Origin of the sequence: Streptomyces sp. NPDC014676, from assembly GCF_043084105.1 — a bacterium.
GTDB lineage: Bacteria > Actinomycetota > Actinomycetes > Streptomycetales > Streptomycetaceae > Streptomyces.
The window spans coordinates 1-55,528 of record NZ_JBIBZI010000009.1 but is presented as its reverse complement, the minus strand read 5'-3'; the positions used below and the strand labels follow the sequence as shown (position 1 = coordinate 55,528).

The window sequence follows — 55,528 nt, the reverse complement described above, 5'->3', positions numbered from 1 at the left end:
AAGAATCCGAAGATCACCAGTACTCCGCCGATCGCGGCCGGCCAGAGCTGGGCCCCGGTCTCGGCGAGGCTGCCGCTCCCGCCCTGTGCCTCGGCCTGGTTCTCGGCCTGGTTCTCGGCCTCGAGCTCGGGGAGGCTACCGGGCACCTCGGCGGCCTGGGCCGCCTGACCGCCGTCGTCCTGGCCGCCCTCGTCGCCGCCGTCCTGGTTCCCGGCGCCGGCGCCGTCACCGTTCCCGGCCGGGGTCGAGGCCTTGACGTCCGGCTGCTCGGTGGCCGGGTCCCGCGACGGCTCCTCCTGCGCGCCGTCGTCCTGATTGCCGTCGTCGGCCTGGTCGCCGCCGTCGGCCTGGTTTCCGTCGTCGTTCTGGTTTCCGTCGTCGTTCTTGCCGTCGTCCTGGTTGCCGTCGCCGCCCTGGGCCGGGTCGTCGGGTGTGGCCGTGGGCTCCTCGGGCTGCTGCGGCTCTTCCGGCTGCTGAGGCTCCTCGCCCTGGTCGCCGCCGTTGCCGTTGTCGCCGCCGCCGTTGCCGTTGTCGCCGCCGCCCGCGCCGCAGGTGCGGCCCTCGTTGATGCAGGCGACGACCTCGTTCATCAGGTCCTCGTCGAAGACGTTGATGAAGTCGCCGTGGTCCGTGATCGGCTTGTGCAGCTGCTCCGGGAAGGAGTCCACCGCGAACAGCGGAGTGGTCCTGCCCCCGTCGTCGAGGCTCGGCGCGTCGACGTCGTAGACGATGCGCTGCACCAGCTGCGGCACGGCCTTGAAACCGGCCGGGCAGTTGCCGGCCTCGTCCGCGAACGCCATGTGCGTACGGTGGTTGGCGCTGTCGATGTTGCGGCCGTCCCAGCAGCTCTGGAAGTCGAAGCTGCGCACCACGTCACTGCCCTGCGGGCACAGCGGGTACTTGTCCGTCAGCTGCCGGTCCTCGAACCCGGTGCAGCTCCAGGAGGCGTTGGCGTTGGCGGGGCCGTTGACGAACGACTTGGCGTCGCCGGTGATGATGCGCAGCAGCCGGGGCATGGCGGTGACCTCGCCCTGCGGGTTGCCCTCGAAGGTCAGCGTGACCTCCTTGGGCGTGACGATCTCACCGGCGTTGCCCTCGATGCCGCCGCCCGGGGACGCGGCGTCCTGCTCCTGGGTCCCGTTCTGCAGCCGCAGCACGGGCCAGTAGTACGACGACTTGTCGCCCTGGTCGGCGCAGCTCGTGTCCGCCTGCGCCAGGTCCTCGTCGCTGGAGAAGGCGTTGGTGGCCTGGTTGCCGATGTAGTCGTGGAAGTGGTGGGCGCCGTTGCCGACACCCGGTGCGGCGATCACGTTGTCCGAGTTGAACAGGCCGTTCTCGTTGACGCCGCACTCGCTGGTGAAGGTGCCGCGGGAGGCGTTCTCCGTCTGCTCCGGCTCGGTGACGTTGGGCTGGACGCTCTCGATGTCGACGTAGTCGCCGGCGACCGGCCCGTTGCCGGCCTGACCGCCGTTTCCGCCCTGGTCCTGGCCCTGCTGGCCCTGCTGGTTCTGGTCCTGCTGGTCCTGGCCGTCGCCTTCGCCGCCCGCCTGCTCGCCCTCGCCGCCGGCGCCCTCCTGCCCGGCGTCCGGCTGTGCGGCGTTGCCGGACTCGCGCACGGCGCAGTCGGCGAGTTCCTCGAGGCCCTCGGGCCGGTCGCCGACCCGGTCGATGGCGGTCCCGATGCGGGCGAGGGCCGCGGCACGCTTCTCCTCGAGCGGCTTGGCGATCGCGTTCTCCGCGAAGCCCGGGTCCTGGCGGAGAGCCTCGGCCGACTCCCCGATCCGCTTGTACGCTTCCGCGATCTGCGCGTCCAGGCCGGCGAGTTCCTTGTCCACCTCCGCCCGCGCCTCCTCCGGCACCGACGTCAGTTCGGTGGCCACGTCCGGGCAGTCGATCGTGGCGCCCGAGAAGACCTGCGCCTGGCCGCCCTGCCCGCCCTCCTCCGTCGCGGAGGCGTAGACGTTGGCCGCCATCATCCCGCCGCCACCCAGGATCAGGGCGAACGCGGCGAGAGTCGCGCGCTGTTTGGGGCGTCTGCGTGTGTTGCGTGCCAAGGCAGTACTCCTACGCTTCCGTTGCGGGGGGTGGGCAAGGGATTCCCACGCCCCATACGTAGGCGGGCCACAGCGTGTTCAAAGGACTCACGGTTTCTTCGCGGAATCCCGGAAAGCCCCGGTGCCGCACGCACCGGATCCCCGCCGGACTCACGCGGTGCGGCGGGGACTTGGGGACGGGAGCGGTGAAGTGCCGGTGGCTCAGCCGAAGTTCACGTCACTGCACAGGAAGTACGTCTGGTCCATGTGCGAGGCCTGCCAGATCGTGTAGACGATGTGGCGGCCGCTGAGGCCGGAGGTGCTCACCGGGACCGAGTAGTTCTGGCCGGGCGCGTACGAGCCGGTGCGGGCCACCTGCCGGAGGTCGTCCCAGCCCAGCTGCTCGGTGGTGGGGTCGAAGCCCTGCCGGGTGACGTAGACGAGGAGGTAGTCCGCGCCGTGGCTGGCCTGGTCGTGCAGCTTGACGGTGAAGTCGTCGTCCACGTTCGTCGTCTTCCAGGCGCCCACCGCGTCGAGGGAGTTGTAGCGCCCACCCTCGGTGTGCCCGCCGCTGCAGAGCTGCCCGTCGGGGATCACGGCCTGGAAGTTGCCGCCGGAGCCGTTGCGGTAGAGACCGTTCCAGTTCCACATGGCATTGGGGTCGTCCTGCCACGCCTGCCAGCACATCGGGTCTTCCTGCGCCATCGCCGGGTTCTGGAAGTCGCTCCCCCAGCGCTGCCAGCAGCCGTAGTTGCGGGACGCGGGGTCGATCACCGAGCCGTGGGCGACGGCGGTACCGCTCCAGGGGATCAGACAGAGCAGCGCGGCGACGATCACGGTCAGGGCGAGCGGCAGACGGGACCGGAGCGGCAATTTAGCATGCCCATGCCAAATCATGGATTCCCTCTTTCCACCGTGGGGGTCGTGGGGGGCGGGTGCGCGCCCCTACGGCGACCATGGGAGCGCTCCCAGTGCACAGGCTGCGCCCGTCCGGGCGGAGCGGCAATGCGCATTCGCGCCGCTTCCGTACGGGCGGTGGCGTGTTCGACGCGTTCGACGCGGACGGGCGCCGGTCCCTCAGATCCCGTCGAGGTCGTGCGTCGTACGGCCGAGGCAGACGACCGAGTCGTCCATCGGTGCGTCGATCTCCTCGAAGCCCATGCGGTCGTAGAAGGCCCGGGCGGGCTTGTTGGCCGTCGCCATGACGAGGTGGACGGACGGCACTCCCCCGTCCCGCAGGGCCCCCAGGAAGGTCCGCATCAGCTGCCGGCCGTAGCCGCGCCCCTGCCAGTCGGGCAGCAGGTCGATGTGCAGGTGGGCCGGCCAGGGGGCCAGTTCCGGGACGATCATCCGCTCGGGGTGGTGCAGCAGCCGGGCGATGGCCTCGTCCGGGGTGGCCGGCGGGCCGGACGGCTCGGGGTGGCGGTCGCCGACCAGGGGCAGCCACGCGGCCCGGAAGGTCTTGGCGAAGCGGACGGTGTCGGCGGTGCCGACGATGTAACCGACCGCCCGGCCCCGGCCGTCGTCCAGCACGAACGCCAGCTCCGGCTCCAGATGGACGTACGGCGCGGCGAAGGTGTCGGGGAAGACGGTGGGGTCGGTGTAGTGGGGGCGGCTGTCCTGGCCGTTGTGCGCGGTGCGGATGCAGATGTCGTCGAGGGCCCGCCGGTCCTCGCGGCGGTACGGGCGGATCCTGGGGGACTCGGTCATGCCTGGCATCCTGCACGCCTTGGGAGCGCTCCCACAATCCCTTTCCGGCCAGGCCGGGACATGGGCCGCCGGCTTAGCCCTCCGGTCCCTGGTTACCCGAGGGGCATGAAGCTGCATATCCCGGGGCGGAACGACCGGCAGACCCATGAGAGCACGACGGACGAGCCTCGTCCGGATCACCGGACCGGCGCGGCGGCGGACGAGCCCCGCCCGGGGCACGGGGCCGATGCGGCGGACGAGCCCGGGCCCAGCGACGAGGTGGAGCGGGCGGCACCGGACACGCCGGGCAAGCTGCCGAAGGGGGCGTGGGGCGCGGCGTTCAAAGGCAGTCTGCGCGAGTTCAAGGACGACGAGCTCACCGACCGGGCCGCCGCCCTGACGTACTACGGCGTGCTGGCGCTGTTCCCGGCGCTGCTGGCCCTGGTCTCGATCCTGGGCCTCACCGGCAGGTCCACCACGGACAAGGTGCTGGAGAACCTCCAGCAGCTCACCGCCCCCGGCGCGGCCCGCGACATCATCACCCGGGCGGTACAGCAGCTGCAGGGCACCGCGGGCGTCGGCTCGATCGTGGCGATCGTCGGTCTGGTGCTGGCCGTCTGGTCGGCGTCGGGCTACGTGGCGGCGTTCATGCGCGCGTCGAACGCGGTCTACGACATCCCCGAGGGGCGTCCGGTGTGGAAGGTGCTGCCGGTACGGCTCGGGGTGACGGTCGCGCTGATGGTGATGGCCGTGATCAGCTCGCTGATCGTGGTGTTCACCGGCGGGCTGGCCCGTCAGGCGGGCGACCTGCTCGGCCTGGGCGACACGGCGCTGACCGTGTGGTCGATCGCCAAGTGGCCGGTACTGGTCGTCCTGGTCACCGTCATGATCGCGCTGCTGTACTGGGCGGCCCCGAACGCCAAGGTCAAGGGGTTCCGGTGGATCACCCCGGGCAGTTTCCTGGCGCTGGTGATCTGGCTGATCGCCTCCGCCGGGTTCGCCCTCTACGTCGCCAACTTCGGGTCGTACAACAAGACGTACGGCACGATGGCCGGTGTCATCGTGTTCCTGATCTGGCTGTGGATCACCAACCTCGCCATTCTGCTGGGGCTGGAGTTCGACGCGGAGGTCGCCCGGCAGCGGGCCATCGCCGGGGGGCATCCGCCGGAGGCGGAACCGTACACGCAGCCGCGCGACACGCGCGCCTGGGACGAGCAGGACCGACGCCGGATGGACGAGACCTGACGCCGCCCGCGGCGGGGCTCAGTCCATCAGGCCCGCGGCGACCGCGGCGCCCAGTTCCCAGCACCGCTCGACGTCGGCCTTGCCGGGCTCGCCGGTGACGGTCACGCCGTCGGCGGCGCGGCGCCAGCCGAGGCCCGTCGTGATCGACTCGATGCCCCGCACCGCGCCCGTGACGTCGTTCCCGCCGTGCACGTAGTACCCGAAGGGCCGGCCCCGGGTGGTGTCCAGGCACGGGTAGTAGACCTGGTCGAAGAAGTGCTTGAGCGCCCCCGACATGTAGCCGAGGTTGGCCGGGGTGCCGAGGAGGTAGCCGTCGGCGTCCAGGACGTCGGCGGCGGTGGCGGAGAGCGCCGCGCGCCGCACCACCCGGACGCCCTCGATCTCCTCGGTGGTGGCGCCCGAGAGAACGGCCTCGAACATCGCCTGGCAGTTCGGCGAGGGCGTGTGGTGGACGATCAGCAGAGTCGGCACACCCCCGACCCTGCCGTGCCGGTCCGCGTGCCCGCAAGCCGCCACGGCCGGTGTCCCGTTGTGACGGCGGGGCGGGAGTGGCACGATGCCCCGCATCGGTACGCGACGGACGGGGTGCGTCTTGGTCGACGAGGGTCACGGGTCACCGGCGGCGGCGGTGTTCGACGCGCTGGGCGGCGAGTACGAGAAGGCGTTCGCCTCCTCACCGGCGCACCGGGCGTCGCTGGACCGGCTGCTCGAGGGGCTGGCGCCCGGCAGCAGGGTGCTGGACGTGGGCAGCGGGACGGGCCGTCCCACGGCCGCCGCGCTCGCCGGGGCCGGCCACCGGGTGCTGGGCGTCGACGTGTCCCCGGTGATGGTGGGGATCGCCTCCCGGCAGGTGCCCGGGGCGGAGTTCCGGTGTGCCGACATCCGCCGGATGCCGCTCGAGGACGGTTCGTTCGACGCGGTCTGCGTGTACTTCGCGCTGCTGCAGATGACCCGGGCGGAGCAGTCGGAACTCGTGCGCCGGCTGGCGCGGGCGCTGCGGCCGGGAGGCCTGCTGGCGCTGGCCACCGTGCCGCTGGACGTCGAGGGGTTCGACGGCGTCTTCATGGGACAGGACGTGCGCGTCACCAGTTTCGCGGCCGAGGACGTCGTCGCCCTCGTGCACGGAGCGGGCCTGGCGGTGGAGTCGCAGGAGAGCGTGATGTTCACCCCCACCCATCCCGACGCCCGGCCGGAACCGCAGCTCTTCCTGCACTGCCGCCGCGCGGAGGTGTGACCCCTCGGCCGGCCGGTGTGGCGGATCGTCAGGAATGACCGGCGCGAAACCAGGTACTCGCATTCCGTTCCCCCATCGGAAAGCGAGGTAGCCGACGCATGTCGCAGGTAGAGGAATCGATCGAGGTCGACGTCCCGGTCCGCACCGCCTACAACCAGTGGACCCAGTTCGAGAGCTTCCCGGAGTTCATGAGCGGGGTCGAACGCATCGAGCAGCGCGGTGACACGCTGACCCACTGGGTGACCAAGGTCGGGGGTGTGGAGCGGGAGTTCGACGCCGAGATCACCGAGCAGATCCCGGACGAGCGGGTCGCCTGGACCACGGTCGACGGCGAGGCACGGCAGGCCGGGGTCGTCACCTTCCACCGGGTGCGGGACACCACCACCAAGGTGATGCTGCAGATGGACTTCGACCCGCAGGGGATGGCCGAGAACGTGGGCGACAAGCTCGGCTTCGTCAAGCGGCAGGTCGGTGGTGACCTGAAGCGGTTCAAGGAGTTCATCGAGCGGCGCGGACTGGAGACGGGGGCCTGGCGCGGCGAGGTCTGACCGCGGCGGGGGCGCGCTAGCCCCCGCCTGGTACGACGCCTTCGTGGTCCCGGCCCCGCCTGGTACGAGGCCTTCGTGGTCCCGGCCCGCGGGCCGGGACCACCGTCGTCTACGGCAGTGGTTTCGGCCCGCCCTGTGCGGCCTGGAGGTCGGCGAGCAGTTCGGCCTGCCCCGCGAGCACGCCGGACAGGATGGTGCGCGCCACCCGCAGCAGCTCCGCCACGTGCGGGCTGGTCAGCGAGTAGTACACGGTCGAGCCCTCCTTGCGGCCGACCACCAGGTTCGCCCGTCGCAGCACCGCGAGCTGCTGCGAGAGGTGGGCCGGCTCGATGCCCACCTCGGGAAGCATCTCCCCGACCGCGTACTCACGCTCGCTGAGCAGTTCCAGCACGCGGATGCGGGCGGGATGGCCCAGTGTTTTGAAGAACTCGGCCTTCAGCTGGTACAGCGGCGTGGTCATCGTGCCGTCCCCTTTCCGGCGCGGCAGCGCGGCCCGGGCGGCCGGTCCTCGGTCCATCGCCTCATCTGTTCGTCGGCGTCCGCCCTGACGCTTTCCGACATTAGCAACTCGGTACATCCCCGCCGCCCGGGGGCCGCGGGGGGGCGGACTCACAGGGGAAGCGTGATCCAGACGCTCTTTCCCCGGCCGTCGGCGTCGCCCCGGACCACGGCGGTGCCGCCCAGGCCGTGGGTCAGTTCGACGACCGTGGCCAGGCCGCCCGTCCCGGCGCCACCCGGCCCGGACAGGCGCGGCCGGTGGGGGTGGCGGTCGTGCACGGCGAACACCAGGCAGTCGGCGCTCGCCGCGTAGATCACCGTCGTCTGCGGGGAGACCTCGGCCGCGTGCCGGACGCTGTTGGCCACCAGTTCGCTCAGGATCAGCAGTGCCGGGCCCACCACCGGGTGGTGCTCGCCGACGCCCCACTCCGCCAGGGCCCGCTCGGCCGTTTCGCGGGCGAGGCGCACGGCGCCGGGCCCGGTGGGCAGGGTGAGCACATGGCGGCGCGGCAGGGTGTGCGGCGCGGAGGTCCTCACGGCGTCTCCCGGGCGGGCGCGGGCACCGTGACCGGGGAGTCCGCCGCCCGCAGGACACCGTCGCGTTCCAGGTGGCCGCGGGCGGCGCGGATCGCCTCGGGGGTCGTGGCGTACTCCCGGCCCTCGTGCCGCAGCAGTTCCAGGACGCTCACGGAGTCGAGGGCCCGGCGGTGCGCCGGGCGGACGCCGGACACCATCACGACGATGCCGCGCCGTCTCAGCTTCGTCACCGCGTCCTTGAGGACCAGGGCCCCGGTGGCGTCGACCACGCTCACATGGGACATGCGCAGGACGACCACGCGTACGTCGGCGAGTTCGGTCAGCTCCAGCAGGAAGCGGTGGGCGGCGGCGAAGAACAGGGGGCCGTCGAGGCGGTAGGCGACGATGTGCTCGGCCGGCAGCTCGTGCTCCTCGTCCGTGTGGTCGCCCCGGTCGAGCGGCAGCGGGGCGAGCCGGGCCTGCCGGGCGACGGCGCGCAGGGCGAGGACGCCGGCGACGACCAGGCCGATGATCACCGCCTGGACGAGGTCGAGCACGAGCGTGGCGACGGCGGTCAGCACGAGGATCAGCGCGTCGGAACGGGTGGCGCGGGCCATCGCGCGCAGCGAGCCGGCCTCGACCATGCGGACCGCGGTGGCCAGCAGCACGCCGGCGAGGGCGGCGAGCGGGATCCGCGACACCAGCGGGGCGGCCGCGAAGACGATCACGGCGAGGACGGCGGCGTGCGTGAGCGAGGCCAGCCGGGAGGTCGCGCCGGTGCGGACGTTGACGGCGGTGCGGGCGATGGCGCCGGTCGCGGGGACGCCGCCGAACAGCGGGGCGGCGATGTTGGCGAGGCCCTGGCCGAACAGTTCGCGGTCGGGGTGGCTCCGCCCTCAGCCCGTCATGCGCTTGCGCCATGACGGTTCGACCTGGCGCCATTCGGTCTCCCACTCGGCCAGGCTCCGCAGTCGCAGCCGGGCGCGGACGAGCCATCCGCCGAGCAGGACCGCTCCCCCGGCGGCGACGGCGACCGTGATCCCGGCCATGACGGTCTGGAACCGTGCTTCCGCGCCGTCGGGCGGTGCGGGGACCAGCCGGCCCGCGGGGTCCGTCCACACGGTGACCCCGGTGCCCGCCGGGCTTCCCGGGTCGACCTCGGCCCGGCCCGTGCGGCCGGTGCCGTCGGGGGCGGTCCACCGCACCTTGGTCCATACGCCGCCGTCCCTGTCCCCGTCCTGCGTCACCGACGCGGACAGCCCGGCGGCGTCCTCGGCCAGTACGGCGGGGACGGGGGTGGTCCGCTCCCGGCGCTCGGCGAGCGACCCGTCCACGGCCCCGGCCGCCGTCAGGCCGGAGAGCGCCCCGAGCAGCAGGGCGAGGACGACCGCGGCGAGCCCCAGCCAGGCCTCGGCCAGATCGCTGCGGCGGCGCAGCGGGTTCCTCCGCCACCGCCACAGCCGCACCCTTCGCGGCCCCGCACCCTGCGTCCTCGCCATCGGAGGTCACCTCCTCGCGTGGGTGACGAACGGCGCCTCACTCCAGGGTGGACCCGGCCGCCCCGCTTCCGCACGGGCCGGACGGCCCGGTTCTCCGGTGCGCCCGTCAGACCGTCGGGTGCACGGGCACCACCTCGTGCCGCGGAACGCCGAGGACGACCTTGAGCGCCCCGGTCTCGGCGGCGTTGCCGAAGACGTCGTAGGCCTCCTGCATGTGGTCGAGCGGGAACGTGTGGGTGACCAGCCGGCGGGTGGGCAGCCGGCCGGCGGCCGCCATCCGCAGCAGGGTGGGGGTGGAGCGGGTGTCGACGAGTCCGGTGGTGATGGTGATGTTCTTGATCCACAGGTCCTCGAGGTGGAGTGTGGCGGGCGCGCCGTGCACGCCGACGTTGGCCAGGTGTCCGCCGGGCCGCACCATACGGGCGCACAGTTCGAAGGTCTCGGGGACGCCCACCGCCTCGATGACCACGTCCGCGCCGAGCTCGCCGGTGAGGTCCGCGACGAGTTGCTCGGGGCCCTCGCCCGCGTCGGCGACGGCGTCGGCGCCGAACTCCTTCGCGGCCTGGAGCCGGGAGGGGGCCACGTCCACGGCGACGACGCGCTCGGGACCGAACAGCCGGGCGGTGGCGATCGCGGCGAGTCCGACGGGTCCGGCGCCGACCACGACGACGGTGTCGCCGGGGCGGACCCGTCCATTGAGCACGCCCACCTCGTAGGCGGTGGGGAAGATGTCGGCCAGCAGCACGGCGTCCTCGTTGTCGACGGCACCGGGCAGCGGGTACACCGAGAGATCCGCGTACGGGACCCGTACGTACTCGGCCTGGGTGCCGTCGATCAGGTGCCCGAGGACCCAGCCCCCGCCGCCCCGGCACTGGCCGTACACGCTCTCGCGGCAGTAGGCGCAGCGCCCGCAGACGGAGACGCAGGAGACCAGGACGCGGTCCCCGGGGCGTACGGTGCGGACGTCGCCGCCGGTCTCGACGATCTCGCCGACCGCCTCGTGGCCGAGGACGGTGCCCGGGCGGACCTCGGGCACGTCGCCCTTGAGGATGTGCAGGTCCGTGCCGCAGACGGTGACGGCGTCGACGCGCACGATGGCGTCGCCGGGTTCCTTGACGGCCGGGTCGGGGACCTCCTCCCAGGCGGACTGCCCGGGGCCGTGGAAGACGTAGCCCTTCATGCCGATCCTCACCCCTTCTCGCTCTGCGGCGGGCTTCGGCGCCGGGCGCGCTTGCCCGCGCGTCGGCGGGGTGCCGGGTGGGTGCGCCGGGGCGCCCCGCACTTCCAGTCTGGGCGCGGGGCGCCGGATCCGCTCGGGCGGGCGGTTCTCCGTCACGCGGGCGGTGTCCCCCTGTGATTCCGCCTCGCGCGCTGTCGGGAGTGTCCGGGTCTGCCTCGCCCCCGCCGCCCCTTCCCGTCCCCGGGGGCTCCGCCCCCAGACCCCCGTTCGCGCAGTTCCCCACGCCCCCATGGACCGGCCCCCCTTCGCGCCCACGCGGCGGAGCCGCATGCCGGCACAGCCCCGCTCCCCTGTGTGTCCAGCCCCCTTCGCACTCCTGGCGGTCAGGCCACCGGGCGGGCGATGCCGTCGGTCAGCAGGTGGCGGGTCCGCCTCGCGGAGTCGCCCAGGCGCAGGGCGAGACGGGAGGCGAGGTCGTACAGGTGCCGTACCGCTTCCAGGCGTTCCAGGCGGGGGGCGAGGGCCGACAGGGTGATGGCCAGGGCGACGCCCGCCCAGGCGACGGGGCCGAGCGGGACGCAGCCGAAGAAGTGGCTGACGCCCGGGGTCTGGACGAGGGCGGCGAGCACGGCGGCGGAGCCCAGGGCCGTCACCCACACCAGAGGGCTGTGGCGACGCCCGGAGAGGGTCTGTACCAGTTGGGCGCCGACCACCCCGCACAGGGCCATCGTGGTGGAGCGGCGTTCGGTGCCGGGGGTGAGGCGGCCGATCAGATAGGCGGTGACCGCGCCGAGGCAGGTGGTGACGCCCCGGCGCCGGATGGAGCGCAGCAGGGGCGCGCCGAGGACGTCGAGGCCCATCGGGCCGGTCGCGGCGTGCGCAGCCGTCGACGGGTCGTCGCTCGGGGTCACCGCCACCGCCATGGCGGGGAACATGTCGGTGAGCAGGTTGACCAGGAGGAGCTGACGGGTCGACAGCGGGGAGGAGCCGGCGAGCAGGGTGCCCAGCACGCTGAAGCCGACCTCGCCCGCGTTGCCGCCGATGAGGATGCTGACCGCGTCGGCGACGCTGCGCCACAGCGCGCGGCCCTCGCCGACGGCGTCCACCAGGACGGACAGGTCGCCGGTGGTGAGCACCAGGTCGGCGGCGTTGCGGGCCGCGGCGGAGCCTCGGGCCTCGATGCCGACGCCCACGTCGGCGGCGCGGATGGCGGCGGCGTCGTTGGCGCCGTCGCCCGCCATCGCCACCACCCGGCCGGCCTGCTGCAGGGCCTCCACGACGTGCAGTTTCTGCTCGGGGGCGACGCGGGCGACGACTCCGGCGCCGTGCAGCGCGCGCACCCGCTCCGAGCGGCCCATGGCGACCAGGTCGTCCCCGGTGACCACCTCCGTCTCCTCGGGCCAGCCCAGTTGCAGGGCGATGGCGCGGGCGGTCTCCGGATGGTCGCCGGTGAGCATGACGGGCAGGATGCCGGCCCGGCGCAGTGCGGCGAGCAGTTCCCGCGAGGTGTCGCGCGGTACGTCGGCGAAGGCGATCAGTCCGGCGAACTCCAGGTCCGCGAGGTCGGCGCCGAGTTCGGCGTCCGCGTCGGTCCCCCGGCACGGGCGCCGGGCGACGGCGAGGACGCGCAGTCCCTGGCCTGCCAGGGTGTGGGCGGTGCCGGCCGTCTCCCCGGGGAGGTCCCGGCAGGCGGGGAGGACCGTCTCGGGGGCGCCCTTGACGACGAGGAGCGCGGTGTCGCCGTCCCGGCCGACGGCCGCCGCGTAGCCGCGGCTGGCCTCGAAGGCCAGTTCGCCGTCGGCGGTCCAGCCGGTGTCGGGCGGGGCCACGTCGAGGACGGCCTCGTCGGTGGCGTGGGCGACCCGGCGCCCCTCGCCGGTCTCCTCCTGCGGGCAGGCCCGCGCGGCGAGCCGTACGACCGGTACGGCGTCCTCGGCGTCCGGGGCGAGGACGGTGCCGCCGGCGGTGGCGACCCGGACCAGGCGGAGCCGGTTCTCGGTGAGGGTGCCGGTCTTGTCGAAGCAGACGGTGTCGACCCGGCCGAGCGCCTCCAGGGTGCGCGGGGTGCGGACCAGCACGCCCCGCCGGGAGAGCCGGCGGGCGGCGGCCATCTGGGCGACGGTCGCGACCAGCGGCAGCCCTTCGGGGACGGCGGCGACGGCCACGGCGACGCCGCCGCTGACGGCACGCCGCAGGGGGCTGCCGCGCAGCAGGGACAGGCCGGTGACCAGCGCGCCGCCGGTGAGGGTCACCGGGAGGGCCTTGCGGGTCAGTTCCTGCAGGCGGGCCTGGACTCCGGCGGGCGGCGGGACGCGGGCCGCCAGGGCGACGGCGCGGCCCGCCTCGGTGCGGTCGCCGGTGTCCACGACGAGCGCGTCGGCGCGGCCGGCCACGACGGTGGTGCCCTCGAAGACCATGCAGGTCCGCCGGGCGACCGGCGCGCCCGGGGTCGGGTCCAGGGACTTGGCCACGGGCAGCGACTCGCCGGTGAGGGACGACTCGTCGACCTCCAGTCCGTCCACCTCCAGCAGCCGCGCGTCCGCCGGTACGACGTCGCCGGCGCCGAGGCTGATCCGGTCCCCCGGCCGCAGCCGGGCGGCGTCGACGGTGACCGTGCGCCGGGAGGTGTCCTGCCGGCGGGCCTTGGGCCGCTGGTGGGCGGCGAGCCGGGCGAGCGCCCGTTCGGCGCGCAACCGCTGGAGGCCGCCCGCGACCGCGTTGATGTCCATGGCGCCGACGACGAGCAGCGCGTCGACCAGCGAGCCGAGCAGCGCGGAGGCGACCGCCCCGGTGGCCAGGACGGGGGTGAGCGGGTCGTCGAGCTCGCGGCGGACGGCGCCGGCCGCCTGCCAGGTCCAGCGGGCGGGGGCGGCCGCGGGCGTGCGGGTGAGCCGTGCGGCCCGCTGCCGGGAGCGTTCGGCGAGCAGGGCGAGTCCGGTGGGTCCGGTGGGTTCGGCGTCGGCGTGGGTGCCGCGCAGCAGCTCGTACGCCTCGTGCGGTTCCAGGGCGTGCCAGGGCACGTGCAGCCGGGGCTCGGGCGGCGTGGCGCGGGCCACGCGCAGGCCTTCCGTCCAGCCGGTGAGCAGGGCGCCCGCCGCCGCGATGTTCACCGGGGCGTGCCGGGTGAGCCGCTGCCACAGCCGGCCGCCGGGTGTGCCGCCGCGGGCCACCATCAGCCCGGACAGGGCGGCGCCGGCCCGGGCCAGGGTCTGCGAGCGGCGGCCGACCCGGCGGGCCGCCGGGACGGCCGTCAGCAGGCGCCAGACGTCGGCCAGTCCGTTGGGGGCGAGCGCGTCGGCGCCCCAGGCGAGTGCCGAGCGCGCGTCCGTGAGGGCGATCGCCACATCGCCCGCGGGCAGTCCGTCCGCCACGTCGTCGTCGCCGTGCGCGGCCACGCGGGCGACGCTCACCACGATGTGCCCGTCGTTCTGCAGCGCCCGTACGACGTCACCGAACCGCAGGCCGGCGGGGGCGGCCTCGTCGGCGAGGCGGGTGATGTCCTTCAGGTCGGAGCCGCCGGTGACCACGACGTGCAGTCCGGCCCGGCGGGCCGCGTCGAGGACGGCCTCGGCGTAGGGGTCGACGGGGTCCTCGAACAGCGCGGGCTCTCCGCCGGCGGGCCGCGTCCGGCCGCGCAGGGCGTCGGCGTGCAGGACCAGGGAGTCGGCGATCTCCAGTTGCCGCAGCCGCTCGGCGCTGCGGACCAGGACGCCGGACCGGGCGAGGTGGGTGCCGAGGACCGCGCCGAAGGCGGCGGGGCCGTAGCGCGCCGCCTTGGGGGAACCGGCGAGGACGGCTTCGGCCGCCTCCCGGGTGTCGTGGGTGACGAGGAGGGTGGCGGCGGCGCCCGCGACGCTGCCGGTGCCGGCGTGGGCCGCGTACGCCTGGGCGGGCGTCACCCGCAGGGGTGGGCGGATGCCGGCGGGGCCGGGGATGCTGGTGCGCCGTTCGAGGCAGACGTCGTCGTGCAGGGCCTCGAAGGCGGCGATCCGGGCGGCCGCCTCGGTCAGCTGGCCGGTGCGCACCAGTCCGTCGAGCACCAGGGACGCCGGGGACTGTCCGGCGCCGTGCGCGGCGGCGTTGGCGGCGGCGAGGAGGAGTTCCATGCCGCCGCGGCCGAACCGCTGCCGCAGCAGGGCGCGGAAGCGGGGGTTCTCGCGCAGCAGGGTGACGGCGGCGGTGACCGCCTTGGGGCTGCGGGGCAGGCCCAGCGACCGGCCGGCCAGGGCGCCGGCCGTTCCGGCGGCGTCCAGCAGCAGCGCGGTGGCGGCGACCCGCACCTCGCGGGGGTCGCCGGGGTGGGCCGGGCCGTCCTCGTCCTCCTCCTCGGGGCCGGCGTCCTCGGTCAGTCCGAGGCGGGCGGCGAGCGCGACGGCACGCTCGGTCACGCGGTCGCCGGCCGCGTCCGTCACGGCGGTCACCACGAGCCGGGACAGTCCTTCGTCCCAGTATGCCGTCAGCACGTCGGGGTGGTCGAGCAGTTCGGCGGCGACCTTGCGGGCGAGCGGGGCGGCGGCGCCGTCCGGGTGCCGCAGGGCCAGGTGGACGCGGTGTCCGGCCCGCCAGTGCCGGCCGCCGCCGAGGGCGTTGTGGGCGACGTGGCCGAGGCGGCGCGTCGTGCCGTGGAGGGACGTCATGCCCTGGGCGGTGCCGCGGGCGGCGCCTGCGGCGACTCCCGCCACGGCCCCGGCGAGGGGGGCGACGTCGAAGCGTGTGAGCATCTGCGGGATCCCGTTGGTCGTGGCTCAGCCGGTGTGGCGGGCGTCGCGCGACCGCCCGGGGGCGTTGTCCCGGTCCGGGCCGGGGCCGGGGTGCGCGCCGTGGTGCCCGGCGGCACCGCCCGCCTCGACGGACTGTTCGCGTCCGGGAGACTCCGCCCGGTCCCCCCGGTCGCGGGAGGGGTCGGGGTGCGTGCCGTGGTGGCGGGTGGCGTCGGCGACCTGTTTGAGGGCCGAGGCGGTGGTGGTGTCGCCCACCTTGGCGGGCTGCTCGCGCACGGGGTGCTCCGTGCGGCCGGTGCGGTCGCGGGAGGGGGTGAGCCGGTCGCCGGGGCCCGCGGGCGGGCGGTCGGCCGGTGTTCCGTGCCGTCCGTCCGCGGCGGCCGGCGCCTCCGCGTCCGGCGCGCCGTCGAGCCGTCGTGCGGGGCCTTCCCCGTCGCCGCCGTCGGGCCGCCGGGCGGGGCGCGGCTGGGTGAGCCAGGCGACGGCCGCGCCGGTCAGCGCCACCGGCCATTCGACGACACCGGCCACGCCGAGCACCCCGGCTCCGGCGTAGACGGCCATCCGGCGTCCGCGCGGGGAGACCGCGCCGATCGCGTCCAGGGCGCCACCGGTCACCCTCCCCACCTGCTCCGCGCCCGGCAGATGCCGCAGGCCCGAGGCGACGGCCCGCAGGGGCTGCGGAAGATCGGACGGACGGGACGTGTCCTGCTCCATGTCGGCCTCCACGGGCGAGTCCCTCACGGGCACTCCTCACCTTCCCTGCCTTCTCCCTCATATTCGGCTGTTACCGGACAAAGCGCCTTTTCTGTACGCCCTCGACGGCGAGGGCGCCGCCTTTCCCCGCGCCCGTGTCGGAACGGGCACGCCGGGTACTAGGTGCAGGCACACAGCGGACGTGCGGACCGTCCGGCCGGCGAAGGGAGTGGTCATGACGGAGAACGGCGAGGACGCCACGCTCGCCCGGCCCCCGGGGACCCGGGAGCTCCGTCTGGCCACGGACGCCCCGGGACCGGTGCCGGCGCACACCGTGCGCAGCGGCGCACGGGATCAGGAGGACGACCCCGAGCTGCCCCGCGACCGCAATCAGGCGATCCTGGAGGCGGCCAAGCAGGTCGGCGCGGTGCTCAAGCGGGGCGGGCACCTGTTCGCCCTGGCCGGCAGCGTCGCCGTGCACGCCCACGGCGGCAGCGGGAACCTCCAGCACGACGTCGACTTCTGTGTCCGGCCCGAGGACGCCGAGTCGGTGGCCGCCACGCTCCGCGAGGCCGGGCTGACGGTGTACACCCCGCCCGAGGACTGGCTGATCAAGGCCACCTGCTTCGGCCAGGACGTGGACCTCATCTTCGAGCTGGCGCACCGGCCCGTCTCCACCGAGATGCTCCGGCGGGCGTCGGAACTGCCGGTGGAGTCGGTGCGCATGCCGGTCCTGGCGCCCACCGATCTGCTGACCGGCCTGCTGGCCGCCTTCTCGGAGCACCACTGCGACTTCGGGGCCGTCCTGCCCATCGCCCGCGCCCTGCGCGAGAAGGTCGACTGGGAGCGGGTGCGGCGCGACTGCGGGGACGAGCCCATGCCGGCCGCCTTCTTCTTCCTCCTGGAACGCCTGAACGTCATCTGAACGTCCGCGGAAGGGAACGCTCATGAACACCCACGACGCCGGATCCGCAGGCGGCACACCGGCGGCGAGCCCGGAGTACCGCGTCGCCCACCTCCAGGACCGTCTCGCCGCCGGCGAGCTCGGCGAACTCGGCGTGCGGGTCGAGGTCCGCGGCAAGGACGTACTGGTCACCGGGACCGTTCCCTCCGCCCGGTGCCGCGAGGACGTCCTGAGCGCCGTACGGGAGGAGCTCGCCGGGCTCGAGGTGCACTGCGACGTCGTGATCAGCGAGACCTCGTCACCCGACCACGCGGAGGAACTGTCATGATCCGGATCGCCGCCGTCGGCGACATCCACATGGGGCCCGACACCCGGGGCACGCTCCGTCCCGCGTTCGACACCCTGCCCGAGTGCGCCGACCTCCTGCTGCTGGCCGGGGACCTCACCCGGCACGGCACCGTCGAGGAGGCCCGCGTGGTGGCCGACGAGATCCGGGGCCTGGGCGTCCCCGTGGTCGCCGTGCTCGGCAACCACGACCACCACGACGACCGGCAGGACGAGGTCACGGCCGTCCTGCGGGACGCCGGCGCCCACGTCCTGGAGGGGGAGTCGGCGGTCGTGCGGGCCGGTGACGCGCGCGTCGGGGTGGCCGGCACCAAGGGGTTCGGCGGCGGGTTCGTCGGGGCGAGCGCCGGGGAGTTCGGCGAGCCGGTGATGAAGGAGTTCGTGCGCCTCTCCCGCCGGTGCGCCGACGGCCTGCGGGCCTCGCTGGAGAAGCTGGACCGGGAGGGCTGCGACGTCCGGATCGCCCTCACCCACTACTCCCCCGTGCCGGAGACCCTGGCCGGGGAGCCGCTGGAGATCTATCCGTTCCTGGGCAGCTATCTGCTGGCCGAGGCGATCGACACGGCCGGCGCCGACCTCGCCGTGCACGGGCACGCGCACGCCGGCAGCGAGCACGGCATGACGACGGGGGGCGTGAAGGTGCGCAACGTCGCCCAGCCGGTCATCGGCCGTGCCTTCCACGTCTACCACCTGCCGGTCCGCGACCGTGTGGGCGCCGGCACGGGGGCGGCCACCGCCTGAGCCCGCCCGCCGACCCAGCGCCGCCGGCCGCACCGGCGGCGCTTTTCTCTGCTCGGGTCCGGCCCGTACAGGTCCTCTCGTGTGAACACCCCGCACGGTGTGCACCTTTTGCGCATTTTATCTGCTTACCATGCTGGCTCCGTGTCCCGTGATCCGCGTCGCCCCGCACGCGCCCGGGGCCCGGTCGCGCTCGCCTGCCCGCGTCACCGCCGGCCTGCGCCTCGCGTCCGTCCCCGCCCGCCCCGTACGAGAGGACACCCCATGGCGCTGTCGGGCCGTACCGGACCGTCGTCCGCGCTCACCCTCGCCCCGCACGACGCCGAACTGCGCGCCGCCGCACGGCATCCGGCCCGCCGCCGCTTCCTCACCCTCACCGCCGCGGCCGCCGCCCTCGCCTTCACCACCAACCTCCCCGCGCGCGGCGCCTTCGCCGCGCCCCGGCTCGACGCGGCCCGCATCACCGAGGACCCGTTCACGCTCGGCGTCGCCTCCGGGGACCCGCTGCCCGACTCGGTGCTCATCTGGACCCGGCTGGCACCGGCCCCCTTCGAACCGGACGGAGGGCTCGGGCAGCAGCGGGTGGAGGTCTCCTGGGAAGTGGCGCTCGACGAGTCCTTCGCCCTGGTCGTGTGGCGGGGCACCGCCCTCGCGTATCCCGAGTACGCCCACAGCGTGCGCGTCGACGTGAAGGGCCTGGAAGCGGACAGCCACTACTACTACCGGTTCCGCACGGGCACCTGGATCAGCCCCACCGGCCGCACCCGTACCGCTCCCCCGGCCGGCGCCGACACCGCGGGCCTGAGACTGGCCGCGGTCGCCTGCCAGGCGTACCACGACGGCTACTACACGGTGCACCGGCACCTCGCGCGGGAGGACGTCGACGTGGTGTTCCACCTCGGCGACTACCTGTACGAGTACGCCGTGAACTCCGCGGGCGGCGCCCGCGGTTACACCGACGTCGTGCTGCCGGCCGTGTTCAACCGCGAGACGACGACCCTGGCGGACTACCGGATGCGCTACGCGCTCTACAAGAGCGACCCCGACCTGCGGGCCGTGCACGCCGCCCACCCGTTCGTCGTCACCTGGGACGACCACGAGACAGAGAACAACTACGCGGGCGCGATCGACGAGAACGGCAGCGACCCGGCGCTGTTCCTGACCCGCCGCGCCGCCGCCTACCGCGCCTACTGGGAGAACCAGCCGCTGCGCGCCGACCAGTTCCCCGAGGGACCCGACGCCCGGCTGTTCCGCCGGCTGCACTGGGGCACCCTCGCCCAGTTCGACATCCTCGACACCCGCCAGTACCGCTCCGACCAGGCCTACGGCGACACCCCCCACGTGCCCGGACCCGAGTCGGACGACCCGGCGCGCACCCTCACCGGGGACGCCCAGGAGCGCTGGCTGCTCGACGGGTGGGGCACGTCGACGGCGCTGTGGAACGTGATGCCCCAACAGGTGTGCTTCTCGCAGCGCAGACTGGACCTGAACGCCGAGGCGAAGGTCTCCATGGACGCCTGGGACGGCTACCGCGCCGGTCGCGGCCGACTGGTCGCGGGCGCGAAGGCGGCCGGTGTCGCCAACTGGCTGGTCCTCACCGGTGACGTCCACGTCGCGTACGCCTTCGACATCAAGGACGACTTCGACGACCCCGGCTCCGCCACTCTGGGCACGGAGCTGACCTGCACCTCCGTCGCCAGCGGCCGCGACGGCGCGGAGCACCCGGCCAACTGGGACACCTACCTGCGGGCCAACCCCCACCTGAGGTTCTACGACGGCCGGCGCGGCTATGTGCGCGTCGAGCTGGGCCGGGAGAACGCGCGGGCCGATTTCCGTGTCGTGCCGGTCGTGACGACGCCGGGCGCCCCCGTCTCCACGGCCGCCTCCTTCGTCACCGAGGCGGGCTCGCCGGGTCTGACGCCGGTGTGACCCGTCCGGGTGGCCGCCGGCGCACACCGGTACCGCACTCGGGTCCGTTCGGGTCACCGACGCGGCGAATCCGGCGTGTCCCGACATTTTGCCGGGCTTCACGGGAAAGGTCTGAGGTCGCCTCCACAGCTTCGCCACCCATGAAGGAGACATACCGAATGGTCCTCAGACACGCCCGGGCCGCGCGCCGGTCGGCGTTCACGGCGCTCGGCGCCCTCGTCCTCGCCGGACTCCCTTACGCCGCGGCGGCCGATGCCACGCCCCCGGCGGGGCCGACGCCCGGCGCCGCCCAGACCCTGGGCGCCGACCGGCCGTCGCCCCATCTGCTCGCCGCCCTCCGGCGCGACCTGAGGCTGGACGAGGCCCAGGCCTCCGAGCGGCTGGTCAACGAGGCCGAGGCGGGTTCCCGGGCGGGCCGGCTGCGCAACGCGCTCGGCGACCGGTTCGCCGGTGCCTGGGTGCGCGGCAGGACGGCCGAGGAGCTCACGGTCGCGACCACCGACGCCAAGGACGTGCCGGCCATCGAGGCCCAGGGCGCCACGGCCAAGGTGGTCCGGCGGACGCTGGCCGCCCTGGAGGCGGACAAGGCGAAGCTGGACGCGGCGGCCGAGCGCGTCCAGACCCTCGACACGCCCGTCTGGTACGTCGACGTACCGGAGAACCGGATCATGGTGCAGGCGACGAGTCAGGAGGCCGGCAACGCCTTCGTCAAGGCCGCGGGGCTCGAAGGCGCGGACGTCGGCATCCGGATGACGACGGCACGGCCGCGCCTGCTCCAGGACATCACCGGCGGCGACGCCTTCTACATCGACGACTCCGCGCGCTGCTCCGTCGGCTTCTCCGTCACCCGGGGCGAGCAGCCGGGCTTCGTCACCGCCGGTCACTGCGGCAGGGCCGGCGCGACCACCACCGGGTACGACCGCACCGCGCAGGGCGTCTTCCAGGCCTCCGTCTTCCCCGGCGAGGACATGGCGTGGGTGGCGACCAACGACCAGTGGACGCCCACGCCCGACGTCAAGGCGCAGGACGGCCAGGAGGTGCAGGTCACCGGTTCGGCGCAGGCGCTCGTCGGGGCGTCGGTGTGCCGCTCCGGCTCGACCACCGGATGGCACTGCGGGACCATCGAGCAGCACGACACCAGCGTCAGCTACCCCGAGGGCACGGTCGACGGGCTGACCCGGACGACGGTGTGCGCCGAGCCGGGCGACTCCGGCGGTCCGTACGTCGCGGGCGCTCAGGCGCAGGGGGTCACCTCCGGCGGTTCCGGTGACTGCACCGGCGGCGGTACGACGTTCTACCAGCCGGTCAACCCGATCCTCGGCGACTTCGGGCTCACCCTGACCACCGCCGCCGCGCAGACGACGCCGGGGCAGCAGGAGGGCGGCGCCGAGGCGTGGACCGCGGGCCGGGTCTACGAGGTGGGCGCCACCGTGACCCGTGACGGTGTGACGTACCAGTGCCTCCAGACCCACCAGGCGCAGGGCGCGTGGGCGCCCGCCGGCACCCCGGCGCTGTGGCAGCGGCTGTGACGGCATGACCGTACGGCGTCGGCACCGGCCCTGTGCCGGCGCCGGCGCCGTTTCCGCACGCGGCCGGGACCGTACTTCCTCAACAGGCCGCGGGGTTACGGCATCACGAGGAGACGGCGGGCGGGCGTACGCCGGACAGGAGCACGCCGCTGTGCGGACGGGTCGGGACCCGGTGCAGCGGGATCGCGAGATTCTGCTCCGGCACCGTGTACTCCATCCGGGCGAGCCGCACCGCGAGCGCCTCCAGCACGCCGACGGTGATGCCCTCGCCGGGGCAGCGGTGGCCGGCGGCCGGGTCGCCGCCGCCCTGCGGGATCAGTTCGTCGCGCTCCACGGGCCGTTCGAGGAAACGCCGCGGGCGGAAGGCGTACGGATCGCCCCACAGCGACTCGTCGTGGTTCTGGCCGTACACGTCGAGCACCACCAGTCCCCCGGCCGGGACCCACTCGCCCCGCCAGTACAGGTCCCGGGCGGCCAGACCGCCGAGGAACGGCACGAACGGGTAGAAGCGGCGCACCTCGTGGATGAACGCGGCGGTGAACGGGACGTCCCCGTCCGCGAGGGGTGCCCGGTGCTCGGGCCACTTGTGCAGGGCGTGCGCGGTGAAGGCGACGAACCAGGCGACGGCGGTCGTCGGGCGGACGACGTTGAGCAGTTCCACCGCGGCCGTCTTCTCGTCGAGCGGCCCGCCGTCCGCGTCGCGGTGCCGGCACACCAGGTCGAGGACCGAGTCCTCGGGGGCGGTGACCGTGCCGGACCGCACGTCCCGCACCAGCCGGCCCAGCCGGTCCTCCTGCCGGGCGCGGGCGCGCCGGGCCCGCAGGTGGCGCGGTCCGGCGGTGGCGAAGCCGTCGACCATGGCGATCATGTCGCGGGCCGTCGCCTCCGCGCCGGCGTCGTCCAGCGGTATGCCGGCCCACCGGTGGGCCCCGGTGGTGAGCACCGTGGCCGCCTCGTCGAACAGCACGACGGAGCCGCGCCGGCCCCAGGCGGGTACGGCCTCGTCCCAGGCCCCGGTCACGTGGTCGACGAGGCCGGCGATCCGGCCGGGGGCGAGCAGCGGCAGGAACAGGGACTTGCGGGCACGGTGGGCGACGCCGTCGAGGGTGTGCACCGCCTCGTGGCCGAACAGGGTGGCGAGCACGGGTTCGGGGATGGCACGGTGCCGGTGCACGTTCCGCTCGTCGTAGAAGAACCGCACCGCTTCGGGGCCACGCAGGGCGAGGGCGGGCCGGCCCAGGATCCGGGTGCGGACCACGGGGCCGGGGGTGTCGCGCATCCGGTTGGGCAGCCAGGCGTAGCCCTCGGCCAGCAGTGGAAGGGTGCGGTCGAGCAGGGGGCGGCTGAGTACGTCCACCGCCGTCGGGTGCCCCGGGGGGATGGCGGGACACTCCGGGCGGGGCGGGGCCACCCGTTCGGATGTGGCCGAGGCCACGTGCCGAAGGAGGCCGGGGTCATATCGGGACGGGTGGGGCGGCGGCTAGCGTTCCGCGCGGTCCTTTCACCCCAGCAGCTCGGGCGGCCCGGCAGTGCAAGCAGATCTCTCACCGGTCATCGCGGCGACGGCGCAGTGGCTGACGTGTTCCTTTCCCGCGCCCGGCGGGGCGCTGGCCGCCGCGCTGTGCGAGGCGCAGGCGCGGCAGGCGGTGACCGTCGCGGCACGGCTGCGGTATCCCACGGAGATGGACGCCGCCCTGGTCGGACTGGCGGGGCCCGGGGGGTCGGGGCGGCTCGACTGGGTGACCGGGGCGGATGCGGAGGGCTCGGGCGAGGCGTGGCGTACGTGGGTCGACGAGGTGGTGGCGAGCTGGGCGGTGTGCCTGCTGGCCGATACCGAGCTGGCCGCTCTTGCGGTGAGCGCGCTCACGGAGGGGCCCGTGGCCGCCGAGTTCCGTCGGCTCGTGGCGCCCGATGAGGCGGATCGCCGGGCGGCGGCGTTGCTGCGGCATCCCGATCTGGTGGCTCCGGTGGCGGGGCTTCACCGGTCGGGGCTTCTTGGTCGGCTCGATCCGGATGCCACGCTGGTGACGTGACCCGTGGCTTCCTGCCGGGTCCGGCGTTGGCGGGGTGCCGTGCGTGGGTGCGGGACGGGGGCGGGTTGCGCGGCCCGGCGCTCGCGGGGTGCCTCCCCCACTCTCGGCTGCGCTCGAGCGGGAGGTACCCCCACCGCCCACCCGTGCCGCCCTGGGGGTACCTCCCAGGCCCTTAAGGCACTGGGGGAGGCACGACTGCCCGCGGGAACGAACGGCGGCATGCGGGTCACGTTCTGTCATTCACTCGATCGCACCAGGTCGCCGTGCCGGGGGGTGGGGGCGGGGTCAGGGTGGGCGGTATGAGTACCGTCATATCGCGGAAGTGGGAGCACGCCGTCGTCACCGGTGGGGCGGGGTTCGTCGGGTCCCATCTGTGTGCCGCCCTGCTCGACGCGGGTGCCGCCGTCACCTGCGTGGACGACCTCAGCACCGGCCGTCCGGAGAACATCGCCCCGCTGCTCGAACGGCCCGGGTTCACGCTCGTACGGGCCAACGTGGCGCAGGAGCTGCCGGTCGACCGGCCGACCGACCTGGTGCTGCACTTCGCCTCCCCCGCCTCCCCGGCGGACTATCTGCGGCTGCCGCTGCACACCCTGGAGACGGGCAGTCTCGGCACCCGCAACGCCCTGAGGCTCGCCCAGGACGCCGAGGCCCGCTTCGTCCTCGCCTCCACCTCGGAGGTCTACGGCGACCCCCAGCAGAACCCGCAGGACGAACGGTACTGGGGCCACGTCAACCCGGTCGGCCCGCGCAGTGTCTACGACGAGGCCAAGCGCTTCGGCGAGGCCCTGACCACCGCCCACGCGGAGACCCGCGGCACGGACACCTGCATCGTGCGGCTGTTCAACACCTACGGCCCGCGGATGCGCGGCCACGACGGCCGCGCCGTACCGACCTTCGTGCGGCAGGCCCTGGCCGGCGAACCCCTCACCGTGACCGGTGACGGACTGCAGACCCGCTCGCTGTGCTACGTCGACGACACGGTGGCCGGCGTCCTCGCGGCGGCCGCCCACGGCATGCGCGGCCCCGTCAACATCGGCAACCCCGGCGAGATCACCATGCTGGGCCTGGCCCGTCTCGTCATCGCGCTCGCGGGTTCCCGTTCGGAGGTCCGCTACATCGAACGCCCGGTGGACGACCCGGCCGTGCGCTGCCCGGACATCACACTGGCCCGCGACAAGCTCGGCTGGGAGCCCCAGGTGGCCGCCGAGGAGGGGCTGCGCCGCACGATCGACTGGTTCCGCGCCGAAGCACGCCGCTGAGCGAAAGGCCCGTCCGCCATGCGCATCCTCGGAATCAACGCCCTCTTCCACGACCCCGCGGCCGCCCTGGTGATCGACGGGCGGACCGTCGCCGCCGCGGAGGAGGAGAGATTCTCCCGGCGCAAGCACGGCAAGCGCCCGCTGCCGTTCTCCGCCTGGGAGCTGCCGGAGCAGGCCGCCGCCTGGTGTCTGAAGCGGGCCGGGCTGCGCCCGGAGGACCTCGACGCGGTCGCCTACTCCTTCGACCCGGCGCTGGCCCGCCCCGCCGGCGCGATGGGCCTGCACGACCCGTGGGACCACCTGCGGCTCACCTACGCACGGGAGGCCCCCGGCTTCCTGCGGACCGCGCTGCCCGGACTCGACCCCGGTCTCGTCCGCTTCGTACCGCACCACATGGCGCACGCCGCCTCCGGCGCCTTCGCCGCGCCGGACGCCGGGGACTGCTCCGTGCTGGTGCTGGACGGCCGCGGCGAGCGCGCCTCGCACCTCGCCGCCCGCCGGGTGGGCGACCGGCTCGAACCCCTGCGCGCCCAGGACCTCCCCCACTCGCTCGGCCTGGTCTACGAGGAACTCACCGAGCACCTGGGCTTCCTGCGCTCCTGTGACGAGTTCAAGGTGATGGCCCTCGCCTCCCACGGCACCCCGCGCATGCTGCCCGAACTGCGCCGGTACGTGTATCCGACCGGCGACGGCGGCTTCCACGCCGCCGGCGTGCCCTGGCACGACCTGTGCGCGCCGCGCGGCCCGGACGAGCCGTGGACCCGGGACCACGCCGATGTCGCCGCGAGCGCGCAGGCCGTGCTGGAGGAGACCCTGCTGGACCTGGTGCGCTGGCTGCACGGCCGTACCCACGGCTCGGTCCTCACCCTCGCCGGGGGCGTCGCCCTGAACTGCGTGGCCAACTCCCGTATCGCCCGCGAGGGTCCGTTCTCCCGGGTGTGGGTGCAGCCCGCGGCCGGGGACGCGGGGACCGCGCTCGGCGGAGCCCTGCTGCTGTCCGCCGGCGCCGGTGACGAGCCCGAGCCGATGACCGGCGCCGACCTCGGCCGGGACTGGACCGACGCGGAGCTGGGAGCATGGCTGAAGACGGCCTCCGTCCCCTTCGAGCGGCCGGCGGACATCGCCGCCACCGTGGCCCGGACCCTGGCGGACAACGGCATCGTCGCCTGGTTCCAAGGGCGCAGCGAGTACGGGCCCCGTGCGCTCGGTCACCGCTCGCTGCTGGCCCACCCCGGACACGCGGGCAACCTGGAGCGGCTCAACGACGTCAAGGGGCGCGAGCAGTTCCGGCCGGTCGCGCCGATGGTGCTCGCCGAACGGGCCGCCGGGATCTTCGACGGGCCGCTGCCCAGCCCGTACATGCTGTTCGTGCACGAGGTGGCCCCCGCCTGGCGGGACCGCGTCCCGGCCGTGGTCCATGTGGACGGCACCGCCCGCGTCCAGACGGTCGACGCGGCGCGCGAACCCCTGGTGGCCCGGATGCTGGGCGAGTTCGAGCGGCTGACCGGGCTGCCCGTGGTCGTCAACACCAGCCTCAACACGGCGGGCCGGCCGATGGTGGACGACCCGCGCGACGCCCTGGAGTGCTTCGGCTCCGCCCCCGTCGATCTCCTGGCCATCGGCCCGTACGCGATCCGGCGCGGTGATCTGTTCCGCTCCGGCGACGGCGGCGAGGGTTCCCGGTGACCGGGCCGGCCGCCCCGGACGGGGAGTACGCGGTGGTGGTGCCGACGCTCGGCCGGCCCGAACTCGGCCGGTGTCTGCGGGCGCTGGCCGAGACGGACGGGCCCGGCCCGGCGCGGGTCGTGGTGGTCGACGACCGCCCGGACGCGGCCGGTGCGCCGCTGACCGCCGCCGTCCCGCCGTCGCTGCGCTCGCGCACCCTCGTCGTCCCCGGCGGGGCGCGGGGTCCGGCCGCCGCCCGCAACACCGGGTGGCGGGCCGCCGGGGACGCGCCGTGGGTCGTCTTCCTCGACGACGACGTGGTGCCCGGCCCCACCTGGGCCGACGACCTGGCGCTCGACCTCGCCGGGGCGAGCGTCGCGACCGCCGGGATCGCCGCCCGGATCGAGGTGCCCCTGCCGCCGGACCGGCCGCCCACCGACTGGGAGCGGAACACCGCCGGGCTGGCCCGGGCCCGCTGGATCACCGCCGACATGGCGTACCGGCGCCGGGCACTGGAGGCCGTCGGCGGCTTCGACGAACGGTTCCGCAGGGCCTTCCGGGAGGACGCGGACCTGGCGCTGCGGATGCTCGACGCCGGCTGGATCCTGTCCGAGGGCCGCCGCACCACCACCCACCCGGTCCGGCCGGCCGGGCGCTGGATCTCCGTACGGCTCCAGGCGGGCAACGCCGACGACGTGCTGATGACCAGGCTGCACGGGCGTGGCTGGTGGCGGCGGGCACAGGCACCGCGGGGCCGGCTGCCCGCGCATCTGGCGCTGACCGCGGCGGGCCTGACGGCGGCGGGGTGTCTGCTGTCCGGCCGGCCGCGTGCGGCGGTGGCGTGTGCCACGGGCTGGCTGGCGGGGACCGCCGAGTTCGCCCTCGCCCGGATCCTGCCGGGTCCGCGCACCCGCGACGAGATCGTCACGATGGCCCTCACCAGTGTGCTCGTCCCGCCCGCCGCGACCTGGCACTGGCTGCACGGCCACGTCCTGCACCGCACGGCACGGTCCCGACCGCACCGGGCCGGTCCCCCCGCTGCCGCGTGCTCCCCGTCGGCCGGCGAACGGCTCCTGTCGTGACCCGCCCGTCCCGCCGGCCGCCCCCGGTCGCGGCCCCTCCGCCCGTGGCCTCCCGCGACCGTGTCACCGTCCCCGCCGGGGCCGCGTCCCGGCCGACGGGACGCACGGCCTCCACTCCGGCGGGCCTCCGCACCCGAGCCGTACGGCCGCGGGAAGAGAGGCGCCCGGCCCGCCCGCCGTGCGGCCGGCGGGCCCGTCCGCTCCGGCGGACAACCGGTGTCCGGCCGTGGTGGTGGGCCGGGGTGCCCAGGAACATTCCGTCGCGGCCCGTGCCGCGACCGATCACGGAGGTGCGCCCATGACCCCCGCTTCCGGCCCGCTCGCCCCGGGCGTGCTGTCCATCGCCCTGGTCTCGGAGCACGCGAGCCCGCTCGCCGCCCTCGGCGGTGTGGACGCCGGCGGGCAGAACGTCCACGTCGCCGCCCTGGCCGGGGCGCTCGCCGACCGCGGCCACCGCGTCACCGTGCACACCCGCCGCGACGCGCCCGGTCTGCCCGACCGGGTGACCCTGCGCGAGGGCGTCGAGGTGCACCACGTCCCGGCGGGCCCCGCCGAGCCGGTCCCCAAGGACCGGCTGCTGCCGTACATGGACGAGTTCGGGCGCCGGCTCGCCCGGGAGTGGCGGGCGCGCACCCCGGACGTGGTGCACTCGCACTACTGGATGTCGGGGCTGGCCTCGCTGGGGGCGGCCCGGGAGCTGGGGCTGCCGCTGCTGCACACGTATCACGCGCTGGGCACGGTGAAGCGCCGGCACCAAGGGCTCGCCGACACCAGTCCGCCGGAGCGGATCGGCTGCGAGACCGAGGTGGGGCTGGGCTGCGACCGGATCGTCGCCACCTGCCGGGACGAGGTCGCCGAACTGCTCCGGATGGGTGTGCCGGCGTACCGGATCGGGGTCGTGCCGTGCGGTGTCGACACGGACCGGTTCACGCCGGTGGGCCCGGTCGCGCCGCGCGGCCCGTTCCGGTACCGGCTGGTGCAGCTCGGGCGGCTGGTGCCGCGCAAGGGCGCCGCGGTGTCGGTGGCCGCGCTGGCGCGGCTGCCCGGTACGGAGCTGCTGGTGGTCGGCGGGCCTCCGCCGGAACTCCTCGACGACGACCCGGAGGTGCGGCGGCTGCGCGGTGTCGCGCGGGACGCCGGGGTCGCCGACCGGGTCCGGTTCACCGGCGGGGTGGACGCCGGGCGGGTGCCGGCGCTGTTGCGCTCCGCCGACGTGGTGCTGTGCCCCGCCGACTACGAGCCCTTCGGGATCGTCCCGCTGGAGGCCATGGCCTGCGGCCGTCCGGTGGTGGCCACCGCGGTCGGCGGCCAGCTCGACACGGTCGCCGATCCGGGCACCGGCCGGCTGGTGCCGCCCGGCGATCCCGGGGCACTGGCCGGGGCCGTGGCCGGCCTGCTCGCCGATCCGGCGGCCCGGCAGGCGTGCGGGGCGGCCGGCCGTCGCCGGGTGCTCAGCCGCTACGGCTGGGCGCGGATCGCCGCGGCCACCGAGGCGGCGTACTGCGAGGTCCTCGACGCCGAGCCCGCCGCGACCGGAACCGGCTGAGCCGCCGACGTCCGACGTTGGAAGGAGGTGCGGGTGCCGCCGCCGTCCCCCCAGGCGGCGCGCCCGAGACGCCATGACCGAAGACTCCGCCCTCGAAGCCGCCCGGCTGCACTGCCGGTCGCTCCAGGAGGCCCTCGACGGCTTCCGCAGAACCGGTCTGCCCCGGATCGCCGACTGGGGCGGACGCCTCGCCGGCGTGCTCACCGGCGGCGGACGGCTGCTGGCCGCCGGCAACGGCGGCAGCGCCGCCCAGGCCCAGCACCTGACCGCCGAGCTGGTCGGCCGTTACCGCCGGGAGCGGCGCGCCTATTCGGCGCTCGCCCTGCACGCGGAGACCTCCAGCGTCACCGCCATCGGCAACGACTACGGCTTCGACCACGTCTACGCCCGCCAGGTGGCCGCCCACGGACGTCCCGGCGACGTGCTGATGCTGCTGTCCACCTCGGGACGCAGCGCCAATCTGATCGCGGCGGCGGTGACGGGCCGGCGGGCCGGGCTGCGGGTCTGGGCGCTCACCGGGCCCGGCCCGAACCCGCTGGCGGAGGCCGCGGACGACGCGCTGTGCGTGGCGGCGGGCAGCGCCGCGACCGTCCAGGAGACGCATCTGGTCGCCGTGCACCTGCTCTGCGAGTGTTTCGACGCCGCCGTGGCCGCGCCCCTCGCGCGCGGTGCGGCGGCCGTCCCCGGGAGGATGTCATGACCGTTCCGAAGCCGCTGGTGGTGGTGGGGGACGTCCTGCTCGACGAGGACATCGAGGGGGTCGCGACCCGGCTGGCCCCGGACGCGCCCGCCCCGGTCGTCGACGTCACCGGTGACCGCCGGCATCCGGGCGGGGCCGGACTGGCCGCCGCGCTCGCGGCCCGCGGCGGCCGGGACGTGGTGCTGGTGACCGCGCTCGGCGACGACCCGGCCAGCGAGGCCGTGCGCCGGGAGCTCGGCGGCCGGGTCCGGCTCCTCGAGCTGCCGCTGCACGGCACGCTGCCGGTGAAGACGCGGGTGCTGGCGGGCGGGCGGCCCGTGGTGCGCATCGACCGGGGCGGCGGGACGCCGGGCGAGCCGGACGAGGCGGTGCGCGAGGCGCTCGCGGGCGCGCACGCCGTCCTCGTCGCGGACTACGGACGGCACACCGCGGGGGCCGTGCGTCCGCAACTGGAGGACGCGTCCCGGCACACGCCGCTGGTGTGGGACCCGCATCCCAAGGGCGACCCGCCGGTGCCGGGGGCGCGCCTGGTCACGCCCAACGCGGCGGAGGCGGTCGCGCTGTGCGCCGGTTCGCCGGGGGTGCCGGGGGCTCCGGGGTCGTCGTTGGGTGCCTTCGCCGCGCGCGGGACGGAACTGGCGGAGCGCTGGCGGGCGGCGGGCGTCGCGGTGACGCTCGGCGAGCGCGGGGTGCTGCTGACCCGGCCGCGCGGGGGTACGCCGATGCTGATCCCGGCGCCGTTCCGGGCGGACGGGGATCCGTGCGGCGCGGGTGACTGCTTCGCCGCGACGACGGTCGCCGCGCTGGCCGACGGGCTGCTGCCGGAGGAGGCGCTGCAGCGGGCGGTCGCCGAGGCGGCGGCGTTCGTCGCGGCGGGCGGGGCGGGGAATCCGGACCTGTGGCACGCGCCGGCCGTGCCCGGTCCCGCGCACGGGTCCGCCGCAGCGGACGCGTTCGAGCTGGCGGAGGAGGTGCGGGCGCGCGGGGGGACGGTGGTCGCCACGGGGGGCTGCTTCGATCTGCTGCACGCGGGACACGTCGGGCTGCTGGACAGTGCGCGGCGGGTCGGGGACTGTCTGATCGTGTGCCTGAACTCCGACGCGTCGGTCGCCCGGCGGAAGGGGGCGGGGCGGCCGCTGACGCCGGTGGCGGACCGGGCGAGGGTGCTGGCGGCGCTGGGGAGTGTGGACGCGGTGGTGGTGTTCGAGGAGGACACGCCCGAGGTGGTGCTGGGGCGGCTGCGGCCCGACGTGTGGGTGAAGGGCGGGGACTACTCCGTGCAGGAGCTGCCGGAGGCGGAGGTGGTGCGGGCCTGGGGCGGGCAGGCGGTGGTGCTGCCGTATCTGGACGGGCGGTCCACGACGTTGCTGGCCCGGCGGGCGGCGCGGGCGGCGGTCGCCCTTCGGGCGTCGGACGGGTGAGCCGGGGGGCGGACGGGGAGGGGTGGGGCGGGGAGGTTCTTCGCCCCCGCCGCCCCTTCCCTTCCCGTCCCTGGGGCCGCGCCCCAGACCCCCTTTCGGCCCTTCGGGCCTTGTCCTCGAACTCCCCCAGAGGGGGTGCCCCCGGACGGGCTGTTTTTACGCCGCTGTTTCCAAGGCCTCGGGGCGGAGAACCACCGGGGTCTGAGTGCGGCGGGTGTGGAGGAGGTGGCCCGCCGTGATCGACGCGGCGATGATCAGCCCACCGGTGATCAGGGCGCCGCGCGGGCCGGCCAGTTCCATGAGGAGGCCCAGGGCGGGCGGGCCGCCCAGGCTCCACACGGTGCCGACGCTGCCCCAGACGCCGAGCACGCGTCCGCGCAGGTGGGCGGGCGGGTCGGTCTGCAGGACGGACGTTCCCGCGGTGTCGGAGACGGACTCGACGACGGCCATGGGCAGCACCAGGACCAGCAGCACGGCCAGTGACGGTGACATCCCGGCCACCACCTGCAGCAGCGCGCCCGTCGCCGCGAGGGCGCCGACCAGCCGCACGGACGGCCGGCGCAGCCGTGCGCCGAGCACCGCGCCGAGGATGCCGCCGGCCGCGAGGACGGTGGACACCGTGCCGAACGCCCCGGCACCGCCCGCGAGCGGTCCGGTGACCAGGACGGCGAGCGTGAGCCCGTAGTTGCGGCCGAAGACGGCGCTGACGCCGGTCACCCCGGCGAGCGCGAGCAGCCGCGGCCGGCGGGCGAAGAAGGCGATCCCCTCGCGGACGGTCATGGCGGGCTGCGGGCGCTCGCCCTTCCCGCCCTTCCCGACGACGTGCCGGACCGCCCCCGCCGCCGGGCGCAGGAACGGGATGACCGCGGTCACGAACAGGAAGGAGAACCCGTTGGCGAAGTAGGCGGCGGCCGTGCCGAGGAACCCGACCGTCACCCCGGCGAGCGCGGCGCCCGCGAGCCGGCCCGCGTTGAAGACCAGCGCGCCCACGCCGATGGCGGAGGGCACGTCCTCTGCGGGGACCAGATCGTTGCCCAGCAGGGCGCACGCCGGGTTGTCGACGGTGGCGACGACGCCGGTGACGGCGGCCAGCACCATCAGGGACGTCATGTCGAGCCGGTCCAGCGCCACCAGGGTGGCCGTGGTGAACGCGATCACGGCCAGCAGCGCCTGGCTGACGGCGGCCGTCAGCTTCCGCGGCCAGCGGTCGACCGCCGCGCCGCCGAGGACGCTCATGAGCAGGGCCGGCGCGGCCTGTACGGACATGGACAGACCCGTGGCGGCGGCGGACCCGGTGATCTGGAGGACCAGCAGGTTCTGCACCGTGAGCTGCATCCACGTACCGGCGTTGGACACGAAGTTCGCGACGGACCACCAGCGCATGCTGCGGTGCCGCAGGGAGCGCCAGGGCGAGCGGGACCCGGACTGGGCAGGGGGGAGCGAGGAAGACACAGGCGCGCTACTCGGGGGGACGAGTCCAAGGACTCAGCGGAGGGGCGCGGGAAGCGGAACGCCGGCTGCGCTGCGCGGCGGCTCCCGTCACCCGGAAGGGCGCGGCCCATCGTGACAGAAGGGACCGCCGAGTCGGTTCCGAGCAGCCGGTGATCAGGGGGACGTGGGCGTCAAATGTGCCCTCGTGCGGGGGACTTGGGCCGTGAGTGCGGTTGCTCACAGGGGGCGGGGACACGGAGGGAGGGGCCCGTCACCTGTGTGACGGGCCCCTCCCTCCGGTTCCTCGCGTGCGCCTGGCGTCAGCCGAGCTTGCCGCGTCCGCTCAGCGCGTCCCGGATCCGGTCCACCATGCCGGCGCCCGGTGCCAGCAGCTTGTTCGCCGGGGGCTTGTCCGGGGCGGACGGGTGCGGCCGGGTCGGGGCCGTCTTCTTCGCCTGCCGGACCTTGTCACCGAGCCGGTCGAGTGCCTCCGGGGAGCAGGAGGCGCGCAGCATCGGGAACAGGTTCTGCTCCTCGTCGGCGATGTGCTCGCGGATCTCGCTCATCAGCGCCCCGACGAGCCGGTCGAACTCGGGGTCGCCGGCGTCGCAGCCCTCCAGGTCCTTCATCGTCCGCTCGGCCGTGGCGTGGTCCTCGAGCTCGCGGTCGGCCAGCGCGTCCCCGTTCCGCACGTGCTCGCGCACGGCCGGGTAGAGGTACGCCTCCTCGGCCACCGAGTGCCGGACCAGCTCGATGGTGACCTGGTCGGCGTACGTCTTGCGGTCCTTGTGGCCGGGCGGCAGTGCCTCGATCTTGCCGAAGAGCTCCTCGACCTCCCGGTGATCGGTCACCAGTTCGTCGATGACGTTGCCTCCGTGTCCCATGTCCTTCTCACCTCCGGTTCGTGGTGGCACCCGGCCGGGTCCACCCGCCGACGAGTCCCCCCGGCTCCGGGAAGCTAACGCGGTCCGCGCGTCAGCGGGACAGCTTGGCCCGGACCCGGCCGGCCGCCGCGGCGGGTCCGGCCCCGGCCCGGACGGACCGGCGTACGAGGTGGGCGTCGCGGCGCAGATCGTGGGCGGCGTGCCGGCTCCGCCAGAGCAGCGAGGGGGCGGCGCCGGTGTCGTCGGCGGCGATCAGCAGGCCGCCGAGCATGGACAGGTTCTTCAGGAAGTGGATGCGCTGCTGCATGCGCTGACCCGGGTCCTCCTCCTCCCAGAAGCGGTGGGCGGCCAGTGTCGTGGGCACGAGCGTGGCGGCGACCGCGAGCGCGGCCGGGCGGGACAGGCGTCCGGTGGCCAGCAGCAGCCCGCCCACCACCTGGACGGCGCCGCTGAGGCGCACGGCGTCCTCGGTGCGGTCCGGCAGCACCGCGACGCGGTCGGTGACGGGCTTGACGACGGACTCGGCGATCGGGGCGACGTTCTGGGGGTTGCGGACGGAGTCCAGTCCGCCCGCGACGAACATCGACGCCAGCATCGGCCGGCCGAGGACGCGCAACAGACTCATGCCTTCTCCTGGAGGTGTGGACGGTGGGGGTGCGCCGGGTTCCCCGCCGTGCGGGGACCATGCGGCGTGCCCTCACCAGAAGCGGGTGGTGAGCGCGGGCCGGTGGACGGCCTGGACGGCGTCGCGCAGGCGCAGGGCGACGCCGATGGTGGTGCGCAGGGCCGAGGGCCGTACGGTCTGGGCGGTCTCCGTGGCCAGGACCAGCAGGCAGCCCGCCGCCTGTTCCACCACGGACACCGGGAAGGTGTAGTCGCTGTCGGCGGCCGCGCGGAACGCCTTCAGCGGGATTCCGGCGCCGTCCACGGTCCGCCGGGCGGCCTGCTCCAGATGGTGGGCGGCCTGTTCGCACAGCGTGGCGGGCAGGGTGAGAGTGCGCTGGAACGATGAACTCGTCATGCTCCGAGTGGTCCCCCGGCGCGGTTTCCTTCGATCGGCGGCGGCCGGGATTTCACCGTCCCGCGTGACCGGCCGGCGGCGGACGCGGGTGTGCGGGGAGCCCATACCCTGGGCACGACCGCTCGTCCGCGCACCCCGTATGTGAGGAGTCCGTCCATGAGTTTCCCTCCCGGTCCGGCCGTCCGGGACGGCGACGGGCCCGGTGCCGTGGCGGCCCGGTTCACCGGACGGGCGGTGACCGGTGTGCGTACGCTGTCCGGCTCACTGGCCGAGGCCGTCCTCGACGACGGCCGGGTGGTGGTCGTCAAGAGCGCCGACGCGGCGGAGGCCGCGCGCGCCGAGGCGGCGGGGCTGCGCTGGCTGGCCGAGGCCGGGACGGTGCGGGTGCCGGTGGTGCACGGTCATGACGCGCGCCGGCTGGTCGTCGACCGGGTGGCGCAGGGCCCGCCCGGACGGGAGGCGGCGCTGCGGTTCGGCCGGGGGCTGGCCGCGCTGCACGCCGCCGGCGCACCGGCCTTCGGGGCGCCGCCGCCCGGCGGCCCGGTGGAGGCGTACATCGGGCTCGCCCCGATGCGCAACGTCACCGGCGACGACTGGCCCGGCTGGTACGCGGCGCACCGGGTGCTGTCGTATCTGCGCCGGGCGGTCGACGACGGCACCGTCACCGCCGGTGAGGCGGGCGTCGTCGAGCGGGTCTGTGCGCGGCTGCCGGAGCTCGCCGGGCCCGCCGAGCCGCCCGCGCGGCTCCACGGCGACCTGTGGAACGGCAATGTGCTCTGGGGCGCCGACGGGCACGTCCACCTGATCGACCCGGCCGCCCACGGCGGGCACCGGGAGACCGATCTCGCGATGCTCGCCCTGTTCGGCTGCCCCCATCTGGACGCGGTGCTGGACGGCTACCGGGAGGCGGCGCCGCTCGCCGACGGGTGGCGGACGCGCGTCGGCGTGCACCAGCTCTTCCCGCTGCTGGTGCACGCCGTGCTGTTCGGGCGCGGTTACGCCGAGCAGGCGCTCGCGGTGGCGCGGTCGGCGGACCGTCTCTAGCGGGTCACCACGTGCCGTTCGTCGGGGACGCAGTGGGTCATGGTGAGTCCCTGCACGTCGCGGGGCGGGTTGTCGCCGAGGCTGGCCAGCCGCTTGCGGTCCTCGTCGGTGAGGTCCTGGCTCGCCAGGGGCTCCAGGTGGGCGACGTCCTCCGGCATGATGCCGAGGCCCTCGCCGACCCTGCGGCCGAGGTCGGTCTCGACCAGCAGGAAGTGCCACACCATGCGCTCCTGCACCGGCCGGTCGCACTGGGAGATCAGGGTGACGAAGTTCTTCACCAGGTCGTCGCGCTCCCAGTCCTCCATCAGGCAGTACCGCTGGCCCGCCTGGAGGTAGTCGTTGGTGCGCTCGATGCGCTTGCGGGTGAGCCTGCCCCGGATCTCCGGGCCCTGGTCGTCGTGCGTCGGGTACTGGCCCTCGCGCAGACCGCCGGTGATCGACGGCTCGTAGTTGACGTGCGGGTTCTCCCCGCCCTTGTCCTGGAAGTACGCCATCTGGCCGTCGCGCTGGTTGGTGCGCACGTCCGCGTGCCTGGCCTGGTTGACCGGGAGCTGGAGGTAGTTCGGGCCGACCCGGTGGCGCTGGGTGTCGCTGTAGGAGAAGGTCCGGCCGACGAGCATCTTGTCGTCGGAGAAGTCCAGACCGTCGACGAGGACGCCGGTGCCGAAGGAGATCTGCTCGTTCTCGGCGAAGAAGTTGTCCGGCATCCGGTTCAGCACCATGCGGCCCACCGGCTTCGGCGGGAAGTCCTGCTCCGGCCAGGTCTTGGTGTCGTCCAGCGGGTCGAAGTCCAGCTCCGGGTGGTCGTGGTCGTCCATCATCTGGACGAGCAGTTCCCACTCCGGGTACTCGCCGCGCTCCACCGCCTCGTACAGGTCCTTGGTGGCGTGGCCGAGCGACTCGGCCTGGACGTTCGCCGCGTCCTCGGCGGTCATGCTGCGCACGCCCTGCTTGGGCATCCAGTGGTACTTGACCAGCTTGGTGTTGCCCTCGGCGTCGACCCACTTGTAGGTGTTCACGCCGAAGCCCTGCATGTGGCGGTAGTCCGCCGGGATGCCGCGCGGGCTGAACAGGTTGACCAGCATGTGCATCGACTCGGGCGTCTGCGACATGAAGTCGAAGATGCGGCGCGGCTGCTGCTCGAAGGTGACCGGGTCGGGCTTGAGGGCGTGGATGACGTCCGGGAACTTGATGGCGTCCCGGATGAAGAAGACGCCCAGGTTGTTGCCGACGAGGTCCCAGTTGCCGTCCTCGGTGTAGAACTTCACCGCGAAGCCGCGGGGGTCGCGGGCGGCCTCGGAGGAGTCGCGGCCGCCGATGACGGTGGAGAAGCGGATGGCCAGGTCGGTGCGCTTGCCCTCCTCCTGGAAGAGCTTGGCGCGGGTGTAGCGGGAGACGGGCTCGTCGCCCCACTTCCCGTACGCCTCGAAGTATCCGTACGCGGTGACGCCGCGGGCGTGCACCACGCGCTCGGGGATGCGTTCCCGGTCGAAGTGGCTGATCTTCTCCAGGAACTGGTAGTTCTCCAGCGTGGCCGGGCCGCGGGAGCCGACGGTGCGCTGGTTCTGGTTGTCGTAGACCGGGTGGCCCTGCCGGTTGGTGAGTACCTTGCGGTCGTCGCCCGGAGCGGGGCCCCGGCTCGAAACGTCCGTCATGATCGTGGGCTCCTTGCGCTGCTCGACGTCCCTGGGATGCCGTCCGTACGAGGGTCATGCTGCCCCGCATCACCACGGTCGGCGACTCGGGAGGCGGCCGGTTGCGCCAGGCCGGGTGAGGAAGCGGTGCCCTGGGACGGCGGGGGCCCGGCCGCCGTGGTCGTGCGCGGTGGCCGGGCCTTGCGAGGCGGTGTGCTCAGCCGCCGTTCAGGCGTGCGCGCAGCAGCCCCTTGCCGAGTTCCGCGCCCTTGCGGCTGTCCGCCTGGGCCTTGCGGAACAGGTCGGCGACCTCGGTGTCCTTGGCGCGTTCGGCGTCCTGGATGTAGCTCTCCAGGCGCAGTGCGTTGCTCAGGCACGCCTCGACGTACCAGATCAGGTTGTAGTCCTTGTCCTGCGTGCCGGTGACGCCGCCGGTCTCCGTCTCACTGGTCATCCGGGCCTCCTCGTCGCGGTGCTCGTTACGGGCCCGTCCGTCCCGGCGCGCGATGCCGGGGGCGGGCCTCCACAGCGGCGGTCGGGTACCCGTCCGCGCCGGAGGCACACAGCGGTGAAGGGCCGGGGGCGCGACCGGTCCCCCGTTCCGGTCGTGCCCCCGCCGTGCCGCCGAAACTATGCGCAGCGGGCGGGCGTGTGTACCGCACCGGTGCCCGCTGCGGGCGCCGGAGGACTCACCCGTGCACAACTGAGTCCGAAAAGCCCGGTTCACCCGTCCGTGAGGACCGGCTGTTCCAGGTCACCCACAGCCAGATGGGCCAGGACGACCTCGTACAGGTCGGTCCCGGCGGCCAGCAGCTGGCGTTCCAGGACCGGTTCGGCGCTGCGCACGTGCTCGCGCACGGTCTGGGCGTGCACGCCCAGGCTCTGCGCGGCCCGCTCGGCGTTGCCCCCGGCGGCGATCCAGGCGCACAGGGTGCGGCGCACGTTCCGGGTGTCCCCCTCCAGCCGTCCCAGCAGTTCCCGTGCCCAGCCGCCGACGGCGGGGCCGGCCAGCAGGTCGGCGAGGCCCGGTGAGGGCGCCGCGGGGTCGCCGGCCGCCTGCCCGTCCAGGAGGTTGATCTGGGTGTGGAGCGCCAGGTGCACCACGGCGCGGGCGGTGACGTCGTCGAAGTCCGTGCCGAGCATGGTCTCGACGCGTTCCATGCGGGCCCGTACGGTGTTGCGGCTGACGCCGAGGATCTTGGCGGTGTTCACTGCGGTGAACTCCAGGCCGAGGCGGGTGGTGGCGAGGAGTTCGGCGCGGGTGTGGTGCGGCAGCGCGTCGAGCGGGCGCAGCACCCGGGCCGCCCAGCCGCGCAGCGCGGCGGGGTCCATCAGCCGCTCCGGGTGGGTGCGTTCGGCGTACACGGCCGTCTTGTCGGCGCGGAAGCGCGCCACCGCCAGGGCGCTGACGGCCTGCCCGTACGCGGTGGCGGTACGGGCGAGGCTCTGCCACACGCTGCCGCCGAGGAAGGTGTCCGGGTGCCGTTCGACCAGCGACCGCAGCTCGCCGGCGGTGGCCTCGCGGGGGCTGACGACGATCACGTGCCCGTCCATCGCCGGGCAGCGCACGACCAGCGCCTCCTCCCGCGTGGTGTCCAGGCACTCCGCGGCGAGCCGGTCGCGCAGGGCGGGCGCGGACTCGACGACGTAGACGCAGGCGGTGTCGGCGTCGAGCAGGCCGGGCCAGAGTCCGGCGGCGACCCGGCGGGCGGCGACGGTGTCCTCGACCATCAGCAGCTGCAGGATCGCCAGGCGCAGATCGGCGGTGGCCCGCCGCAGCCGGTGTCCGGCGGCGGCGGTCTCGTGGGCGGTCAGCAGGAGTTCGATCACCTGGGCGGTGTGCGTGACGACGTCGGAGGTGTGCCGGTCGAAGGGGGTCTCGCGGGAGACGGCCAGCACGCGGGCCCCCGAGGGGTGCCCGATCCGCACCAGGCGCACATGGCGCCCCTCCCCCTCCCAGGCGGCGGAGGCGATCCGGCCGGAGCCGAGGTCGGCGACGAGGGACTCGTCCAGCGGCAGCCGGGTCCCGGCGAACAGCGTCCCCGCGGCGTCCTGGAGGGACGCCTCCGCGTCCGTGGTGGCGGCCAGCCAGTCGACGACCCGGCGGACGTCCCGCCCACCCGGACGTAGATGTCCGAGCAGCTCCCGCGCCCACGCCGGATGCTCCCCGGCCGCCCGCGGCGCCTGCCGGATTCCGTCCCTACGGCCTGCCACCCCGGCCTTCCCCTCGTCCGTTCGTCGTCCCCGGCCCAGGCCGGGGACGTTACCCCACCCGTGCGCGCGGCTCATCCCGGCGCGTCGGCGCACCGGACCTCGGGAACGACGTGCGCGGTCCTGGCACGCGGGCGGCATAAGCTCGGTGAATGGCGAAGTACTTCGACGTGCACCCCGACAACCCTCAGCCGCGCACCATCGCGCAGGTCGCCGAGAGCATCCGCTCCGACGCCCTGATCGCGTACCCCACGGACTCCTGCTACGCACTCGGCTGCCGTCTGGGCAGCCGCTCGGGCATCGACCGGATCCGTACGATCCGCAAGCTGGACGACCGGCACCACTTCACCCTGATGTGCCGGGACTTCGCGCAGCTCGGCCAGTTCGTACGGATCGACAACGACGTGTTCCGCGCGGTGAAGGCGTCGACCCCGGGCAGCTACACGTTCATCCTGCCCGCGACGAAGGAGGTGCCGCGGATGCTGATGCACCCCAGGAAGAAGACGGTCGGTGTGCGCATCCCGGACCACGTCGTCACCCAGGCCCTGCTGGCGGAGCTCGGTGAGCCCCTGCTGTCCAGCACCCTGCTGCTGCCCGGCGAGGACGAGCCGATGACCCAGGGCTGGGAGATCAAGGACCTGCTCGACCACCAGGTGGACGCGGTGCTCGACTCCGGCGACTGCGGCACCGAGCCGACCACGGTGATCGACTTCTCGGGCGGCGAGGCCGAGATCGTGCGCCGGGGCGCGGGCGACGTCACCCGGTTCGAGTGAGGGGGCCGGGCCGTCCGGCGCGTACGGCGGCCGTGTGACGATGGGTGTGATCCGCACCCCGTCGAAAGGCAGCACAGCGATGACCGCCGTACAGGGAACGACCGTCGACATCCCCACCGGGGACGGCACCGCCGACGCGTATCTGACGCATCCCGTCGACGGGGGTCCCCGGCCGGGGGTGCTGCTCTACATGGACGCCTTCGGTGTGCGGCCGCGGCTGCGGGAGATGGCGGACCGGCTGGCGGCGGCCGGTTACACGGTCCTGGTGCCGAACCTGTTCCACCGGCACGGACGCGCCCCGGTGGTCGAGCTGCCCGAGTTCATCGACCCGGGGGCGCGGCCGGAGCTCTTCGAGCGGCTCGGGCCGGTCATGCGGGAGCTGACGCCCGAGCGGGCGATGCGGGACGCCGACGCGTATCTGCGGTGGCTCGCCGCCTGCCCGGCGGTGGCGGACGGCCCGGTGGCGGTGACCGGTTACTGCATGGGCGCGGCCCTGTCGCTGCGCACGGCCGGGACCTACCCGGACCGGGTGGCGGCCGCGGCCGGGTTCCACGGCGGCCGGCTGGCGACGGACGCGCCGGACAGTCCGCACCTGGTGGCCGGCCGGATCACCGCCGAGGTGTACTTCGGCCACGCCGACCAGGACCACTCGCTGCCCGAGGAGCAGATCGAGCGGCTGGAGCGGGCGCTGACGGAAGCCGGTGTCCGGCACCGCTGCGAGGTGTACACCGGGGCGCCGCACGGCTACACCCAGTCCGACACGGCGGCGTACGACAAGGAGGCGGACGAGCGTCACTGGGCGGCGCTGCTCGACCTGCTGGCGCGCACCTTCTGACCACCACCCCCCAACTCGGTGCCGTACGAAGGGGATTCGGCGGCACCCCGCTCTCCGGCCGTCCATCGCACCGTTGTTACGGTGCACCGGTGTCCGAATCCTCACGTGATACCGCCGAGGGCGCCGGCTGGGGCGCCGCCGAACACGGTACGTACCGGCGGCTGATGCCGCACCGGGTCGAGAAGATCTCCTGGCTCGACCCGCGCATGCTGCGGGCCGCCCGCAACGGGGTCCTGGCCTCCTGGTTCGGCGACCCCACGGGAGACACCCGCGCCCGCTGGGTGGCCCAGCGGGAGGCGGCCGGCGCCCCCGCCGACAAGGTGATCCGGCGTGACGACCCGGACCGGTTCTCGTTCCTGGTGATCGGCGACACGGGTGAGGGCGGCGAGCCCCAGTACGCGGTGGTGCCCGGACTGCTCCAGGAGGGCCGGGACACCGCCTTCGCCGTGCTCGCCAGTGATGTGATCTACCCGGTGGGCAGCGCCGACGACTACGGCACCAAGTTCTTCCGCCCGTACCGGGACTACCGGGCCCCGATATACGCGATACCGGGCAACCACGACTGGTACGAGGACCTCGGCGGGTTCATGCGCATCTTCTGCGACGACGCCCCGCCGCTGCCGCCCGCGCCCCGGCCGCGCCCGCTCACCCGCGCCTGGCTGCGCTCCCTGCTGTGGCACCGGCCGCGCGCCGGGGACGGCGGGCGCCTGGAGGAGGCACGGAAGCTGCGGTCCGCGCCCGGGCAGCAGGCCGTGCAGCCGGGGCCGTACTGGGCGATCGACGCCGGGCCGGTGCGGATCGTCGGCATCGACACGGGGCTGCTGGGCACGGTCGACGCCGAACAGGGCGCCTGGCTGCGCGAGGTCTCCCGCGGGCCGCGCCCGAAGATCCTCGTCACGGGCTCGCCCCTGTACGTGGACGGCGAGTATCACCCGTGCCCGATCGAGGGCGGCGGCACCGTCGACGACATCGTCCGCGACCCCGGTCACCACTACGTGGCCGCGATCGGCGGCGACATCCACAACTACCAGCGCTACCCGGTACGGCTGGACGACGGCCGCACCCTGCAGTACGTGGTGGCGGGCGGCGGCGGGGCGTTCACGCACGCCACCCACACCATCCCCCGGGTGGACGTCGCCGGTGTCACCGAGCGGGACTTCCGCTGCTATCCGCTGCGCGGCGACTCCCTCGCCTTCTACAGCGGGCTCTACGGGCGCCGGCTGCGGCTGCGCCGCTTCCTCACCCTCACCGACGCCGAGGCGATGGCCGTGATCGCCGAACGCCTCGGCATCGGGCCCACTCGTGCGCCCGGCGCGCCGGCCCGGGTCACCCGCCGGACGCGGCTGGTCGCCGGGCTGCTCGGCACCGGCCGCCGGCCCGACCGGCGCAAGCGGCTGCGGCTGCCCGTGCGCAAGGCCTACACGTCGCTGTTCTCACCGGGGTCGGCCACCTACAGCCCGCCGTTCTTCAAGTGCTTCCTGCGGCTGGACGTGAGCCCGGAGGCGATCCGGCTGCGCTGTCACGCGGCCACCGGTCACCGCGCGCAGGAGATCGCCCCGCCGGTCGAGGACGAGGTGACCATCCCGCTGAAGTGAGCTACCAGCGGCCGGGGGCGGTGCCGGTGAGGGCTTTCGAGGGCCGGCCGTCCACGCCGACGGGCACGTCACCGGCGAGCATCACCCGGTGCATGATCCGCGGGTGGTCGAGGTGGGCGGTGTCACCCGGGGCCAGGTGGATGGTGGCCCGGTTGTCCCAGAAGGCCACGCTGCCCGGCTCCCAGCGGAACCGCACGGTGTACTCGGGCCGGGTGGCCTGCTCCAGGAGCATCTGGAGGACGGCCGTGCTCTCGGGGCGGGACAGGCCGGTGATCTGCTCGACGTAGTAGCCGTTGACGAACAGGACCCGCTCCCCGGTCTCCGGGTGGACGCGCACCAGCGGGTGCTCGGAGGCGGTCTGGCTCTCCAGCAGATGGCGCAGATAGGCGTCGTCGCCGGGACGGGGCTGGTAGCCGACCCCCAGCCGGTGCTCGGCGCGCAGCCGGTCGGCGAACTCCCGCACCGGGGCCGAGAGTCCGGCGTACGCCGCGGCCAGGTTCGACCAGGTGGTGTCGCCGCCGTAGGGCGGGACGGTCTCGGCGCGCAGGATCGTCGCGGCCGGCGGGTCGACGCGGGCGCCGTGGTCGCAGTGCCAGCCGCGCAGCAGGGTGTGGCGGCGGCGCCGCAGCCACTCGTCGTGCTCCATGCCGAACCGTCCGCCGAGCTCCAGCCGGTCGGCGGTGGTCTCGATCTCGGGGAAGTCCGCCGGTGAGGCCCTGCCGCGCCGGGGCAGCACGACCGGTTCGCCGAAGCGGCGGGCCAGCGCCACGTGTCCGGCGTGGTCGAGACGCTGGCCGCGGAAGAACACCACCTTCCAGCGCAGCACCGCCGCCCTGATGGCGGCGGTCACGGCGTCGTCGAGGTCACCGGTGAGGTCGACACCGGTGATCTCGGCCCCGATGTGCCCGGCCACCGGGCGCACCTCCACCCCCGTGCCGTCCCTGTGCGTCGTCATGCGTTCCCCACTCCGTCGGCTGTCCGCACAGGTCTCCCTACCCCTCCGGTTGATCATTGACCCCCTCGTCCCCGACGCTGGGAGGACGACATCCCCGACGGGAAGGCACCCTGGTGAGCGGCATCCCGAGCCACACCCTCAACGACGGCACCACGATCCCCGCCCTGGGCCTGGGCACCTGGCCGATGGACGACGCCGAGGCGGAGCGGGCGGTGGCCGAGGCCCTGCGGATGGGCTACCGCCTCGTCGACACGGCGGCCAACTACCGCAACGAGACCGGTGTCGGCCGTGCCGTGGCCCGGTCCGGAGTCCCGCGCGAGGAGGTCGTCGTGACGACGAAGCTCCCGGGCCGGCACCACGGCTACGAGGAGACCCTCGCCTCCTTCGAGGAGTCCCGCGCCCGGCTGGGCCTGGAGTACGTCGACCTCTACCTGATCCACTGGCCGCTCCCCCGCGTCGACAAGTACGTCGACTCCTGGAAGGCCATGGTCAAGTTGCGCCAGGACGGGCTCGTCCGGTCCATCGGCGTCTCCAACTTCACGCCCGCCCACATCGAGCGGCTGGAGAAGGAGACCGGGGTGCTCCCCTCGGTCAACCAGGTCGAGCTGCACCCCTTCTTCCCGCAGGAGGAACTGCGCGCGTACCACGCCGGCAAGGGCGTGCTGACCGAGAGCTGGAGCCCGCTCGGCCGTGGCTCGACGCTCCTGGACGACCTGGCCGTGGCCGCCGTCGCCGAGGCGCACGGGGTCACCCCGGCCCAGGCGGTGCTGCGCTGGCACGTCCAGCTGGGCGCGCTCCCCGTGCCCAAGTCGTCCGACCCCGGGCGGCAGCGCGCGAACCTCGACGTCTTCGGCTTCGAACTGGACGCCGCCCAGATGCGGACCATCGCCGACCGCGCCCACCGGCGGATCGGCGGGGACCCGGAGACGCACGAGGAGTTCTGACCCGGTGCCGGGGCCGACGGGGACCGGGCGGCGGATCACGGCTGTGGCAGCGGCCGCTCCGCCCAGATCGTCCTGCCGCCGTCCGTCCGGCGGCTGCCCCAGCGCTGGGTGAGCTGGGCCACCAGCGGCAGTCCGCGTCCGCCCTCGTCGTAGGCGTGGGCGCGGCGCGGATGCGGTGAGGTGGAGCAGGCGTCGGCGGGCAGCGCCCGCACGGCCCGTCCCACGGCCTTCCCGGCCGGGTGTCCGGTCAGCCGCCGGGCGTCCTCGCTCCACCCCGTCACGATGCCGCGGGCATCGACGACCACCGCGGCGGAGGCCTCGTCCATTCGTCCGGGATCATCCCATTGCGCCCCCGCATCAACCGCGACGGTCCACCCGGGGCCGCGCTATGCGCGGAGCGCGGCGAGCGCCCGGTCCGCGTGGGTGTTCATCCGCAGTTCGCTGCGCACCACCTCCAGGACGGTGCGGTCCCGGCCGATGACGAAGGTGGCCCGTTTCGTCGGCGCCAGGGCGATCCCCCGCTTCACCCCGAACCGCTCACGGACCGTGCCGTCGGCGTCGGACAGCAGGGGCATGCCGAGGGAGTGCCGCTCGGCGAACTCCGCCTGCCGTTCGACGGCGTCCGCGCTGATGCCCACCGGCCGCGCGCCCACCGCGGCGAACTCGGCGGCGAGGTCGCGGAAGCGGCAGGCCTGCGCGGTACAGCCGGGGCTGAGCGCGGCCGGGTAGAAGAACAGCACCACCGGCCCCTCGGCGAGCAGCTCCGAGAGCCGGCGGACGGTGCCGGTCTCGTCCGGGAGCGCGAAGTCCGGGGCCGTGCCGCCCTTCTCCACCCGCCCGCTCACGACCGGCCCTCCGCGCCCTTGGCGACGCCGCGCGCCCACAGCACCAGCGGCACCTGCAGGGGCAGCCGGCCGAGGGCCGCGGCCCTCTGCGGGGCGGGGCGGTGCCGCCAGTCGACGGCCATCTTCACGTTGGCGGGGAACACGCCGACGAAGAAGGCCGCCGCGGCCAGCGCGGCGACCTTGCGGGTGCGGGGCAGCGCCAGCCCGGCGGCCAGCGCGAGTTCGACGGCGCCGCTGGCGTGGGTCCAGGTCCGGGGCGAGCCGGGCAGGGAGCGCGGCACGATGTGGTCGAACTGACGGGGGGCGGCGAAGTGGGCGGTGCCCGCGGCGGCCAGCAGGCCGGCGAGCAGCAGGGGCGAGCGTTCGGACCGGGACACGGTTCCTCCTCTGATGGCCTGCCGCGCGATATTACCCGACGGTAAGTACCGTGCGGCACCGGCCCCGGGGCCCGCCGTCAGGCGTTGCGGGCGGCTTCCGGCTCCTCGGCGGCGTGGGCGAGGAAGTCGTCGACCATGCGGTGGAAGAGGGTGGCGAGCTGCCGCAGATCGTCGGGCGACCAGTCGGCCAGGGCCACCCGCATGCCGCGGACCCCCGCCTCCCGGATCCGGGCGATGGCCTCCCGGCCGGCCCCGGTGAGCTCGATGCGCTGGGCGCGGCGGTCGTCGGGGTCCGGGACGCGGGTGACGTGGCCGGACTTCTGCAACTGCTGCACCGTGCGGGTGACGTGCGAGGCCTCCACGCCCAGCCGGGCGGCCAGCTCCCCCGGCCGCATCGGCTCGGTGTCCGCCATCTGCCGCAGCAGTGCGACGGCGGCCCGGTCCAGCGGCACACCCGCCAGGGCCATCAGCCGCTCGTGCTGACGTGCGCGCGTGCTCAGGTAGGTGAGGCGGTGGAGCGCGCGCTCGATCTCGGCCACTTCCACAGGGGCGGGGACGTCGGGGGTGGACATGTACCGCACTTTACCATCTCATTGCGTAACTCAATCAATCGCCCGCGCCCGCACAGTCGGCGGGCGGCGGCTCCCCCAGCCGGGACGGCACGGCCGCCCCGCACGCCCGGTCCGGGCAGGAGATCACGGCCGGCACCCCTGACCCGCCCCGCCGGCCGCCGCTTCCGGCACCGGGCCCAGACCCTCCCGGCCGGCGGGTCCGTCACGGCCTCCGCGCCCGGGAGGGTGCGCCGCTCCGGCCGCACCCGAGGAGGCGGCGACCGGCGCCCCGGTGCGATCCGGGGCCCGGCGCGGTGATTGTTGGGCCGCGCTTCACCAGCGGTACGCCCGCACCCTCTTGGCATGTATACGTCCAGCCGGAATGCTGAACTCCCCATCCCGCCACAGCCGTTGGCTGCGCCCGGACCACGAGGAGAACGCAGTGCCGTCGAGCACGCCCCGAACGCACCGCAGAAGATGGCTGACCGGCCTGGCCGGCGCGGCCGCGCTCGTCATCGCCTTCCCCGCCACCGCCTTCGCCGCACCCCCTCCCGCCCTGCCGGCCAACGCGGACGCCCTGGACCGGACGTACCAGCCTGCCTTCGACTACGACACCGACGGCTGCTACTCGACGGCCGCGATCGGCCCGGACGGCACCGTCAACCCCGGCCTCAACCCGACCGGTGCGCTCAACGGCAACTGCCGTGACGCCTCGGACCTGGACACCACCAACAGCTACTCCCGCTCGAAGTGCAACAACGGCTGGTGCGCCGTCCTCTACGGCCTGTACTTCGAGAAGGACCAGGCCCTGCCGGGCGTCAGCCTCGGGGGACACCGCCACGACTGGGAGCACGTCGTGGTGTGGGTACAGAACGACACCGTCCAGTACGTCTCCACGTCCAACCACGGGTCGTTCACGGTCCATGCCCGCTCGGCGGTCCGTTTCGACGGCACGCACGCGAAGGTCGTCTACCACAAGGACGGCATCAGCACCCACTGCTTCCGCCTCGCGGGCTCGGGCGACGAGCCGCCGGAGAACCACCGGGGCAGTTGGCAGTACCCTCCGCTGGTCGGCTGGAACGGCTACCCGGCGGGGCTGCGCGAGAAGCTCAGCTCGTACGACTTCGGCAGCGCCCACTTCGGCCTGAAGGACGGCAGCTTCGCCTCCCACCTCGCCGCGGCCAAGCCCTCCGGCATCCCCTTCGACCCGAACGCCTGACCGCACACGGCTCGTTGACGCCGGGACGCCGTTCGGCGTCCCGGCACGGGCAGGCCCCTTCGAGGGTCTATGGTGTCGGCATGTCCGCCCCCGAACTGATCCGTATCGTCTCCCGCGACTCGCCCATGGCGCTCGCCCAGGTGGAGCGCGTCCGGGCCGAGCTGGCCGCCGCCCGTCCCGGTGTGCGCACCGAGGTCGTACCGGTGAAGACCACCGGAGACAAGTGGCTCGGCGACCTGTCGGCAGTGGAGGGCAAGGGCGCGTTCACCAAGGAGGTGGACGCCGCGCTGCTCGCCGGTGCGGCGGACCTCGCCGTGCACTGCGTCAAGGACGTGCCCGCCGACCGGCCGCTCCCGGCGGGCACGGTGTTCGCCGCGTTCCTGGAGCGGGACGACATCCGCGACGCCCTCGTGCACCCGGACGGCCTCACCCTGGACGAACTCGCGCCCGGCACCCGGATCGGCACCTCCTCGGTGCGCCGGGTCGCCCAACTGGCCGCCACCCACCCGCATCTGCGGTGCGTGCCGCTGCGCGGCAACGCCAACCGGCGGCTGGCGAAGCTCGCCGCCGGGGAGGTGGACGCCCTGCTGCTCGCGGTCTCCGGCCTGGAGCGCATCGGCCGCGCCGACGTGATCAGCGAGGTGCTCTCCCCCGAGGCCATGATGCCGCCCATCGGCGCCGGCATCCTCGCGCTGCAGTGCCGTGAGGGCGACACCGCCCTGATCGACACGGTCGGCACCCTCGGCCATCCGGACACCCATCGCGAGGCCGCCGCCGAACGCATGTTCCTGCACGTGCTGCAGGGGCACTGCAACAGCCCGATCGCCGGCTACGCGCGGGTGGACCGCGGCGGCGAACTGTCCCTGCGGGCGTGTGTCTTCACCCCTGACGGCAAGACCCGGCTGAACGCGCACGAATGGGCGGGGCGGCTCGACCCGGCCACGCTCGGCACCTCGGTCGCCGTGGCGCTGCTGCGTCAGGGAGCCCGCGAGATCATCGACGGCATCCCGCACTGACGCGGCGCTCAGGCGGTGCCTTCCTCCGCCTGTTCCCGCAGGAAGACGCTCACCTGCTGGGCGAGGCTCTCCCGGCAGGCGCCCGCGGGCGCCCCCGCGGACCCCTCGTGCACGCCGATGCCGCCCGCCCACAGCCGGCGCCCGGCCCACTCCTCGTCGACGCGCAGCTGGACCTGGACGTCGACCTGGCTCAGGGCCGCCTCGGGACCGGCCGCGTAGAGGACGGCGGTGGCGCGGCGCAGCGGATAGACGTCGAATCCCTCGATGAACTGCGAATTGCGCCAGTCGATGAACGCGCTTTCACCGTCGGGGCCGGTCCGTACGTCGATCTGACCGTCCTCGACGTGAAGGGAGAAAGGCCGGTCCCCACGGTTCTCGACGGTCACGCGGACACTGAAATACGTCAGCCCCTCGGCGGCGTCGTCCCGTCCCCTCGGCGGTTCGCCGGATTCCAGACGGTGGACGCGGACCCGCAGACCGGCATGCTCGTCGTACTCCTGCCAGTCCCCGACCACGTTCGGCTCGTACACAGTGCACCTCTCGACTTCTGTCCGCTGTTTCCTATCTGTGGCCTCGGCACGCTGTCAAATGAGCGGAATGCGCCGTGGCCAGGCGGTTCGCCCGGTCTGATCGTCGATCAAGCGCTGCGCTGGAGGAATCCCCCCGCCGGCCGCCCGGCGGCCGGCGGGGGCGTGCCGCACATCACGTCCGGCGCCGTGATCACCGGCGCGCCGCCCGGGCGGTCCGCGCCGGCGGGGGCGGGCCGGGCCGGAGCCGTCCGCTCCGCGGCGGGGAATTTCACGCGGTGAATTCACTCGATTCCACAACGTGCGCTTTCCGGTGATTTTCTCCGCCGAATTCCGGGAGACGTTTTGGAACGACTGATCACGGGGAAGGGAATTCTCAGTGCTTCGGACAGGAGGCACGTCCGTGGGAACCGCTTCGCCGGCCGCGGGCCTGTCGTGGTCCGAGCCGCCGTTTCCCACGGGGTCTGTCCATCCGGCACCCCGCTCAGGGAGGTGCGCGTGATGCGTACCGTCAGTCCCAGGAAGCAGCACCCCCACGACGACGCCCCCGACACGGCGGGGGACTTCGCGCGCCTGGCCCGGCTGCCCGAAGGGCCCGAGCGCAGGATGCTGCGCGACGCGCTGGTCATGGCCTGGCTGCCCATGGCCGAGCGCATCGCCGTCCGTTTCCGGGGCCGCGGTGAGGCCCTGGAGGATCTGTACCAGGTGGCGGCCCTCGGCCTGGTCAAGGCGGTGGACCACTACGACCCGGCGCGCGGCAACGCCTTCGAGGCGTACGCCGTGCCGACGATCACCGGCGAGATCAAGCGCCACTTCCGCGACCACATGTGGACGCTGCACGTGCCGCGCCGGGTCCAGGACCTGCGCAACCGGGTGCGGCACGCGGCGAAGGAGCTGGCGCAGACCACTCCGGGCCGCTCCCCCACGGTCGCCGAGATCGCCGCGCACACCCTGCTGACCGAGAGCGAGGTGCGCACCGGGATGGAGGCCCTGGAGTGCTTCTCCGCGCTGTCGCTGGAGGCGGAGATGCCGGGCACCGACGGCTACGCCCTGGGCGACGCGATCGGCGGTCCCGATCCGGCCTACGACACCGTCGTCGACCGGGTGGCGGTGCGGCCCTGCCTGGAGGCGCTGCCGGAGCGCGAGCGGCTCATCCTCTATCTGAGGTTCTTCCGGGGGATGACGCAGAGCGACATCGCCGGGCAGCTCGGCATCTCGCAGATGCACGTCTCCCGGCTGCTCAGCGGCTGCTTCGCCCATCTGCGCGAGGAACTGTTCGCCGAGGCCGAGGCCGGCTGAGCGGGGCGCGTCAGTCCTCCGGCGGCACGCCCGGGATCTGGGTGGGGCCGAGCCGGTCCAGGACCTCCTCCAGCACCGTCCGCACCTCCGCCGGCAGGAGCCCGGTGCGCCCCCAGACGAGGATCAGGTCGGCCACGTTGCGGAGTTTGATGTTCGTGCGCTGGGAGACCTCCTTCAGCACGGTCCAGCCCTGGTCGGGCGAGACCCGTCCGAGCGCGACGATCATGCCGATCGCCTGGTCCACCACCGCGTGCGAGACGACCGCGTCCTTCAGCTGCTGGACTTCCTCCTCCAGCTGGAGGATGCGGTCGGCGCCCCCGTCCGTGGGCATGGTCACCTCCGGGTCCGGTGTGCCGCTCTCGTGGTGCCTTCGCATAGTGCTTGAGTGCCTTCACCCAGTGTCCGGTCCATCCATCGTCGCCACTGCGGCCGCCCCGCGCCACCGGGGCGACCCGGGGCGGCGGGGCCACCGTTTCGGTGCCGCCGCCGGGGTACTCGGCAGGCGCCCAAAGGGGCACCCGACGGACACTGGTGCCATCCGGGTGGCTGCCAGGCCGACGAGATCAGGACGCGACTGCCATGAACCACGACATGCCCTCCCCCGCCGGCGCGACGGAGGTCTTCTCGACGCACTCCGTGTTCGGGACGCCCTGCTGGGTGAGCCTGACCAGCCGTGACATGAAGACGACCGAGGAGTTCTACGGGGCCGTGCTGGGCTGGGAGTGGCGTCCGGTGCGCCTCGGCGACCGGTTCCGCATCGCCCTGTCCGAGGGCCGGCCGGTGGCCGGGATCGCCGACGTCGCCGGCATGTGGCAGATGGCGGTGGCGTGGACGCCGTACTTCGCGGTGCGCAGCGCCGACGAGGCCGCGGGGCGGGTGCAGGAGCGCGGCGGCACCGCGGCGGTCGGCCCGATCTCCCTGCCGCCCGGACGCGCGGCGCTGCTGGCCGACCGGGACGGGGCGACGTTCGGGGTCTGGGAGGGCGAGCTGTTCAGCGACTGGCCCACCTGGCGCCGCGCGCAGCTCGCGTTCGTCCGGCTGCACACCCGTGACGCCTTCGACGCCGCGATCTTCTACGGCGGGGTCTTCGACTGGGCGTCCGACAAGCCGGGCTGTGTCGAGGTGGAGTACGAGGGCGAGGAAGTGGTGCTGCGCAGCGAGGGGGACGTGGTGGCGCGGATCGAGTCGGGGGCGGCGGAGTCGGCTCCCGACCCTACGGTCCGGCCGCACTGGCAGGTGCACTTCTCCGTGAAGGACGTGGCCGCCTGTGCCCGTGCCGCGGAACGGCACGGCGGCAGTGTGCTCTCCCTGGGCGCCGACGAGGCCGTGCTCCGCGACAACGAGGGCGCCCAGTTCACGGTGACGTCACGCCGCGGGCGCTGACGCCTCGCGGGCCCGCCGTCACTTCGGCGTGCGGGACGGGCGGGACAGCAGGACCAGGCTGCGGGGGCCCGCGGTGAGGACGGCGCCGGCCTTGTGCTCCGCCTCGTCGGGGGTGCCCTCCGGGTCGGCGGTGTCGATCAGGGCCGTCCAGCGCTCACCGTAGGAGACGGGCGGCAGGCGGAATCCGACGGGCTCCCAGTGACTGTTGAGCAGCAGCAGGAAGGAGTCGTCGACCAGACGCCGGCCGCGCGGGCCGGGCTCGGCGATGGCGTCGCCGTTGAGGAACACCCCGACCGAGTGGGCGTCGGAGCGCTGCCAGTCGTCGTCGGTCATCTCCCGCCCGTCGGGCAGCAGCCACACCAGGTCGGGCAGCGGCTGGCCGGCGTGGCGCACGGTCTCGCCCCGGAAGAAGCGGCGGCGGCGCAGCACGGGGTGGGCGAGGCGCAGCGAGATGAGCCCGCGGGTGAAGTCCAGCAGGTCGCGCTGTTCGCCGGTGAGCCGCCAGTCGATCCAGCTGGTCTCGTTGTCCTGGCAGTAGGCGTTGTTGTTGCCGCGCTGGGTGCGGCCCAGTTCGTCGCCGTGGGAGAGCATCGGGATGCCCTGGGAGAGCAGCAGGGTGGCGAGGAAGTTGCGCTGCTGGCGGGCGCGGAGTTCGAGGACGGCCGGGTCGCGGGTGGGGCCCTCCGCGCCGCAGTTCCAGGACCGGTTGTTGCTCTCGCCGTCCCGGTCGCCCTCGCCGTTGGCCTCGTTGTGCTTGTCGTTGTACGAGACGAGGTCGCGCAGGGTGAAGCCGTCGTGCGCGGTGACGAAGTTGACGCTGGCGCGCGGGCGGCGTCCGTGGTGCGCGTACAGGTCGGAGGAGCCGGTCAGCCGGGAGGCGAAGTCGCCGAGGCTGTGTTCCTCGCCGCGCCAGAAGTCCCGTACGGCGTCCCGGTACAGGCCGTTCCACTCCGACCACAGCGGGGGGAAGTTGCCCACCTGGTAGCCGCCCTCACCCACGTCCCAGGGTTCGGCGATCAGTTTGACGCGGCTGATCACGGGGTCCTGCTGGATGAGGTCGAAGAACGCCGAGAGCCGGTCGACCTCGTGGAACTGCCGGGCCAGGGTGGCGGCGAGGTCGAAGCGGAAGCCGTCGACGTGCATCTCGGTGACCCAGTACCGGAGCGAGTCCATGATCAGCTGGAGGACGTAGGGGTGGCGCATCAGCAGGCTGTTGCCGGTGCCGGTGGTGTCGTAGTAGTGCGACCAGTCGCCGTCCACCAGGCGGTAGTACGAGGAGTTGTCGATGCCCCGGAAGGAGAGGGTGGGGCCCTTCTCGTTGCCCTCGGCGGTGTGGTTGTAGACGACGTCGAGGATGACTTCGAGTCCGGCCGCGTGGAGGGTCTTCACCATCTCCTTGAACTCGGTGACCTGTTGGCCCCGGGTGCCGCGGGCGGCGTAGGCGTTGTGCGGGGCGAAGAAGCCGATGGTGTTGTAGCCCCAGTAGTTGGCCAGGCCTCGGCCCTGCAGCACACCGTCCTGGACGAACTGGTGGACCGGCATCAGCTCGACGGCGGTGACGCCGAGCGAGGTGAGGTGCCCGACCACCGCGGGGTGCGCCAGTCCGGCGTAGGTGCCCCGGAGTTCCTCGGGGACGTCGGGGTGGGTGCGGGTGAGGCCCTTGACGTGGGCCTCGTAAATCACGGTGTCGGAGTAGGGGCGGCCGGGCCGGGTGTCGTCGCCCCAGTCGAAGGCCGGGTCGGTCACCACGCCGAGCATGGTGTGCCCGGCGCTGTCGGCGGGGTCGGGGCCGTGAGGGGTGCGCTCGTACAGCGAGGGGTGGTTGTCGATCTGGCCGTCCACCGCGGTGGCGTAGGGGTCGAGGAGCAGTTTCGCCGGGTTGCAGCGGTCGCCGGCCGCCGGGGCCCAGGGGCCGTGCACCCGGTAGCCGTAGCGCTGCCCGGGGCCGACGCCGGGGAGGTAGCCGTGCCGGACGAAGCCGTCGACCTCGGTGAGCCGTGTGGTGGTGTGCCGTCCTTCGTCGTCGACCAGCACCAGGTCGACGCGTTCGGCGACCTCGCTGAAGAGCGCGAAGTTGGTGCCCTCGCCGTCGTAGGACGCACCCAGCGGGTAGGGGCGCCCGCTCCAGGCGGGCGCCCCTTTCCGGTTCTGTCGCCGGGTCACCGGACTTCCTCCAGGATGCCGTCCGGCAGGCGTACCCGGCCGGTGAGCGTGGCGACGCTCACCTCGCGGGGGAGGTCCAGTCCCTCGCTCTCGCGCGGGTCGGGCGCGGTCGGCACGAGGGGGACGCGTTCGCCGGCGCGGGCGCGCTGCGAGAACCAGATGACCTTGCTGCCGTTCTCGGTGGCGCAGCAGCCCCAGCCGTCGCTGCTCGCCGCGATGTGCTCGAGGCAGCCGCGCAGCTCCTGGTCGGGGCGCAGGGCGCGGTTGTTGTCACCGATGGCCGTGATGAGGTGCTGGCCGTTCCACCACATCTCGATCGACGTGTTCTTGTCGGTGGCGTGCTCGTCGATGGCCCGCAGCAGCATCTCGGCGCCGCCGCAGACGGGCTCCACCAGGTTTTCCAGGTCCCAGAACCGGAGGTGAGCGGCCAGTATGCGGCTGACCTGTCCCACCCTTTCGGGGCTGACTTCCACGTCGAGGTGGTAGTAGCAGGGCACTGCGGTCTTCATGGTCGTTGGCTCCTCACGCGAAGCTCTCGTCCTCCTCGCCCCCGCGGGGCGAGCCCCCGAACACGGAACGTGAGCGGGTATCGCTTCTGAGTCACTTTTCAGGGTGAGGGGGTTGGTCCGTTCGTGCAACACGAGCGCACATCCGTGACTCCTGGGGCGACGTCCGGACGGGAAACGGCCGGGGCGCGCCACCCCAAGTGATTGAAAAGCCAACAAGACGTTGCGTCATCACCCGTGCACCATGTGTGAAGACCTCGATCGCCGTTACGGGTCCGTGCATCCGCGCGCACGGCCGCCGCCCGACCGCCGGGACAACGCGCCTCGAATCGAGCCCCGGAAAGGTGCACGGCGCCATGCTGCTCCCCGCCAAAGCCGAAGTCGCCCGGCAGTTGCGTCGCTACCGGGCCTGGGAACGCGTGATGCTGGCGGCCCCGGCCGACCACACGGTGCGGGCCACCTTCGAGGACGCCGGCTACACCCTCTGTGTGCTGATGGGCAAGCGCTGCGCGCGGGAGGCGGCGGACGCCGCCGAACGGTATCTGCGCACCACCCTCGTCACCTATCTGCAGGAACAGAACGACACGCCCCGCACGGCGGCCGCGGTCCGACGGGGACCGCCGGCCGTCGAGCGGCGCTCCCCGGCGGGAAGGCAGTGACCTTCCCGCCGCTGTTTGGTCCCACGCCCGGGCGTCCGCCCGGGCGTCGAGCACGGCGGAGGTGCACAGACCCATGAAGACGAGCCGGACCATCGGCCGTGTCCCGGTACGGGACGTCCGGCCGTCCGTGGACTGCGGCAGGCGGCCGGCCAAGGCCGTCGTGGGTGAGACGTTCGAGGTCACGGCGACCGTGTTCCGGGAGGGGCACGACGCGGTGGCCGCCAACGTGGTGCTGAGGGATCCCGAGGGGCGCCCGGGACCGTTCACGCCGATGCGGGAGCTGGCGCCGGGCAGTGACCGGTGGGGCGCGGAGGTCGTCGCGGACGGCCCGGGCCGGTGGACCTACCGCGTCGAGGCGTGGGGCGATCCCGTGGCCACCTGGCGCAGGACCGCCGGCGTCAAGGTCCCTGCGGGCATCGACACCGGGCTGGTGCTGGAGGAGGGCGCCGACCTCCACGAGCGGGCGGCCGCCGGGGTTCCGCGGGACGACGGACAGTCCGTGGTCCTCGCCGCGGCCGAGACCCTGCGGGACGACTCCCTGCCCTGTGCCACCCGGCTGGCGGCGGCGTTGACGCCGGAGGTGGAGGCGGTGCTGGCCCGGCACCCGCTGCGGGAGCTGGTCACCGGCAGTGAGCCGCTGCCGCTG

General features: G+C 74.2%; 52 protein-coding genes and 2 pseudogenes (1 of these 54 cut by a window edge). 26 read left to right on the top strand and 28 right to left on the bottom strand.

The features are described 5' to 3' along the window. From ACF1DX_RS24710 to ACF1DX_RS24700, 3 genes are all read right to left on the bottom strand, one after another. On the bottom strand, nt 1-1,976 hold the 5' portion of the coding sequence (locus tag ACF1DX_RS24710) for a DUF1996 domain-containing protein (RefSeq protein WP_391793521.1). Its footprint begins 34 nt before the window's first position; only the first 1,976 of its 2,010 coding nucleotides appear in the window; the start codon lies at nt 1,974-1,976; its stop codon lies off the left edge, out of view. Between the two features lie 279 nt (nt 1,977-2,255). Continuing rightward, nucleotides 2,256-2,930 (bottom strand): lytic polysaccharide monooxygenase, encoded by a 675-nt coding sequence (locus ACF1DX_RS24705; protein WP_391793303.1) that lies wholly within the window; start codon nt 2,928-2,930, stop codon nt 2,256-2,258. A 180-nt stretch (nt 2,931-3,110) separates the two neighbouring features. Continuing rightward, nucleotides 3,111-3,743, bottom strand: coding sequence for a GNAT family N-acetyltransferase (locus tag ACF1DX_RS24700; protein WP_391793302.1), 633 nt, complete (start codon nt 3,741-3,743; stop codon nt 3,111-3,113). 105 nt (nt 3,744-3,848) lie between these two features. Between ACF1DX_RS24700 and ACF1DX_RS24695 the strand changes: the two genes are divergently transcribed. Next, complete coding sequence (locus ACF1DX_RS24695) at nt 3,849-4,967, top strand: YihY/virulence factor BrkB family protein (RefSeq protein ID WP_391793301.1); 1,119 nt, start codon at nt 3,849-3,851, stop codon at nt 4,965-4,967. An 18-nt stretch (nt 4,968-4,985) separates the two neighbouring features. Here ACF1DX_RS24695 and ACF1DX_RS24690 read toward each other — a convergent pair whose 3' ends face one another. Further along, nucleotides 4,986-5,438, bottom strand: coding sequence for a flavodoxin family protein (locus tag ACF1DX_RS24690; RefSeq protein ID WP_391793300.1), 453 nt, complete (start codon nt 5,436-5,438; stop codon nt 4,986-4,988). Nucleotides 5,439-5,523: 85 nt separating this feature from the next. Between ACF1DX_RS24690 and ACF1DX_RS24685 the strand changes: the two genes are divergently transcribed. After that, on the top strand, nt 5,524-6,201 hold the full coding sequence (locus tag ACF1DX_RS24685) for a class I SAM-dependent methyltransferase (protein WP_391793299.1): 678 nt from the start codon (nt 5,524-5,526) through the stop codon (nt 6,199-6,201). A gap of 98 nt (nt 6,202-6,299) precedes the next feature. Beyond that, nucleotides 6,300-6,749, top strand: coding sequence for an SRPBCC family protein (locus ACF1DX_RS24680; RefSeq protein WP_030869494.1), 450 nt, complete (start codon nt 6,300-6,302; stop codon nt 6,747-6,749). A gap of 109 nt (nt 6,750-6,858) precedes the next feature. On the opposite strand, the gene ACF1DX_RS24675 is transcribed toward ACF1DX_RS24680, so the two are convergent. The 7 genes and pseudogenes from ACF1DX_RS24675 to ACF1DX_RS24645 all read right to left on the bottom strand — a co-directional run bounded on the left by ACF1DX_RS24675 (nt 6,859) and on the right by ACF1DX_RS24645 (nt 15,904). Continuing rightward, nucleotides 6,859-7,209 (bottom strand): ArsR/SmtB family transcription factor, encoded by a 351-nt coding sequence (locus ACF1DX_RS24675; protein WP_391793298.1) that lies wholly within the window; start codon nt 7,207-7,209, stop codon nt 6,859-6,861. 149 nt (nt 7,210-7,358) lie between these two features. After that, nucleotides 7,359-7,784, bottom strand: coding sequence for an ATP-binding protein (locus tag ACF1DX_RS24670; RefSeq protein WP_391793297.1), 426 nt, complete (start codon nt 7,782-7,784; stop codon nt 7,359-7,361). Beyond that, a pseudogene (locus ACF1DX_RS24665) lies at nt 7,781-8,659 on the bottom strand (SulP family inorganic anion transporter); the annotation flags it as partial. The gene ACF1DX_RS24670 and the pseudogene ACF1DX_RS24665, both read right to left, overlap by 4 nt. Beyond that, complete coding sequence (locus ACF1DX_RS24660) at nt 8,660-9,262, bottom strand: hypothetical protein (protein WP_391793296.1); 603 nt, start codon at nt 9,260-9,262, stop codon at nt 8,660-8,662. A 106-nt stretch (nt 9,263-9,368) separates the two neighbouring features. Then, nucleotides 9,369-10,442 carry a zinc-binding dehydrogenase gene (locus tag ACF1DX_RS24655; RefSeq protein WP_391793295.1) on the bottom strand — a complete coding sequence of 358 codons (1,074 nt, stop codon included), beginning with the start codon at nt 10,440-10,442 and terminating at the stop codon, nt 9,369-9,371. A 383-nt stretch (nt 10,443-10,825) separates the two neighbouring features. Further along, nucleotides 10,826-15,163 (bottom strand): HAD-IC family P-type ATPase, encoded by a 4,338-nt coding sequence (locus tag ACF1DX_RS24650; protein ID WP_391793294.1) that lies wholly within the window; start codon nt 15,161-15,163, stop codon nt 10,826-10,828. 24 nt (nt 15,164-15,187) lie between these two features. After that, entirely contained in the window at nt 15,188-15,904 is a 717-nt protein-coding gene (locus tag ACF1DX_RS24645; protein WP_391793293.1) for a hypothetical protein, read from the bottom strand. 187 nt (nt 15,905-16,091) lie between these two features. Here ACF1DX_RS24645 and ACF1DX_RS24640 point away from each other — a divergent pair, with 187 nt between their 5' ends. The 5 genes from ACF1DX_RS24640 to ACF1DX_RS24620 all read left to right on the top strand — a co-directional run bounded on the left by ACF1DX_RS24640 (nt 16,092) and on the right by ACF1DX_RS24620 (nt 21,301). Further along, on the top strand, nt 16,092-16,781 hold the full coding sequence (locus ACF1DX_RS24640; RefSeq protein WP_391793292.1) for a nucleotidyltransferase family protein: 690 nt from the start codon (nt 16,092-16,094) through the stop codon (nt 16,779-16,781). Nucleotides 16,782-16,803: 22 nt separating this feature from the next. Continuing rightward, on the top strand, nt 16,804-17,088 hold the full coding sequence (locus tag ACF1DX_RS24635) for a BON domain-containing protein (protein ID WP_391793291.1): 285 nt from the start codon (nt 16,804-16,806) through the stop codon (nt 17,086-17,088). Continuing rightward, nucleotides 17,085-17,846: a metallophosphoesterase gene (locus ACF1DX_RS24630; RefSeq protein WP_352383174.1), complete on the top strand. Its 762-nt coding sequence runs from the start codon at nt 17,085-17,087 to the stop codon at nt 17,844-17,846. The genes ACF1DX_RS24635 and ACF1DX_RS24630 overlap by 4 nt, the downstream gene beginning before the upstream one ends. 261 nt (nt 17,847-18,107) lie before the next feature. Beyond that, nucleotides 18,108-19,772: an alkaline phosphatase D family protein gene (locus tag ACF1DX_RS24625; protein WP_391793290.1), complete on the top strand. Its 1,665-nt coding sequence runs from the start codon at nt 18,108-18,110 to the stop codon at nt 19,770-19,772. A 158-nt stretch (nt 19,773-19,930) separates the two neighbouring features. Next, on the top strand, nt 19,931-21,301 hold the full coding sequence (locus ACF1DX_RS24620) for a trypsin-like serine protease (protein ID WP_391793289.1): 1,371 nt from the start codon (nt 19,931-19,933) through the stop codon (nt 21,299-21,301). A gap of 103 nt (nt 21,302-21,404) precedes the next feature. On the opposite strand, the gene ACF1DX_RS24615 is transcribed toward ACF1DX_RS24620, so the two are convergent. After that, entirely contained in the window at nt 21,405-22,658 is a 1,254-nt protein-coding gene (locus tag ACF1DX_RS24615) for a cytochrome P450 (protein ID WP_391793288.1), read from the bottom strand. Nucleotides 22,659-22,830: 172 nt separating this feature from the next. On the opposite strand from ACF1DX_RS24615, the gene ACF1DX_RS24610 reads away from it, so the two are divergent. The 7 genes from ACF1DX_RS24610 (at nt 22,831) to rfaE2 (ending at nt 31,010) form a co-directional block, all read left to right on the top strand. After that, nucleotides 22,831-23,334 (top strand): hypothetical protein, encoded by a 504-nt coding sequence (locus ACF1DX_RS24610; protein WP_391793287.1) that lies wholly within the window; start codon nt 22,831-22,833, stop codon nt 23,332-23,334. 299 nt (nt 23,335-23,633) lie between these two features. Further along, the gene (locus tag ACF1DX_RS24605; RefSeq protein WP_391793286.1) at nt 23,634-24,596 is read left to right on the top strand and encodes an NAD-dependent epimerase/dehydratase family protein; all 963 of its coding nucleotides are present in this window, start codon (nt 23,634-23,636) and stop codon (nt 24,594-24,596) included. An 18-nt stretch (nt 24,597-24,614) separates the two neighbouring features. Next, complete coding sequence (locus tag ACF1DX_RS24600; protein ID WP_391793285.1) at nt 24,615-26,282, top strand: carbamoyltransferase; 1,668 nt, start codon at nt 24,615-24,617, stop codon at nt 26,280-26,282. Then, nucleotides 26,279-27,343 carry a glycosyltransferase family 2 protein gene (locus ACF1DX_RS24595; protein WP_391793284.1) on the top strand — a complete coding sequence of 355 codons (1,065 nt, stop codon included), beginning with the start codon at nt 26,279-26,281 and terminating at the stop codon, nt 27,341-27,343. The genes ACF1DX_RS24600 and ACF1DX_RS24595 overlap by 4 nt, the downstream gene beginning before the upstream one ends. 298 nt (nt 27,344-27,641) lie before the next feature. Next, nucleotides 27,642-28,889: a glycosyltransferase gene (locus ACF1DX_RS24590; protein WP_391793283.1), complete on the top strand. Its 1,248-nt coding sequence runs from the start codon at nt 27,642-27,644 to the stop codon at nt 28,887-28,889. A gap of 73 nt (nt 28,890-28,962) precedes the next feature. Then, entirely contained in the window at nt 28,963-29,589 is a 627-nt protein-coding gene (locus tag ACF1DX_RS24585; protein WP_030869541.1) for an SIS domain-containing protein, read from the top strand. Further along, the gene (gene rfaE2 / locus ACF1DX_RS24580) at nt 29,586-31,010 is read left to right on the top strand and encodes a D-glycero-beta-D-manno-heptose 1-phosphate adenylyltransferase (RefSeq protein ID WP_391793282.1); all 1,425 of its coding nucleotides are present in this window, start codon (nt 29,586-29,588) and stop codon (nt 31,008-31,010) included. Before ACF1DX_RS24585 ends, rfaE2 begins: the two co-directional genes overlap by 4 nt. Nucleotides 31,011-31,166: 156 nt before the next feature. On the opposite strand, the gene ACF1DX_RS24575 is transcribed toward rfaE2, so the two are convergent. The 4 genes from ACF1DX_RS24575 to ACF1DX_RS24560 all read right to left on the bottom strand — a co-directional run bounded on the left by ACF1DX_RS24575 (nt 31,167) and on the right by ACF1DX_RS24560 (nt 34,346). Next, entirely contained in the window at nt 31,167-32,393 is a 1,227-nt protein-coding gene (locus tag ACF1DX_RS24575; protein ID WP_391793520.1) for an MFS transporter, read from the bottom strand. 368 nt (nt 32,394-32,761) lie between these two features. Further along, nucleotides 32,762-33,325 (bottom strand): hemerythrin domain-containing protein, encoded by a 564-nt coding sequence (locus ACF1DX_RS24570; RefSeq protein WP_391793281.1) that lies wholly within the window; start codon nt 33,323-33,325, stop codon nt 32,762-32,764. Nucleotides 33,326-33,416: 91 nt separating this feature from the next. Next, entirely contained in the window at nt 33,417-33,950 is a 534-nt protein-coding gene (locus tag ACF1DX_RS24565) for a DoxX family protein (protein WP_391793280.1), read from the bottom strand. A 72-nt stretch (nt 33,951-34,022) separates the two neighbouring features. Beyond that, on the bottom strand, nt 34,023-34,346 hold the full coding sequence (locus tag ACF1DX_RS24560; protein ID WP_030869550.1) for a hypothetical protein: 324 nt from the start codon (nt 34,344-34,346) through the stop codon (nt 34,023-34,025). Between the two features lie 156 nt (nt 34,347-34,502). Here ACF1DX_RS24560 and ACF1DX_RS24555 point away from each other — a divergent pair, with 156 nt between their 5' ends. After that, a complete protein-coding gene (locus ACF1DX_RS24555) occupies nt 34,503-35,390 on the top strand; it encodes a fructosamine kinase family protein (protein ID WP_391793279.1) in 888 nt (295 codons plus the stop codon). On the opposite strand, the gene ACF1DX_RS24550 is transcribed toward ACF1DX_RS24555, so the two are convergent. The 3 genes from ACF1DX_RS24550 to ACF1DX_RS24540 form a co-directional block, all read right to left on the bottom strand. Next, on the bottom strand, nt 35,387-37,045 hold the full coding sequence (locus ACF1DX_RS24550) for a catalase (RefSeq protein ID WP_391793278.1): 1,659 nt from the start codon (nt 37,043-37,045) through the stop codon (nt 35,387-35,389). The two genes, ACF1DX_RS24555 and ACF1DX_RS24550, sit on opposite strands and share 4 nt — an antisense overlap. 196 nt (nt 37,046-37,241) lie before the next feature. Further along, nucleotides 37,242-37,478 (bottom strand): hypothetical protein, encoded by a 237-nt coding sequence (locus ACF1DX_RS24545; protein ID WP_030869562.1) that lies wholly within the window; start codon nt 37,476-37,478, stop codon nt 37,242-37,244. Nucleotides 37,479-37,747: 269 nt separating this feature from the next. After that, complete coding sequence (locus ACF1DX_RS24540) at nt 37,748-39,238, bottom strand: helix-turn-helix domain-containing protein (protein WP_391793277.1); 1,491 nt, start codon at nt 39,236-39,238, stop codon at nt 37,748-37,750. A gap of 149 nt (nt 39,239-39,387) precedes the next feature. Here ACF1DX_RS24540 and ACF1DX_RS24535 point away from each other — a divergent pair, with 149 nt between their 5' ends. The 3 genes from ACF1DX_RS24535 (at nt 39,388) to ACF1DX_RS24525 (ending at nt 42,438) form a co-directional block, all read left to right on the top strand. Continuing rightward, on the top strand, nt 39,388-40,008 hold the full coding sequence (locus ACF1DX_RS24535; RefSeq protein WP_391793276.1) for an L-threonylcarbamoyladenylate synthase: 621 nt from the start codon (nt 39,388-39,390) through the stop codon (nt 40,006-40,008). Between the two features lie 79 nt (nt 40,009-40,087). Further along, a complete protein-coding gene (locus ACF1DX_RS24530; RefSeq protein WP_391793275.1) occupies nt 40,088-40,843 on the top strand; it encodes a dienelactone hydrolase family protein in 756 nt (251 codons plus the stop codon). An 89-nt stretch (nt 40,844-40,932) separates the two neighbouring features. Beyond that, complete coding sequence (locus tag ACF1DX_RS24525) at nt 40,933-42,438, top strand: metallophosphoesterase family protein (protein WP_391793274.1); 1,506 nt, start codon at nt 40,933-40,935, stop codon at nt 42,436-42,438. Nucleotide 42,439: 1 nt separating this feature from the next. Here ACF1DX_RS24525 and ACF1DX_RS24520 read toward each other — a convergent pair whose 3' ends face one another. Then, nucleotides 42,440-43,393, bottom strand: coding sequence for a TauD/TfdA dioxygenase family protein (locus tag ACF1DX_RS24520; RefSeq protein WP_391793273.1), 954 nt, complete (start codon nt 43,391-43,393; stop codon nt 42,440-42,442). A 113-nt stretch (nt 43,394-43,506) separates the two neighbouring features. Here ACF1DX_RS24520 and ACF1DX_RS24515 point away from each other — a divergent pair, with 113 nt between their 5' ends. Further along, a complete protein-coding gene (locus ACF1DX_RS24515) occupies nt 43,507-44,337 on the top strand; it encodes an aldo/keto reductase (protein ID WP_391793272.1) in 831 nt (276 codons plus the stop codon). 35 nt (nt 44,338-44,372) lie between these two features. Here the strand turns inward: ACF1DX_RS24515 and ACF1DX_RS24510 are convergent. The 4 genes and pseudogenes from ACF1DX_RS24510 to ACF1DX_RS24495 all read right to left on the bottom strand — a co-directional run. Continuing rightward, nucleotides 44,373-44,531: pseudogene (locus tag ACF1DX_RS24510) on the bottom strand (ATP-binding protein); the annotation flags it as partial. A gap of 192 nt (nt 44,532-44,723) precedes the next feature. Continuing rightward, nucleotides 44,724-45,182: a peroxiredoxin gene (locus tag ACF1DX_RS24505; protein ID WP_391793271.1), complete on the bottom strand. Its 459-nt coding sequence runs from the start codon at nt 45,180-45,182 to the stop codon at nt 44,724-44,726. Continuing rightward, the gene (locus ACF1DX_RS24500) at nt 45,179-45,559 is read right to left on the bottom strand and encodes a DoxX family protein (RefSeq protein ID WP_391793270.1); all 381 of its coding nucleotides are present in this window, start codon (nt 45,557-45,559) and stop codon (nt 45,179-45,181) included. The genes ACF1DX_RS24505 and ACF1DX_RS24500 overlap by 4 nt, the downstream gene beginning before the upstream one ends. Before the next feature lie 77 nt (nt 45,560-45,636). Beyond that, nucleotides 45,637-46,131, bottom strand: a complete 495-nt coding sequence (locus ACF1DX_RS24495) for a MarR family winged helix-turn-helix transcriptional regulator (protein ID WP_391793269.1) — start codon at nt 46,129-46,131, stop codon at nt 45,637-45,639. Between the two features lie 421 nt (nt 46,132-46,552). Here ACF1DX_RS24495 and ACF1DX_RS24490 point away from each other — a divergent pair, with 421 nt between their 5' ends. After that, nucleotides 46,553-47,329 (top strand): NPP1 family protein, encoded by a 777-nt coding sequence (locus ACF1DX_RS24490; protein ID WP_391793268.1) that lies wholly within the window; start codon nt 46,553-46,555, stop codon nt 47,327-47,329. 80 nt (nt 47,330-47,409) lie between these two features. After that, nucleotides 47,410-48,345: a hydroxymethylbilane synthase gene (gene hemC / locus ACF1DX_RS24485; protein WP_391793267.1), complete on the top strand. Its 936-nt coding sequence runs from the start codon at nt 47,410-47,412 to the stop codon at nt 48,343-48,345. A gap of 8 nt (nt 48,346-48,353) precedes the next feature. Here the strand turns inward: hemC and ACF1DX_RS24480 are convergent, their stop codons facing one another. Then, complete coding sequence (locus ACF1DX_RS24480; RefSeq protein ID WP_030869599.1) at nt 48,354-48,875, bottom strand: hypothetical protein; 522 nt, start codon at nt 48,873-48,875, stop codon at nt 48,354-48,356. A gap of 498 nt (nt 48,876-49,373) precedes the next feature. Between ACF1DX_RS24480 and ACF1DX_RS24475 the strand changes: the two genes are divergently transcribed. Beyond that, nucleotides 49,374-50,171 (top strand): RNA polymerase sigma factor SigF, encoded by a 798-nt coding sequence (locus ACF1DX_RS24475; RefSeq protein WP_030869602.1) that lies wholly within the window; start codon nt 49,374-49,376, stop codon nt 50,169-50,171. A 10-nt stretch (nt 50,172-50,181) separates the two neighbouring features. On the opposite strand, the gene ACF1DX_RS24470 is transcribed toward ACF1DX_RS24475, so the two are convergent. Next, complete coding sequence (locus ACF1DX_RS24470) at nt 50,182-50,508, bottom strand: ANTAR domain-containing protein (protein WP_030869604.1); 327 nt, start codon at nt 50,506-50,508, stop codon at nt 50,182-50,184. A gap of 242 nt (nt 50,509-50,750) precedes the next feature. On the opposite strand from ACF1DX_RS24470, the gene ACF1DX_RS24465 reads away from it, so the two are divergent. Continuing rightward, entirely contained in the window at nt 50,751-51,554 is an 804-nt protein-coding gene (locus ACF1DX_RS24465; RefSeq protein ID WP_391793266.1) for a VOC family protein, read from the top strand. Nucleotides 51,555-51,572: 18 nt separating this feature from the next. On the opposite strand, the gene glgX is transcribed toward ACF1DX_RS24465, so the two are convergent. Together glgX and ACF1DX_RS24455 are read right to left on the bottom strand one after the other, a co-directional pair. After that, nucleotides 51,573-53,717 carry a glycogen debranching protein GlgX gene (gene glgX, locus ACF1DX_RS24460; protein WP_391793265.1) on the bottom strand — a complete coding sequence of 715 codons (2,145 nt, stop codon included), beginning with the start codon at nt 53,715-53,717 and terminating at the stop codon, nt 51,573-51,575. Further along, complete coding sequence (locus tag ACF1DX_RS24455; protein ID WP_391793264.1) at nt 53,714-54,226, bottom strand: pep a2; 513 nt, start codon at nt 54,224-54,226, stop codon at nt 53,714-53,716. Before ACF1DX_RS24455 ends, glgX begins: the two co-directional genes overlap by 4 nt. Nucleotides 54,227-54,579: 353 nt before the next feature. Between ACF1DX_RS24455 and ACF1DX_RS24450 the strand changes: the two genes are divergently transcribed. Then, nucleotides 54,580-54,882: a DUF5133 domain-containing protein gene (locus ACF1DX_RS24450; protein WP_391793263.1), complete on the top strand. Its 303-nt coding sequence runs from the start codon at nt 54,580-54,582 to the stop codon at nt 54,880-54,882. Nucleotides 54,883-54,955: 73 nt separating this feature from the next. Continuing rightward, a partial coding sequence (locus ACF1DX_RS24445) for a maltotransferase domain-containing protein (protein ID WP_391793262.1) occupies nt 54,956-55,528 on the top strand: 573 nt, incomplete at its 3' end.

What these genes read in the sequence shown, in the direction of transcription:
- ACF1DX_RS24705 (WP_391793303.1), bottom strand. Translation starts at nt 2,930, where the DNA reads ATGATTTGGCATGGGCATGCTAAATTGCCGCTCCGGTCCCGTCTGCCG.
- ACF1DX_RS24700 (WP_391793302.1), bottom strand. Translation starts at nt 3,743, where the DNA reads ATGACCGAGTCCCCCAGGATCCGCCCGTACCGCCGCGAGGACCGGCGG.
- ACF1DX_RS24695 (WP_391793301.1), top strand. Translation starts at nt 3,849, where the DNA reads ATGAAGCTGCATATCCCGGGGCGGAACGACCGGCAGACCCATGAGAGC.
- ACF1DX_RS24685 (WP_391793299.1), top strand. Translation starts at nt 5,524, where the DNA reads ATGCCCCGCATCGGTACGCGACGGACGGGGTGCGTCTTGGTCGACGAG.
- ACF1DX_RS24680 (WP_030869494.1), top strand. Translation starts at nt 6,300, where the DNA reads ATGTCGCAGGTAGAGGAATCGATCGAGGTCGACGTCCCGGTCCGCACC.
- ACF1DX_RS24675 (WP_391793298.1), bottom strand. Translation starts at nt 7,209, where the DNA reads ATGACCACGCCGCTGTACCAGCTGAAGGCCGAGTTCTTCAAAACACTG.
- ACF1DX_RS24660 (WP_391793296.1), bottom strand. Translation starts at nt 9,262, where the DNA reads ATGGCGAGGACGCAGGGTGCGGGGCCGCGAAGGGTGCGGCTGTGGCGG.
- ACF1DX_RS24655 (WP_391793295.1), bottom strand. Translation starts at nt 10,442, where the DNA reads ATGAAGGGCTACGTCTTCCACGGCCCCGGGCAGTCCGCCTGGGAGGAG.
- ACF1DX_RS24650 (WP_391793294.1), bottom strand. Translation starts at nt 15,163, where the DNA reads ATGCTCACACGCTTCGACGTCGCCCCCCTCGCCGGGGCCGTGGCGGGA.
- ACF1DX_RS24640 (WP_391793292.1), top strand. Translation starts at nt 16,092, where the DNA reads ATGACGGAGAACGGCGAGGACGCCACGCTCGCCCGGCCCCCGGGGACC.
- ACF1DX_RS24635 (WP_391793291.1), top strand. Translation starts at nt 16,804, where the DNA reads ATGAACACCCACGACGCCGGATCCGCAGGCGGCACACCGGCGGCGAGC.
- ACF1DX_RS24630 (WP_352383174.1), top strand. Translation starts at nt 17,085, where the DNA reads ATGATCCGGATCGCCGCCGTCGGCGACATCCACATGGGGCCCGACACC.
- ACF1DX_RS24625 (WP_391793290.1), top strand. Translation starts at nt 18,108, where the DNA reads ATGGCGCTGTCGGGCCGTACCGGACCGTCGTCCGCGCTCACCCTCGCC.
- ACF1DX_RS24620 (WP_391793289.1), top strand. Translation starts at nt 19,931, where the DNA reads ATGGTCCTCAGACACGCCCGGGCCGCGCGCCGGTCGGCGTTCACGGCG.
- ACF1DX_RS24605 (WP_391793286.1), top strand. Translation starts at nt 23,634, where the DNA reads ATGAGTACCGTCATATCGCGGAAGTGGGAGCACGCCGTCGTCACCGGT.
- ACF1DX_RS24600 (WP_391793285.1), top strand. Translation starts at nt 24,615, where the DNA reads ATGCGCATCCTCGGAATCAACGCCCTCTTCCACGACCCCGCGGCCGCC.
- ACF1DX_RS24590 (WP_391793283.1), top strand. Translation starts at nt 27,642, where the DNA reads ATGACCCCCGCTTCCGGCCCGCTCGCCCCGGGCGTGCTGTCCATCGCC.
- ACF1DX_RS24585 (WP_030869541.1), top strand. Translation starts at nt 28,963, where the DNA reads ATGACCGAAGACTCCGCCCTCGAAGCCGCCCGGCTGCACTGCCGGTCG.
- rfaE2 (WP_391793282.1), top strand. Translation starts at nt 29,586, where the DNA reads ATGACCGTTCCGAAGCCGCTGGTGGTGGTGGGGGACGTCCTGCTCGAC.
- ACF1DX_RS24575 (WP_391793520.1), bottom strand. Translation starts at nt 32,393, where the DNA reads ATGCGCTGGTGGTCCGTCGCGAACTTCGTGTCCAACGCCGGTACGTGG.
- ACF1DX_RS24570 (WP_391793281.1), bottom strand. Translation starts at nt 33,325, where the DNA reads ATGGGACACGGAGGCAACGTCATCGACGAACTGGTGACCGATCACCGG.
- ACF1DX_RS24565 (WP_391793280.1), bottom strand. Translation starts at nt 33,950, where the DNA reads ATGAGTCTGTTGCGCGTCCTCGGCCGGCCGATGCTGGCGTCGATGTTC.
- ACF1DX_RS24560 (WP_030869550.1), bottom strand. Translation starts at nt 34,346, where the DNA reads ATGACGAGTTCATCGTTCCAGCGCACTCTCACCCTGCCCGCCACGCTG.
- ACF1DX_RS24555 (WP_391793279.1), top strand. Translation starts at nt 34,503, where the DNA reads ATGAGTTTCCCTCCCGGTCCGGCCGTCCGGGACGGCGACGGGCCCGGT.
- ACF1DX_RS24550 (WP_391793278.1), bottom strand. Translation starts at nt 37,045, where the DNA reads ATGACGGACGTTTCGAGCCGGGGCCCCGCTCCGGGCGACGACCGCAAG.
- ACF1DX_RS24545 (WP_030869562.1), bottom strand. Translation starts at nt 37,478, where the DNA reads ATGACCAGTGAGACGGAGACCGGCGGCGTCACCGGCACGCAGGACAAG.
- ACF1DX_RS24535 (WP_391793276.1), top strand. Translation starts at nt 39,388, where the DNA reads ATGGCGAAGTACTTCGACGTGCACCCCGACAACCCTCAGCCGCGCACC.
- ACF1DX_RS24530 (WP_391793275.1), top strand. Translation starts at nt 40,088, where the DNA reads ATGACCGCCGTACAGGGAACGACCGTCGACATCCCCACCGGGGACGGC.
- ACF1DX_RS24520 (WP_391793273.1), bottom strand. Translation starts at nt 43,393, where the DNA reads ATGACGACGCACAGGGACGGCACGGGGGTGGAGGTGCGCCCGGTGGCC.
- ACF1DX_RS24495 (WP_391793269.1), bottom strand. Translation starts at nt 46,131, where the DNA reads ATGTCCACCCCCGACGTCCCCGCCCCTGTGGAAGTGGCCGAGATCGAG.
- hemC (WP_391793267.1), top strand. Translation starts at nt 47,410, where the DNA reads ATGTCCGCCCCCGAACTGATCCGTATCGTCTCCCGCGACTCGCCCATG.
- ACF1DX_RS24475 (WP_030869602.1), top strand. Translation starts at nt 49,374, where the DNA reads ATGCGTACCGTCAGTCCCAGGAAGCAGCACCCCCACGACGACGCCCCC.
- ACF1DX_RS24465 (WP_391793266.1), top strand. Translation starts at nt 50,751, where the DNA reads ATGAACCACGACATGCCCTCCCCCGCCGGCGCGACGGAGGTCTTCTCG.
- ACF1DX_RS24455 (WP_391793264.1), bottom strand. Translation starts at nt 54,226, where the DNA reads ATGAAGACCGCAGTGCCCTGCTACTACCACCTCGACGTGGAAGTCAGC.
- ACF1DX_RS24450 (WP_391793263.1), top strand. Translation starts at nt 54,580, where the DNA reads ATGCTGCTCCCCGCCAAAGCCGAAGTCGCCCGGCAGTTGCGTCGCTAC.